The sequence below is a fragment of the Lysinibacillus sp. FSL M8-0337 genome (genome assembly GCF_038593855.1).
Taxonomy (GTDB): domain Bacteria; phylum Bacillota; class Bacilli; order Bacillales_A; family Planococcaceae; genus Lysinibacillus; species Lysinibacillus sphaericus_D.
The window spans coordinates 115,343-173,013 of sequence record NZ_CP151996.1; the positions used below are offsets into that span (position 1 = coordinate 115,343).

Annotated in this window: 46 protein-coding genes, 11 tRNA genes and 5 rRNA genes (1 of these 62 cut by a window edge); 46 read left to right on the forward strand and 16 right to left on the reverse strand. The window is 40.0% G+C overall.

The features are described 5' to 3' along the window. Positions 1-108: 108 nt before the first annotated feature. The 16 genes from MKY08_RS00535 to rrf (MKY08_RS00610) all read left to right on the forward strand — a co-directional run bounded on the left by MKY08_RS00535 (position 109) and on the right by rrf (MKY08_RS00610) (position 9,516). A 23S ribosomal RNA gene (locus tag MKY08_RS00535) occupies positions 109-3,036 on the forward strand. 116 nt (positions 3,037-3,152) lie between these two features. Further along, a 5S ribosomal RNA gene (rrf, locus tag MKY08_RS00540) occupies positions 3,153-3,268 on the forward strand. Between the two features lie 10 nt (positions 3,269-3,278). After that, positions 3,279-3,354, forward strand: a tRNA-Val gene (locus tag MKY08_RS00545). Between the two features lie 3 nt (positions 3,355-3,357). After that, positions 3,358-3,433: transfer RNA gene (locus MKY08_RS00550), tRNA-Thr, on the forward strand. 6 nt (positions 3,434-3,439) lie between these two features. Then, positions 3,440-3,515: transfer RNA gene (locus tag MKY08_RS00555), tRNA-Lys, on the forward strand. A 22-nt stretch (positions 3,516-3,537) separates the two neighbouring features. Further along, a tRNA-Leu gene (locus MKY08_RS00560) sits at positions 3,538-3,622 on the forward strand. Between the two features lie 48 nt (positions 3,623-3,670). After that, a tRNA-Gly gene (locus tag MKY08_RS00565) sits at positions 3,671-3,745 on the forward strand. 5 nt (positions 3,746-3,750) lie between these two features. After that, positions 3,751-3,839 (forward strand) — tRNA-Leu (locus MKY08_RS00570). 13 nt (positions 3,840-3,852) lie between these two features. After that, positions 3,853-3,929: transfer RNA gene (locus MKY08_RS00575), tRNA-Arg, on the forward strand. Positions 3,930-3,938: 9 nt separating this feature from the next. Then, positions 3,939-4,015, forward strand: a tRNA-Pro gene (locus MKY08_RS00580). Between the two features lie 20 nt (positions 4,016-4,035). Further along, positions 4,036-4,111 (forward strand) — tRNA-Ala (locus MKY08_RS00585). 142 nt (positions 4,112-4,253) lie between these two features. Then, positions 4,254-5,805: ribosomal RNA gene (locus MKY08_RS00590) — 16S ribosomal RNA — on the forward strand. 96 nt (positions 5,806-5,901) lie between these two features. After that, positions 5,902-5,978 (forward strand) — tRNA-Ile (locus MKY08_RS00595). A 13-nt stretch (positions 5,979-5,991) separates the two neighbouring features. Beyond that, a tRNA-Ala gene (locus MKY08_RS00600) sits at positions 5,992-6,067 on the forward strand. A 217-nt stretch (positions 6,068-6,284) separates the two neighbouring features. Next, positions 6,285-9,212 (forward strand): 23S ribosomal RNA (locus MKY08_RS00605). Between the two features lie 188 nt (positions 9,213-9,400). Beyond that, a 5S ribosomal RNA gene (gene rrf, locus MKY08_RS00610) occupies positions 9,401-9,516 on the forward strand. The 16S, 23S and 5S rRNA genes sit together here with 11 tRNA genes alongside, the layout of an rRNA operon. Before the next feature lie 82 nt (positions 9,517-9,598). On the opposite strand, the gene MKY08_RS00615 is transcribed toward rrf (MKY08_RS00610), so the two are convergent. Beyond that, a complete protein-coding gene (locus MKY08_RS00615; protein ID WP_069508718.1) occupies positions 9,599-10,270 on the reverse strand; it encodes a LytTR family DNA-binding domain-containing protein in 672 nt (223 codons plus the stop codon). Positions 10,271-10,484: 214 nt separating this feature from the next. Here MKY08_RS00615 and aceA point away from each other — a divergent pair, with 214 nt between their 5' ends. The 8 genes from aceA (at position 10,485) to MKY08_RS00655 (ending at position 19,269) form a co-directional block, all read left to right on the forward strand. Beyond that, entirely contained in the window at positions 10,485-11,768 is a 1,284-nt protein-coding gene (gene aceA, locus MKY08_RS00620) for an isocitrate lyase (RefSeq protein ID WP_069508721.1), read from the forward strand. Between the two features lie 99 nt (positions 11,769-11,867). Further along, positions 11,868-13,466, forward strand: coding sequence for a malate synthase A (gene aceB, locus MKY08_RS00625; RefSeq protein ID WP_069508723.1), 1,599 nt, complete (start codon positions 11,868-11,870; stop codon positions 13,464-13,466). A gap of 270 nt (positions 13,467-13,736) precedes the next feature. Next, positions 13,737-14,909 (forward strand): alanine--glyoxylate aminotransferase family protein, encoded by a 1,173-nt coding sequence (locus MKY08_RS00630; RefSeq protein ID WP_069508725.1) that lies wholly within the window; start codon positions 13,737-13,739, stop codon positions 14,907-14,909. Positions 14,910-15,184: 275 nt separating this feature from the next. After that, positions 15,185-15,580, forward strand: coding sequence for a GntR family transcriptional regulator (locus MKY08_RS00635; RefSeq protein ID WP_069508727.1), 396 nt, complete (start codon positions 15,185-15,187; stop codon positions 15,578-15,580). Between the two features lies 1 nt (position 15,581). After that, positions 15,582-16,679 (forward strand): DUF5808 domain-containing protein, encoded by a 1,098-nt coding sequence (locus MKY08_RS00640; RefSeq protein ID WP_069508729.1) that lies wholly within the window; start codon positions 15,582-15,584, stop codon positions 16,677-16,679. A 71-nt stretch (positions 16,680-16,750) separates the two neighbouring features. Beyond that, the gene (locus MKY08_RS00645) at positions 16,751-17,425 is read left to right on the forward strand and encodes a response regulator transcription factor (protein WP_069508731.1); all 675 of its coding nucleotides are present in this window, start codon (positions 16,751-16,753) and stop codon (positions 17,423-17,425) included. Beyond that, a complete protein-coding gene (locus MKY08_RS00650; RefSeq protein ID WP_069508733.1) occupies positions 17,422-18,792 on the forward strand; it encodes a HAMP domain-containing sensor histidine kinase in 1,371 nt (456 codons plus the stop codon). The genes MKY08_RS00645 and MKY08_RS00650 overlap by 4 nt, the downstream gene beginning before the upstream one ends. Positions 18,793-18,864: 72 nt before the next feature. Beyond that, a complete protein-coding gene (locus tag MKY08_RS00655) occupies positions 18,865-19,269 on the forward strand; it encodes a hypothetical protein (RefSeq protein WP_024360807.1) in 405 nt (134 codons plus the stop codon). A gap of 151 nt (positions 19,270-19,420) precedes the next feature. Here the strand turns inward: MKY08_RS00655 and MKY08_RS00660 are convergent, their stop codons facing one another. Continuing rightward, positions 19,421-21,358: a tetratricopeptide repeat protein gene (locus tag MKY08_RS00660; protein ID WP_256093111.1), complete on the reverse strand. Its 1,938-nt coding sequence runs from the start codon at positions 21,356-21,358 to the stop codon at positions 19,421-19,423. Positions 21,359-21,520: 162 nt separating this feature from the next. On the opposite strand from MKY08_RS00660, the gene MKY08_RS00665 reads away from it, so the two are divergent. From MKY08_RS00665 to MKY08_RS00680, 4 genes are all read left to right on the forward strand, one after another. Continuing rightward, the gene (locus MKY08_RS00665) at positions 21,521-22,219 is read left to right on the forward strand and encodes a glycosyltransferase family 2 protein (protein ID WP_069508843.1); all 699 of its coding nucleotides are present in this window, start codon (positions 21,521-21,523) and stop codon (positions 22,217-22,219) included. Between the two features lie 101 nt (positions 22,220-22,320). Next, positions 22,321-22,581: a metal-sensitive transcriptional regulator gene (locus MKY08_RS00670; protein WP_024360805.1), complete on the forward strand. Its 261-nt coding sequence runs from the start codon at positions 22,321-22,323 to the stop codon at positions 22,579-22,581. A 372-nt stretch (positions 22,582-22,953) separates the two neighbouring features. After that, positions 22,954-24,105, forward strand: a complete 1,152-nt coding sequence (locus MKY08_RS00675) for a transglutaminase domain-containing protein (RefSeq protein WP_069508735.1) — start codon at positions 22,954-22,956, stop codon at positions 24,103-24,105. Between the two features lie 145 nt (positions 24,106-24,250). Further along, complete coding sequence (locus MKY08_RS00680) at positions 24,251-25,543, forward strand: transglutaminase domain-containing protein (protein WP_069508737.1); 1,293 nt, start codon at positions 24,251-24,253, stop codon at positions 25,541-25,543. 150 nt (positions 25,544-25,693) lie between these two features. Here MKY08_RS00680 and MKY08_RS00685 read toward each other — a convergent pair whose 3' ends face one another. The 8 genes from MKY08_RS00685 to MKY08_RS00720 form a co-directional block, all read right to left on the reverse strand. Then, positions 25,694-26,641 (reverse strand): BadF/BadG/BcrA/BcrD ATPase family protein, encoded by a 948-nt coding sequence (locus MKY08_RS00685; RefSeq protein WP_069508739.1) that lies wholly within the window; start codon positions 26,639-26,641, stop codon positions 25,694-25,696. Then, positions 26,638-28,152 carry an argininosuccinate lyase gene (gene argH, locus MKY08_RS00690; protein WP_069508740.1) on the reverse strand — a complete coding sequence of 505 codons (1,515 nt, stop codon included), beginning with the start codon at positions 28,150-28,152 and terminating at the stop codon, positions 26,638-26,640. Before argH ends, MKY08_RS00685 begins: the two co-directional genes overlap by 4 nt. 28 nt (positions 28,153-28,180) lie before the next feature. Then, positions 28,181-29,902, reverse strand: coding sequence for an iron ABC transporter permease (locus tag MKY08_RS00695; RefSeq protein ID WP_069508742.1), 1,722 nt, complete (start codon positions 29,900-29,902; stop codon positions 28,181-28,183). Positions 29,903-29,914: 12 nt separating this feature from the next. Beyond that, positions 29,915-30,985 (reverse strand): ABC transporter ATP-binding protein, encoded by a 1,071-nt coding sequence (locus MKY08_RS00700; RefSeq protein WP_069508744.1) that lies wholly within the window; start codon positions 30,983-30,985, stop codon positions 29,915-29,917. 45 nt (positions 30,986-31,030) lie between these two features. Continuing rightward, positions 31,031-32,821 (reverse strand): ABC transporter ATP-binding protein, encoded by a 1,791-nt coding sequence (locus tag MKY08_RS00705; protein WP_069508746.1) that lies wholly within the window; start codon positions 32,819-32,821, stop codon positions 31,031-31,033. 399 nt (positions 32,822-33,220) lie between these two features. After that, positions 33,221-34,327, reverse strand: coding sequence for an extracellular solute-binding protein (locus MKY08_RS00710; RefSeq protein ID WP_069508845.1), 1,107 nt, complete (start codon positions 34,325-34,327; stop codon positions 33,221-33,223). A gap of 187 nt (positions 34,328-34,514) precedes the next feature. Further along, on the reverse strand, positions 34,515-35,417 hold the full coding sequence (locus MKY08_RS00715; RefSeq protein WP_069508748.1) for a DMT family transporter: 903 nt from the start codon (positions 35,415-35,417) through the stop codon (positions 34,515-34,517). Between the two features lie 18 nt (positions 35,418-35,435). After that, complete coding sequence (locus tag MKY08_RS00720; RefSeq protein WP_069508750.1) at positions 35,436-35,999, reverse strand: GNAT family N-acetyltransferase; 564 nt, start codon at positions 35,997-35,999, stop codon at positions 35,436-35,438. Between the two features lie 445 nt (positions 36,000-36,444). Here MKY08_RS00720 and MKY08_RS00725 point away from each other — a divergent pair, with 445 nt between their 5' ends. The 6 genes from MKY08_RS00725 to MKY08_RS00750 all read left to right on the forward strand — a co-directional run bounded on the left by MKY08_RS00725 (position 36,445) and on the right by MKY08_RS00750 (position 41,107). Further along, positions 36,445-37,395 carry a carbohydrate kinase gene (locus tag MKY08_RS00725; protein ID WP_069508752.1) on the forward strand — a complete coding sequence of 317 codons (951 nt, stop codon included), beginning with the start codon at positions 36,445-36,447 and terminating at the stop codon, positions 37,393-37,395. Between the two features lie 20 nt (positions 37,396-37,415). Then, positions 37,416-37,850, forward strand: coding sequence for a dual specificity protein phosphatase family protein (locus MKY08_RS00730; RefSeq protein WP_069508753.1), 435 nt, complete (start codon positions 37,416-37,418; stop codon positions 37,848-37,850). Between the two features lie 324 nt (positions 37,851-38,174). After that, on the forward strand, positions 38,175-38,375 hold the full coding sequence (locus MKY08_RS00735; RefSeq protein WP_069508755.1) for a PLD nuclease N-terminal domain-containing protein: 201 nt from the start codon (positions 38,175-38,177) through the stop codon (positions 38,373-38,375). Beyond that, complete coding sequence (locus MKY08_RS00740; protein ID WP_069508757.1) at positions 38,372-39,265, forward strand: ABC transporter ATP-binding protein; 894 nt, start codon at positions 38,372-38,374, stop codon at positions 39,263-39,265. The genes MKY08_RS00735 and MKY08_RS00740 overlap by 4 nt, the downstream gene beginning before the upstream one ends. Continuing rightward, positions 39,262-40,044, forward strand: coding sequence for an ABC transporter permease subunit (locus MKY08_RS00745; RefSeq protein ID WP_069508759.1), 783 nt, complete (start codon positions 39,262-39,264; stop codon positions 40,042-40,044). The genes MKY08_RS00740 and MKY08_RS00745 overlap by 4 nt, the downstream gene beginning before the upstream one ends. A gap of 355 nt (positions 40,045-40,399) precedes the next feature. Continuing rightward, positions 40,400-41,107 carry a CBS domain-containing protein gene (locus tag MKY08_RS00750; RefSeq protein WP_069508761.1) on the forward strand — a complete coding sequence of 236 codons (708 nt, stop codon included), beginning with the start codon at positions 40,400-40,402 and terminating at the stop codon, positions 41,105-41,107. Between the two features lie 16 nt (positions 41,108-41,123). On the opposite strand, the gene MKY08_RS00755 is transcribed toward MKY08_RS00750, so the two are convergent. Next, entirely contained in the window at positions 41,124-41,849 is a 726-nt protein-coding gene (locus MKY08_RS00755) for a DUF421 domain-containing protein (RefSeq protein ID WP_176723128.1), read from the reverse strand. Positions 41,850-41,977: 128 nt separating this feature from the next. Here MKY08_RS00755 and MKY08_RS00760 point away from each other — a divergent pair, with 128 nt between their 5' ends. Further along, positions 41,978-43,186: an MFS transporter gene (locus tag MKY08_RS00760; protein WP_069508763.1), complete on the forward strand. Its 1,209-nt coding sequence runs from the start codon at positions 41,978-41,980 to the stop codon at positions 43,184-43,186. 433 nt (positions 43,187-43,619) lie between these two features. On the opposite strand, the gene MKY08_RS00765 is transcribed toward MKY08_RS00760, so the two are convergent. Next, positions 43,620-44,306 (reverse strand): histidine kinase, encoded by a 687-nt coding sequence (locus tag MKY08_RS00765; protein ID WP_069508765.1) that lies wholly within the window; start codon positions 44,304-44,306, stop codon positions 43,620-43,622. Between the two features lie 634 nt (positions 44,307-44,940). Here MKY08_RS00765 and MKY08_RS00770 point away from each other — a divergent pair. The 11 genes from MKY08_RS00770 (at position 44,941) to MKY08_RS00820 (ending at position 54,491) form a co-directional block, all read left to right on the forward strand. Continuing rightward, positions 44,941-47,352, forward strand: coding sequence for a Na+/H+ antiporter subunit A (locus MKY08_RS00770; protein ID WP_176723129.1), 2,412 nt, complete (start codon positions 44,941-44,943; stop codon positions 47,350-47,352). Next, positions 47,342-47,764, forward strand: a complete 423-nt coding sequence (locus MKY08_RS00775) for a Na(+)/H(+) antiporter subunit B (RefSeq protein ID WP_069508767.1) — start codon at positions 47,342-47,344, stop codon at positions 47,762-47,764. Before MKY08_RS00770 ends, MKY08_RS00775 begins: the two co-directional genes overlap by 11 nt. A gap of 3 nt (positions 47,765-47,767) precedes the next feature. Further along, positions 47,768-48,106 (forward strand): Na(+)/H(+) antiporter subunit C, encoded by a 339-nt coding sequence (locus MKY08_RS00780; RefSeq protein WP_069508769.1) that lies wholly within the window; start codon positions 47,768-47,770, stop codon positions 48,104-48,106. Beyond that, positions 48,099-49,604: a Na+/H+ antiporter subunit D gene (locus MKY08_RS00785; RefSeq protein WP_069508771.1), complete on the forward strand. Its 1,506-nt coding sequence runs from the start codon at positions 48,099-48,101 to the stop codon at positions 49,602-49,604. Before MKY08_RS00780 ends, MKY08_RS00785 begins: the two co-directional genes overlap by 8 nt. Beyond that, positions 49,604-50,086 carry a Na+/H+ antiporter subunit E gene (locus MKY08_RS00790; protein ID WP_069508773.1) on the forward strand — a complete coding sequence of 161 codons (483 nt, stop codon included), beginning with the start codon at positions 49,604-49,606 and terminating at the stop codon, positions 50,084-50,086. Before MKY08_RS00785 ends, MKY08_RS00790 begins: the two co-directional genes overlap by 1 nt. Further along, positions 50,086-50,370 (forward strand): Na(+)/H(+) antiporter subunit F1, encoded by a 285-nt coding sequence (locus MKY08_RS00795; RefSeq protein WP_024360779.1) that lies wholly within the window; start codon positions 50,086-50,088, stop codon positions 50,368-50,370. Before MKY08_RS00790 ends, MKY08_RS00795 begins: the two co-directional genes overlap by 1 nt. Next, on the forward strand, positions 50,348-50,707 hold the full coding sequence (locus MKY08_RS00800) for a Na+/H+ antiporter subunit G (protein ID WP_069508775.1): 360 nt from the start codon (positions 50,348-50,350) through the stop codon (positions 50,705-50,707). The genes MKY08_RS00795 and MKY08_RS00800 overlap by 23 nt, the downstream gene beginning before the upstream one ends. A gap of 437 nt (positions 50,708-51,144) precedes the next feature. Further along, positions 51,145-51,933, forward strand: coding sequence for a transporter substrate-binding domain-containing protein (locus MKY08_RS00805; RefSeq protein WP_069508777.1), 789 nt, complete (start codon positions 51,145-51,147; stop codon positions 51,931-51,933). 80 nt (positions 51,934-52,013) lie between these two features. Then, positions 52,014-52,673: an amino acid ABC transporter permease gene (locus MKY08_RS00810; protein ID WP_069508779.1), complete on the forward strand. Its 660-nt coding sequence runs from the start codon at positions 52,014-52,016 to the stop codon at positions 52,671-52,673. Next, positions 52,666-53,388 (forward strand): amino acid ABC transporter ATP-binding protein, encoded by a 723-nt coding sequence (locus MKY08_RS00815; protein WP_069508780.1) that lies wholly within the window; start codon positions 52,666-52,668, stop codon positions 53,386-53,388. The genes MKY08_RS00810 and MKY08_RS00815 overlap by 8 nt, the downstream gene beginning before the upstream one ends. A 287-nt stretch (positions 53,389-53,675) precedes the next feature. Continuing rightward, on the forward strand, positions 53,676-54,491 hold the full coding sequence (locus MKY08_RS00820; RefSeq protein WP_069508783.1) for a metallophosphoesterase: 816 nt from the start codon (positions 53,676-53,678) through the stop codon (positions 54,489-54,491). 72 nt (positions 54,492-54,563) lie between these two features. Here MKY08_RS00820 and tatC read toward each other — a convergent pair whose 3' ends face one another. The 4 genes in view from tatC to MKY08_RS00840 are tightly spaced (at most 45 nt apart) and all read right to left on the reverse strand, a layout consistent with a single transcriptional unit that may run on beyond the window. After that, positions 54,564-55,403, reverse strand: a complete 840-nt coding sequence (gene tatC / locus MKY08_RS00825; protein WP_069508785.1) for a twin-arginine translocase subunit TatC — start codon at positions 55,401-55,403, stop codon at positions 54,564-54,566. A 10-nt stretch (positions 55,404-55,413) separates the two neighbouring features. Further along, a complete protein-coding gene (tatA, locus tag MKY08_RS00830) occupies positions 55,414-55,617 on the reverse strand; it encodes a twin-arginine translocase TatA/TatE family subunit (protein WP_069508787.1) in 204 nt (67 codons plus the stop codon). Positions 55,618-55,662: 45 nt separating this feature from the next. Then, the gene (locus MKY08_RS00835; RefSeq protein ID WP_069508789.1) at positions 55,663-57,375 is read right to left on the reverse strand and encodes a GMC family oxidoreductase; all 1,713 of its coding nucleotides are present in this window, start codon (positions 57,373-57,375) and stop codon (positions 55,663-55,665) included. Positions 57,376-57,394: 19 nt separating this feature from the next. Further along, a protein-coding gene (locus MKY08_RS00840) for a gluconate 2-dehydrogenase subunit 3 family protein (RefSeq protein WP_069508791.1) crosses the window boundary here: on the reverse strand, positions 57,395-57,671 show its end. Its footprint extends 467 nt past the window's final position; 277 of the gene's 744 nt are visible here — the last part of the coding sequence; the start codon falls outside the window, past its right edge; it ends in the stop codon at positions 57,395-57,397.

Sequence of the window (57,671 nt, forward strand, 5' to 3'; positions counted from 1 at the left end):
TTACGATGAAATACTTCAAAACTTGTTCTTTGAAAACTGGATAAAACGACATTGAAATTGTAACAAACACATTTATTTTTTAAATTAAGTTTTTAGGCTTAATAACTAGGTTAAGTTATTAAGGGCGCACGGCGAATGCCTTGGCACTAGGAGCCGAAGAAGGACGGCACTAACACCGATATGCTTCGGGGAGCTGTAAGTGAGCTTTGATCCGGAGATTTCCGAATGGGGGAACCCACTACGTTTAATCGCGTAGTATCTTGACGTGAATACATAGCGTCTTGAAGGCAGACCCAGGGAACTGAAACATCTAAGTACCTGGAGGAAGAGAAAGAAAAATCGATTCCCTGAGTAGCGGCGAGCGAAACGGGAAGAGCCCAAACCAAGAGGCTTGCCTCTTGGGGTTGTAGGACACTCTATACGGAGTTACAAAGGAATGAGTTAGATGAAGCGACTTGGAAAGGTCCGCCAGAGCAGGTAAAAGCCCTGTAGTCGAAAGTTCATTCCCTCCAGAGTGGATCCTGAGTACGGCGGAACACGTGAAATTCCGTCGGAATCCGGGAGGACCATCTCCCAAGGCTAAATACTACCTAGTGACCGATAGTGAACCAGTACCGTGAGGGAAAGGTGAAAAGCACCCCGGGAGGGGAGTGAAAGAGATCCTGAAACCGTGTGCCTACAAGTAGTTAGAGCCCGTTAATGGGTGATAGCGTGCCTTTTGTAGAATGAACCGGCGAGTTACGATTACGTGCGAGGTTAAGCTTTAGAAGGCGGAGCCGCAGCGAAAGCGAGTCTGAATAGGGCGAATTAGTACGTGGTCGTAGACCCGAAACCAGGTGATCTACCCATGTCCAGGGTGAAGGTGAGGTAACACTTACTGGAGGCCCGAACCCACGCACGTTGAAAAGTGCGGGGATGAGGTGTGGGTAGCGGAGAAATTCCAATCGAACTTGGAGATAGCTGGTTCTCTCCGAAATAGCTTTAGGGCTAGCCTCGTGATGAGAATACTGGAGGTAGAGCACTGTTTGGACTAGGGGGCCATCCCGGTTTACCGAATTCAGACAAACTCCGAATGCCAGATATTTATACACGGGAGTCAGACTGCGAGTGATAAGATCCGTAGTCAAAAGGGAAACAGCCCAGACCACCAGCTAAGGTCCCAAAGTAATCGTTAAGTGGAAAAGGATGTGGCGTTGCACAGACAACCAGGATGTTGGCTTAGAAGCAGCCATCATTTAAAGAGTGCGTAATAGCTCACTGGTCGAGTGACGCTGCGCCGAAAATGTATCGGGGCTAAACGATTCACCGAAGCTGTGGATTGACATCTACGATGTCAGTGGTAGGAGAGCGTTCTAAGTGCGTTGAAGTCAGACCGGAAGGACTGGTGGAGCGCTTAGAAGTGAGAATGCCGGTATGAGTAGCGAAAGACGGGTGAGAATCCCGTCCACCGTATGACTAAGGTTTCCTGAGGAAGGCTCGTCCGCTCAGGGTTAGTCGGGACCTAAGCCGAGGCCGATAGGCGTAGGCGATGGACAACAGGTTGATATTCCTGTACCACCTCCTCACCGTTTGAGAAATGGGGGGACGCAGTAGGATAGGGTAAGCGCGCCGTTGGTTGTGCGCGTCCAAGCAGTAAGGCGTGTGTGTAGGCAAATCCGCACACTGTAACGTTGAGCTGTGATGGCGAGTCCGTATGGACGAAGTTCCTGATTTCACACTGCCAAGAAAAGCCTCTATCGAGGTGAGAGGTGCCCGTACCGCAAACCGACACAGGTAGTCGAGGAGAGAATCCTAAGGTGTGCGAGAGAACTCTCGTTAAGGAACTCGGCAAAATGACCCCGTAACTTCGGGAGAAGGGGTGCTCTTGAGCGTGCAAGCGCATGAGAGCCGCAGTGAATAGGCCCAGGCGACTGTTTAGCAAAAACACAGGTCTCTGCAAAACCGTAAGGTGACGTATAGGGGCTGACGCCTGCCCGGTGCTGGAAGGTTAAGAGGAGTGGTTAGCGCAAGCGAAGCTGCGAATTGAAGCCCCAGTAAACGGCGGCCGTAACTATAACGGTCCTAAGGTAGCGAAATTCCTTGTCGGGTAAGTTCCGACCCGCACGAAAGGCGTAACGATCTGGGCACTGTCTCAACGAGAGACTCGGTGAAATTATAGTACCTGTGAAGATGCAGGTTACCCGCGACAGGACGGAAAGACCCCGTGGAGCTTTACTGTAGCCTGATATTGAATTTTGGTACAACTTGTACAGGATAGGTAGGAGCCAGAGATCTCGGAGCGCCAGCTTCGAAGGAGGCGTCGGTGGGATACTACCCTGGTTGTATTGAAATTCTAACCCATGCCCCTTAGCGGGGCAGGAGACAGTGTCAGGCGGACAGTTTGACTGGGGCGGTCGCCTCCTAAAAGGTAACGGAGGCGCCCAAAGGTTCCCTCAGAATGGTTGGAAATCATTCGTAGAGTGTAAAGGCACAAGGGAGCTTGACTGCGAGACCTACAAGTCGAGCAGGGTCGAAAGACGGGCTTAGTGATCCGGTGGTTCCGCATGGAAGGGCCATCGCTCAACGGATAAAAGCTACCCCGGGGATAACAGGCTTATCTCCCCCAAGAGTCCACATCGACGGGGAGGTTTGGCACCTCGATGTCGGCTCATCGCATCCTGGGGCTGTAGTCGGTCCCAAGGGTTGGGCTGTTCGCCCATTAAAGCGGTACGCGAGCTGGGTTCAGAACGTCGTGAGACAGTTCGGTCCCTATCCGTCGTGGGCGTAGGAAATTTGAGAGGAGCTGTCCTTAGTACGAGAGGACCGGGATGGACACACCGCTGGTGTACCAGTTGTCTTGCCAAAGGCATCGCTGGGTAGCTATGTGTGGACGGGATAAGTGCTGAAAGCATCTAAGCATGAAGCCCCCCTCAAGATGAGATTTCCCATTACGCAAGTAAGTAAGATCCCTCAAAGACGATGAGGTAGATAGGTTCGAGGTGGAAGTGTGGTGACACATGGAGCTGACGAATACTAATCGATCGAGGACTTAACCAAAAAAGTTTGAAACATTCAATGCACCGTTTATCCAGTTTTGAAAGAACAAGTAAGTTTTTAAAAAAAGCTTGTAATTATAATATTTTATGTTATAATGAATCTTGTCTTTTAAATAGTCTAGTGATGATGGCAAAGAGGTCACACCCGTTCCCATACCGAACACGGAAGTTAAGCTCTTTAGCGCCGATGGTAGTTGGGGGCTTCCCCCTGTGAGAGTAGGACGTCGCTAGGCATAATACCCAGGAGGATTAGCTCAGCTGGGAGAGCATCTGCCTTACAAGCAGAGGGTCGGCGGTTCGAGCCCGTCATCCTCCACCATATGCCGGTTTAGCTCAGCAGGTAGAGCAACTGACTTGTAATCAGTAGGTCGTGGGTTCGATTCCTATAGCCGGCACCATTTTTTGAGCCATTAGCTCAGTTGGTAGAGCATCTGACTTTTAATCAGAGGGTCGAAGGTTCGAGTCCTTCATGGCTCACCATTTTAATTGCCAACAATAATATGCGGGTGTGGCGGAATTGGCAGACGCACTAGACTTAGGATCTAGCGCCGCAAGGCGTGGGGGTTCGACTCCCTTCACCCGCACCATTTATATATTAAAATAATAATTGCCAGGATAAATAATCTTATGCACATGCGGAAGTAGTTCAGTGGTAGAACACCACCTTGCCAAGGTGGGGGTCGCGAGTTCGAACCTCGTCTTCCGCTCCAAATGTGCCGGGGTGGCGGAACTGGCAGACGCACAGGACTTAAAATCCTGCGGTAGGTGACTACCGTGCCGGTTCGATTCCGGCCCTCGGCACCATTTTTAATATTTAGCGCCCGTAGCTCAATTGGATAGAGCGTCTGACTACGGATCAGAAGGTTGTGGGTTCGACTCCTGCCGGGCGCGCCAATAAATAAACGGGAAGTAGCTCAGCTTGGTAGAGCACTTGGTTTGGGACCAAGGGGTCGCAGGTTCGAATCCTGTCTTCCCGACCATTTCCTAAAATACAATTTATGGGGCCTTAGCTCAGCTGGGAGAGCGCCTGCCTTGCACGCAGGAGGTCAGCGGTTCGATCCCGCTAGGCTCCACCAATTAATGTAAATGAACCTTGAAAACTGAACAAGCAAAACGTAATCAATATAGTTTTTACTAGCTAACTTCGTTAGTGAACGAAACAAAATTTTGGACATCAAAATTGATGCCAGCAAAACAATTTGAGCTAATCAAATTTCTTTTATGGAGAGTTTGATCCTGGCTCAGGACGAACGCTGGCGGCGTGCCTAATACATGCAAGTCGAGCGAACAGAGAAGGAGCTTGCTCCTTCGACGTTAGCGGCGGACGGGTGAGTAACACGTGGGCAACCTACCTTATAGTTTGGGATAACTCCGGGAAACCGGGGCTAATACCGAATAATCTATTGTTCCTCATGGGACAATACTGAAAGACGGTTTCGGCTGTCGCTATAGGATGGGCCCGCGGCGCATTAGCTAGTTGGTGAGGTAACGGCTCACCAAGGCGACGATGCGTAGCCGACCTGAGAGGGTGATCGGCCACACTGGGACTGAGACACGGCCCAGACTCCTACGGGAGGCAGCAGTAGGGAATCTTCCACAATGGGCGAAAGCCTGATGGAGCAACGCCGCGTGAGTGAAGAAGGATTTCGGTTCGTAAAACTCTGTTGTAAGGGAAGAACAAGTACAGTAGTAACTGGCTGTACCTTGACGGTACCTTATTAGAAAGCCACGGCTAACTACGTGCCAGCAGCCGCGGTAATACGTAGGTGGCAAGCGTTGTCCGGAATTATTGGGCGTAAAGCGCGCGCAGGTGGTTTCTTAAGTCTGATGTGAAAGCCCACGGCTCAACCGTGGAGGGTCATTGGAAACTGGGAGACTTGAGTGCAGAAGAGGATAGTGGAATTCCAAGTGTAGCGGTGAAATGCGTAGAGATTTGGAGGAACACCAGTGGCGAAGGCGACTATCTGGTCTGTAACTGACACTGAGGCGCGAAAGCGTGGGGAGCAAACAGGATTAGATACCCTGGTAGTCCACGCCGTAAACGATGAGTGCTAAGTGTTAGGGGGTTTCCGCCCCTTAGTGCTGCAGCTAACGCATTAAGCACTCCGCCTGGGGAGTACGGTCGCAAGACTGAAACTCAAAGGAATTGACGGGGGCCCGCACAAGCGGTGGAGCATGTGGTTTAATTCGAAGCAACGCGAAGAACCTTACCAGGTCTTGACATCCCGTTGACCACTGTAGAGATATGGTTTTCCCTTCGGGGACAACGGTGACAGGTGGTGCATGGTTGTCGTCAGCTCGTGTCGTGAGATGTTGGGTTAAGTCCCGCAACGAGCGCAACCCTTGATCTTAGTTGCCATCATTTAGTTGGGCACTCTAAGGTGACTGCCGGTGACAAACCGGAGGAAGGTGGGGATGACGTCAAATCATCATGCCCCTTATGACCTGGGCTACACACGTGCTACAATGGACGATACAAACGGTTGCCAACTCGCGAGAGGGAGCTAATCCGATAAAGTCGTTCTCAGTTCGGATTGTAGGCTGCAACTCGCCTACATGAAGCCGGAATCGCTAGTAATCGCGGATCAGCATGCCGCGGTGAATACGTTCCCGGGCCTTGTACACACCGCCCGTCACACCACGAGAGTTTGTAACACCCGAAGTCGGTGAGGTAACCTTTTGGAGCCAGCCGCCGAAGGTGGGATAGATGATTGGGGTGAAGTCGTAACAAGGTAGCCGTATCGGAAGGTGCGGCTGGATCACCTCCTTTCTAAGGATATTTTCGGAATACAAACCTTGGGTTTGTAAGATTACGTTTTGCGTTCAGTTTTGAAGGTTTATAACTAACTTTATAAAACTTCCAAGAGGGCCTATAGCTCAGCTGGTTAGAGCGCACGCCTGATAAGCGTGAGGTCGATGGTTCGAGTCCATTTAGGCCCACCATATATAACCTCTTGGGGCCTTAGCTCAGCTGGGAGAGCGCCTGCCTTGCACGCAGGAGGTCAGCGGTTCGATCCCGCTAGGCTCCACCAATTTTTATTTGTTCTTTGAAAACTGGATAAAACGACATTGAAATTGTAACAAACACATTTATTTTTTTAAGTTTTTTATAGGCTTAATAACAAATGAAGGTTTCGAGATACGAGTAAGACAAGGAAGCGATTGAGTGAGAGAAGGAGCGTACCTCTGTACGTGACTGACCGAACGAATGAAGCTGACGCTGGATTACGATGTATATCGGAAGCTGCAGGTTAAGTTATTAAGGGCGCACGGCGAATGCCTTGGCACTAGGAGCCGAAGAAGGACGGCACTAACACCGATATGCTTCGGGGAGCTGTAAGTGAGCTTTGATCCGGAGATTTCCGAATGGGGGAACCCACTACGTTTAATCGCGTAGTATCTTGACGTGAATACATAGCGTCTTGAAGGCAGACCCAGGGAACTGAAACATCTAAGTACCTGGAGGAAGAGAAAGAAAAATCGATTCCCTGAGTAGCGGCGAGCGAAACGGGAAGAGCCCAAACCAAGAGGCTTGCCTCTTGGGGTTGTAGGACACTCTATACGGAGTTACAAAGGAATGAGTTAGATGAAGCGACTTGGAAAGGTCCGCCAGAGCAGGTAAAAGCCCTGTAGTCGAAAGTTCATTCCCTCCAGAGTGGATCCTGAGTACGGCGGAACACGTGAAATTCCGTCGGAATCCGGGAGGACCATCTCCCAAGGCTAAATACTACCTAGTGACCGATAGTGAACCAGTACCGTGAGGGAAAGGTGAAAAGCACCCCGGGAGGGGAGTGAAAGAGATCCTGAAACCGTGTGCCTACAAGTAGTTAGAGCCCGTTAATGGGTGATAGCGTGCCTTTTGTAGAATGAACCGGCGAGTTACGATTACGTGCGAGGTTAAGCTTTAGAAGGCGGAGCCGCAGCGAAAGCGAGTCTGAATAGGGCGAATTAGTACGTGGTCGTAGACCCGAAACCAGGTGATCTACCCATGTCCAGGGTGAAGGTGAGGTAACACTTACTGGAGGCCCGAACCCACGCACGTTGAAAAGTGCGGGGATGAGGTGTGGGTAGCGGAGAAATTCCAATCGAACTTGGAGATAGCTGGTTCTCTCCGAAATAGCTTTAGGGCTAGCCTCGTGATGAGAATACTGGAGGTAGAGCACTGTTTGGACTAGGGGGCCATCCCGGTTTACCGAATTCAGACAAACTCCGAATGCCAGATATTTATACACGGGAGTCAGACTGCGAGTGATAAGATCCGTAGTCAAAAGGGAAACAGCCCAGACCACCAGCTAAGGTCCCAAAGTAATCGTTAAGTGGAAAAGGATGTGGCGTTGCACAGACAACCAGGATGTTGGCTTAGAAGCAGCCATCATTTAAAGAGTGCGTAATAGCTCACTGGTCGAGTGACGCTGCGCCGAAAATGTATCGGGGCTAAACGATTCACCGAAGCTGTGGATTGACATCTACGATGTCAGTGGTAGGAGAGCGTTCTAAGTGCGTTGAAGTCAGACCGGAAGGACTGGTGGAGCGCTTAGAAGTGAGAATGCCGGTATGAGTAGCGAAAGACGGGTGAGAATCCCGTCCACCGTATGACTAAGGTTTCCTGAGGAAGGCTCGTCCGCTCAGGGTTAGTCGGGACCTAAGCCGAGGCCGATAGGCGTAGGCGATGGACAACAGGTTGATATTCCTGTACCACCTCCTCACCGTTTGAGAAATGGGGGGACGCAGTAGGATAGGGTAAGCGCGCCGTTGGTTGTGCGCGTCCAAGCAGTAAGGCGTGTGTGTAGGCAAATCCGCACACTGTAACGTTGAGCTGTGATGGCGAGTCCGTATGGACGAAGTTCCTGATTTCACACTGCCAAGAAAAGCCTCTATCGAGGTGAGAGGTGCCCGTACCGCAAACCGACACAGGTAGTCGAGGAGAGAATCCTAAGGTGTGCGAGAGAACTCTCGTTAAGGAACTCGGCAAAATGACCCCGTAACTTCGGGAGAAGGGGTGCTCTTGAGCGTGCAAGCGCATGAGAGCCGCAGTGAATAGGCCCAGGCGACTGTTTAGCAAAAACACAGGTCTCTGCAAAACCGTAAGGTGACGTATAGGGGCTGACGCCTGCCCGGTGCTGGAAGGTTAAGAGGAGTGGTTAGCGCAAGCGAAGCTGCGAATTGAAGCCCCAGTAAACGGCGGCCGTAACTATAACGGTCCTAAGGTAGCGAAATTCCTTGTCGGGTAAGTTCCGACCCGCACGAAAGGCGTAACGATCTGGGCACTGTCTCAACGAGAGACTCGGTGAAATTATAGTACCTGTGAAGATGCAGGTTACCCGCGACAGGACGGAAAGACCCCGTGGAGCTTTACTGTAGCCTGATATTGAATTTTGGTACAACTTGTACAGGATAGGTAGGAGCCAGAGATCTCGGAGCGCCAGCTTCGAAGGAGGCGTCGGTGGGATACTACCCTGGTTGTATTGAAATTCTAACCCATGCCCCTTAGCGGGGCAGGAGACAGTGTCAGGCGGACAGTTTGACTGGGGCGGTCGCCTCCTAAAAGGTAACGGAGGCGCCCAAAGGTTCCCTCAGAATGGTTGGAAATCATTCGTAGAGTGTAAAGGCACAAGGGAGCTTGACTGCGAGACCTACAAGTCGAGCAGGGTCGAAAGACGGGCTTAGTGATCCGGTGGTTCCGCATGGAAGGGCCATCGCTCAACGGATAAAAGCTACCCCGGGGATAACAGGCTTATCTCCCCCAAGAGTCCACATCGACGGGGAGGTTTGGCACCTCGATGTCGGCTCATCGCATCCTGGGGCTGTAGTCGGTCCCAAGGGTTGGGCTGTTCGCCCATTAAAGCGGTACGCGAGCTGGGTTCAGAACGTCGTGAGACAGTTCGGTCCCTATCCGTCGTGGGCGTAGGAAATTTGAGAGGAGCTGTCCTTAGTACGAGAGGACCGGGATGGACACACCGCTGGTGTACCAGTTGTCTTGCCAAAGGCATCGCTGGGTAGCTATGTGTGGACGGGATAAGTGCTGAAAGCATCTAAGCATGAAGCCCCCCTCAAGATGAGATTTCCCATTACGCAAGTAAGTAAGATCCCTCAAAGACGATGAGGTAGATAGGTTCGAGGTGGAAGTGTGGTGACACATGGAGCTGACGAATACTAATCGATCGAGGACTTAACCAAAAAAGTTTGAAACATTCAATGCACCGTTTATCCAGTTTTGAAAGAACAATCTTTCTAAAAAGAGAGCTTCAAGACACAAGTAGAACAAGGAAGCAAACAAGTGATTGAAGGAGCGTACCTTTGTACGTGACTGATTGAACGAGAGAAGCTGACGCAGTAATACGCCGTGTAATGGAGGTCGAATATAGTCTAGTGATGATGGCAAAGAGGTCACACCCGTTCCCATACCGAACACGGAAGTTAAGCTCTTTAGCGCCGATGGTAGTTGGGGGCTTCCCCCTGTGAGAGTAGGACGTCGCTAGGCAAATAAAAACCTGAGAATTTATTCTCAGGTTTTTTTGTGTCAATACTTGAACAGCTGTCTTCTGCAGCTGTTTTTATTTTTGTTAAAATTCGAGCGCATTACGTAGGTTATTAAGATAGGATTGGCTGACAGGTAATTCTGTACCATCCTTTAAAGTAACAATGAAATTCGAAGTAAGATCACGCGCCATTTTTTTTATGAAATGAATATTCACTATATAGGATCTATGAATGCGTATAAAAAACGGAGGTAAACGCATTTGTAATTCTTTAAGTGTAATGCTTGTTTTAAACTGTTCCTTTTCTACATAAAACCAAGTTTTTTTCTGGAGACTCTCAATATAAGAAATTTTATCGATTACTACAGGGGTCCATTCTTCTTCCTGTTTCCCTGTTAAAAATTGATAAGGTTCCAATTTTTGTGCAGTAAAAGTTGAAGGTAAAACAACTACTAATGCCGCTGGTGTGTCCTGAATATGTACTGGGTAGCCAATACCATAATAGGGTGTACCAAATAAAGTATTATCTAATATTGCGTCTGTACGTTTATTTGTGCGTAATACTTGCTCTGCAATACTCCCTGGTTCAACTTGCCGTCCTACTTCTAGATGAATACCATGATATCCAGAGTTAAAGTAAATATAGGAGTTGTCTACAGCAATGGCGATGGACGAGTTGGGTGGAATCCAGTCTTGTAACATCGTAATAAATTGTTGTGCAATACTTTTTTGTACAGCATTGATTTCATTTTTCATTGTGAATAGCCCCCTTGTTTGTAAACAGTTTACCAAATTTTGTCGCTTAAAAAAGCGGTTTCATCATCAAAATTTGGTCTTTTATCAAAAAATAGTGAAAATTCAGATGTACTGTTATATATTAATTTACAACAAATAAACCTGTTATGGAACAGAAATTAAAAAGTTTTTTAACAGAGTATATTTTACACAAAGGGGAAGGTGGAATTTCAATATGTCAACACGTCAAGAAAAAATTCAAGCTTTAGAAAAACAATGGGCAGAAAACCCACGTTGGGCTGGTATTGAACGCGCTTATACGGCTGAAGAGGTAGTTAAATTACAAGGTTCTGTTGTAATTGAACAAACTTTAGCAACTAAAGGCGCTAAACGACTTTGGAAATCATTACAAGAAGAACCGTTTATTAATGCATTAGGTGCATTAACTGGTAATCAAGCGGTTCAACAAGTAAAAGCAGGATTAAAAGCAATCTACTTATCTGGCTGGCAAGTAGCTGCTGATGCTAACCTTTCAGGTCAAATGTACCCTGACCAATCTTTATACCCAGCTAACTCTGTACCAGCTGTAGTAAAACGTATCAACCAAGCGTTACAACGCGCTGATCAAATCGACCATGCTGAAGGACGTGTAGACGATTTCGATTGGTTTGCACCAATCGTAGCTGATGCTGAAGCAGGCTTCGGTGGTCCTTTAAACGTATTCGAACTAGTTAAAGGAATGATCGAAGCAGGAGCTGCCGGTGTACATTTAGAAGACCAATTAGCTTCTGAGAAAAAATGTGGACACTTAGGTGGTAAAGTATTACTTCCTACACAAAACGCAGTTCGTAACTTAATTGCTGCTCGTCTTGCAACAGATGTAATGGGCGTAGATACAATCTTAATCGCACGTACAGATGCTGATGCTGCAGATATGGTAACTTCTGATATTGACCCACGTGATGCTGAATTTATTACTGGCGAACGTACACCAGAAGGCTTCTTCCGTACAACACCAGGTATTAAACAAGCGATTGCTCGTGGTTTAGCTTACGCACCATATGCAGATTTAATCTGGTGTGAAACGTCTAAGCCGTCACTTGAAGAAGCTCGTGAATTCGCAGCAGCGATTCATGCTGAATTCCCTGGTAAAATGCTTGCTTATAACTGTTCACCTTCATTTAACTGGAAAGCAAACCTTTCAGAAGAAGAAATTGCAGAATATCAACGTGAGTTAGGTAAATTGGGTTACAAATTCCAATTCGTTACATTAGCTGGCTTCCATGCATTAAACCACTCTATGTTCGAACTAGCTCATGACTATAAAGATAATGGCATGGCTGCATACTCTAAACTACAACAAGCTGAGTTTGCTTCTGAATCTAAAGGCTATACAGCTACTCGCCACCAACGCGAAGTAGGTACTGGTTACTTCGATGATGTGTCACAAGTTATTTCAGGTGGTACTTCTTCAACAACAGCTATGGCTGGTTCTACAGAAACAGAACAATTCGTTTAATTCAATTACGTTAATTCCTAAATTCATAATCATAGATAAGTTTCCCTCGCACCTCCTAAGCGGGGGAAACTTAAATCACGAGAGGTGGGGGAACTACTAATGGAACAGGCAACTACAGGTAAGCTTAAAATTGTTGGGGAACAAAACGAGCAAACAAAGGAAGTTTTAACACCGGAGGCCCTTGAGTTTGTTCTTGCCCTGCATGAAAAGTTTGATGCTCGTCGTAAAGAGCTTTTAGAGGCTCGTCAAGAACGTCAGAAGCGTCTAGATGCTGGTGAGAAACTCGACTTCCTACCAGAAACGAAGCATATTCGTGAGGGAGATTGGACGATTGCGCCACTGCCTGCGGATTTACAAGATCGACGCGTAGAAATTACTGGACCAGTAGACCGTAAAATGGTTATTAACGCATTAAATTCTGGTGCGAAAATGTTCATGGCTTGCTTTGAGGATGCTTCAGCTCCGACTTGGGAAAACATGATTTCTGGTCAAATTAATATGCGTGATGCCATTAATAAGACGATTGAATTTACTCAAGCGTCAAACGGTAAAACGTATAAATTAAATAAAGAGACAGCGGTATTACTAGTACGTCCACGTGGTCTTCATTTACTTGAAAAACATGTGTTGGTAGATGGTGAGCCTGTTTCAGGTAGTTTCTTCGATTTTGGTCTTTATTTATTCCACAATGCTAAAAATGCATTGGCAAAGGGCACGGGTCCATACTTCTATCTACCGAAGTTAGAAAGTCATTTAGAGGCTCGCTTGTGGAATGATGTCTTTGTCTTTGCACAAGATTACATTGGTATTCCACAAGGTACAATTAGAGCAACAGTTTTAATTGAAACAATATTAGCTGCATTTGAAATGGATGAAATTTTATACGAGCTTCGCGATCATTCAGCAGGTCTAAATTGTGGCCGTTGGGATTATATTTTCAGCTACATTAAACGCCTGCGCAATCAACCTGATGTAATCTTACCTGATCGCGGTCAAGTAACAATGACAGTTCCATTCATGAAGGCTTATACGTCTTTATGTATCCAAACATGTCATAAACGCAACGCACCTGCTATGGGTGGTATGGCTGCACAAATACCTGTTAAAGGCGATGATGAGGCGAATGCAGTAGCATTTGCAAAGGTTGCGGAAGATAAACGTCGTGAAGCAACGGATGGTCATGATGGAACTTGGGTAGCACACCCTGGCATGGTGGCAACAGCTATGGAGCAGTTTGATGCGATTATGAAAACACCAAACCAAATCCATAAAAAACGCGAAGATGTGAATGTAAAGGCTGAAGATTTAGTAGCTGTTCCAGAAGGGACAATTACCCTTGAAGGTCTTCGTATTAACTGTAGCGTAGGAGTTCAGTACATTGCTTCTTGGTTACGAGGCAACGGAGCTGCACCAATTAACAACTTGATGGAAGATGCTGCAACTGCAGAAATCTCCCGTACACAAGTATGGCAATGGATTCGTCATCCAAAGGGTATTTTAGATGATGGACGTGGTATTACATTAGCATTTGTGCTAGAAATATTGGAAGAAGAGCTTGTGAAAATTAAAGAGGCTGTTGGGGAACAAGCCTATAATAGTGGTCGCTATGCTGAAGCTGCTGAACTGTTTAAATCTTTAATTGAGCAAGATGAATTCGTGGAATTCTTGACACTTCCAGGCTATGAAAAATTAAGTTAATTGATAGAAATCTACTAACGAACATATCTAACTTTCCTTAAACACTGTGGGCTGAACTCGAATGCAGCTCACTATTTCCACTAAAGTAACGAGCGGAGTCTGTTCCTCCGTTTCTTACAAAAAATGAGCACTGTTTAATAAAAGGGGTCTACTTATATTAATCGTAAGTATTGAGATTTAAAAATGGGGTGCAAGATGTCTTACAAGCTTTGATGGGGGCTTGTAAGGCATTTTTCTATACTTAGAAAATTATTTAGAGGGGGAAAAGAGATGAGTACTAATAAAGAAATACTATTAATTCCTGGTCCTACACCAGTAGTTGAGGAAATATATGATGCTTTGGCAAGCGAAACACGTGGGCATACAGATCCACGCTTTGTTGCAATTTATAAAAATGCATTAGCACAAACAAAAAAACTATTCCAAACGGATGGTGAAGTGTTTGTACTAGCAGGTTCTGGAACGCTAGCAATGGAAATGGCGATTGTTAATACAGTGGGTAAGGGAGAAAAAATACTCGTTATTAGTCACGGATATTTTGGTGATCGTTTTAAGCCTTTAGCAACTGCTTATGGTATTCAGGTAGACGTGTTACAAGCAGAATGGGGAAAACAAGTTGAACCAGCAACAGTAAAGGCAAAATTAGCTGAAGCTAATTATAAGGCCGTCACTATTACACATGCAGATACATCTACAGGCGTCGCTTCGGATCTAGATGCATTGGTACCTATTATTAAAAGTGCGGGGGCTTTAATTATTTTAGATGGTGTTGTCGCAACAGCAGCGCTAGATGAAAATATGAATAAAACATATGGTCATCCTGACTATAAATTAGATGTTGTACTAACTGGTTCACAAAAAGCAATCGGGATACCACCAGGTTTAGCCATTATCGCCTTTAATCAATCGGCATTAAAGGCTCGTGAAGCACTAGGAACGATACCCGCATACTATAGTGATATAGAAAATTGGATTCCGGTTATGAATGATCCAGGGAAATATTTTGCAACACCACCTGTAAATTTAATTTATGCTTATGATGTCGCTATGAAGATGGTTTTAGATGAAGGGATTGCTAAGCGTGAGGCACGTCATCTAGCGTACGGTCGCGCTGTGCGTTTAGCATTATCTACGTATGGCATGAAGGCACTAGCTGACGAGACAGTAGCAGCTCCAACTTTAAGTTGTATGCTCTATCCAGAGGGCGTAGAGGATGCCAAGTTCCGTGCGAAACTTGCTGAAAAAGGTGTAATTGTTGCTGGGGCTTTGGCTCATTTAGCAGGTAAAGCATTCCGTATTGGGCATATGGGCAATACAACACCTGCAATGCTTGAACAAGCCGTGAGACGAATTGGTGAATCACTTAATGAATTAGGACATGCAGTAGTAGTAGAAGAAGCAGTTGCACGTTTAAAAGAACAATTAGCAATAGGAACGAATTAATATTAGAAGAGATGTCTCAAAAGTGCATGAGACATCTCTTTTGTTATTTAACCTAAGAATCGCTTGCAAATAAGGTTCAGAGTAGAAAAGCGGCAAGCATGTTTGGGATGATAGTAATAAAGTTGCTACCTGTACAAAGAAAATGAGAAGCAAATTGTCTTTGTAAGAAAGTTCATTGCAAAACAATTTAAGCCCTTACAGAATAGCTCCTTTTTCTATGCATAAAATGTGATATTTGTTATACTTATTATATAACAAATATGGAGTTGATCTAGATGTTTATTCAAATAGAGCCATTATCGAATGTACCGATCTATGAACAGGTTACACGGCAAATTATAGAGGGCATTGCGAGAGGGGACATGGGACCGGGGGATACATTGCCGTCGGTACGAAGTTTAGCAGCCGATTTAGGTGTCAATATGCATACGGTTAATAAGAGTTACCATGAACTTGAGGCGAAGGGCATTATAACGATTCGTGCTAAATCAGGAGCAATTATTCGTTCAATGGAGGAGCGTGCATTAACGCCTGAACAATTGCAGCAGATTGAAAAAAATTTAAAGCCTGTTGTGGCAGAAGGAATGGTGCTCGGTGCAACAGTAGATCAAATAGAGCACATGATGAAAAAGGTATTCGCTGACTTGCAACTGCCAGCAGAAGGGGTGTAGCATGCTACTAGGTATTTTTACAATAATGTATGTCATGACATTAGCCATGCAAGTTTTTGTCCCTTACATTGTACGTGAGACTATTGTATTTGGCGTTACTGTACCAGAACAAAATATAAAGCATTCTGCATTAGCTCTTGCGAAAAAACGTTATGCGCAAACAGTAGGGCTTTTTGGCGTGCTGATTTTAATACTTATGCTAATGCTTAACTGGTCGCTTGCACCTTCTGAAAGTGCACAAGGCATCCTTTTACTAAGCTGTTTATTTGGCATGCTGGCGATTAGTATGGTGTTATACTGGTTAAACCATCAGAAAGTGATGAAGTTGAAAATACGCGAGCAATGGGGCATGAATATAAAACAGGTGCGAGCAGTTGATTTAACTGCTCGTAGTCGTGATGAAATGCTGCCATGGCCCTTCTATGTGGTGCCTATAGGCGTTACGATTTTTCTTATTATTTTTACATTATTACATTATAGTCAAATACCAAATGCTGTAGCGGTGCATTGGGGACCAAGTGGAGCGGCGGATGCATGGCGAGAAAAAACCTATTTTATTGCGATTTCATTACCACTAGTTATGTTGATGATGCAATGTATGATGTGGGGCACTGCAGATTCACTCAAGCGTTCGGCTATTCGAATGTCTATTAATCGTCAGCAGGAGTCATTAGAAAATGAATTAAAAACACGAAAGTTTATGAGCTGGAATATAGCATTGATTAGCTATAGTTTAACCGCATTATTGACCATACTACAGCTAAGTAATATCTATCCTTCAATGGCTGAAGGCAATAAACTATTACCATTCTTTATTGCATTTCTATTTTTAATTTTAGGTTCAGTGCTAGTGTATGCATGGAAAAAGCGACAATTACGGTTGAAATATGAAGATAATGTGGTGTCAGAGGTAATGGATATTGATGAGGATCGTTACTGGAAAGGCGGTCTTATTTATATGAATCGTCAGGACCCATCTGTTTTTGTAGAAAAACGTTTTGGTGTAGGCTGGACAATGAATTTTGCAAATCCAAGAGGCTATATTGTCATTGTTTTACCACTACTGCTATTGCTGCTGATTTCTATAATTTCTTTTTAGTGCCAGTCACCCAAACAATTCTGATAATTTAGGATAGAAGGCGCTAGTATATTGAACGGAGGCAAGAGGGAATGAAAATTTTAGTTGTCGATGATGATGTGCATATTTTGCAGTTAGTGAATATTTATTTAACTCGCGAAGGCTATCAAGTCATGCAGGCAGAGAATGGGGAACAAGCTCTGCAATTGCTGGATGGAAATATGCCCGATTTGGCAGTAGTGGATGTCATGATGCCAGGAATGGATGGTTTTACGCTAACAGAAATTTTAAGTAAGGATTATGATATCCCTGTGCTGTTATTAACGGCTAAGGGAGAGCTTGAAGATAAGGAACGTGGCTTTTTAGCAGGTTCGGATGACTATGTCGTTAAGCCGTTCGAGCCAAAGGAATTACTGTTTCGCATTGCAGCTATTTTGCGTAGGCTTGATAAAAAAAATCAAGTAACAATACAGGTCGGCAAGCTGGAAATTGATCGCCGCAGCTTTGAGGTTACAATTGGTGGTGACACGCTTCTGTTACCTTTAAAAGAGTTTGAGCTGTTAGCGCTACTGGCTTCTCGTCCAAATCAAGTATTTACACGTAGCATTATTATGGAGCAAGTATGGGGTTACGACTATGAAGGTGATGAACAAACATTAAATACACATGTGAAGCGGATTCGTGAGCGATTGCATCGTTACAATACAGATGTCGAAATTACAACGGTGCGTGGCGTCGGTTATAAGCTTGAGGTAAGTGCACCATGAAAACGTTATATAGTAAATTTGTTATCACGACCATGCTCATTATGATTGGCAGTTTATGTATTGGATTTTTAATGACGAATACATATTATCACCAAGTGACTAAAGAAAAAAATGATGCAAAAAACGTTGCGATTGCACAAGATATTGCCGACTATATTGAATCAGCGAAAGAAATGGATTTAGAAAATTATTTAACAACGCTTGGCGATATTGGGTATCAAATATATGTTACAACTGGAGAGGAACATCGCTTTTTTGGTGGCGAATACCGCGATAAGAAATTGCCCACTGATATTATCCAGCAAGTATTAGAAGGGGAAGTCTATCATGGGATGCGAGATTTTCCAAAAGAGACTTTTATGACGGGCTTTTTTGCGAATGAGTTAATAAATACTATTGGTGTACCCTTTACGTATCATAACGAGCAATATGCATTGTTTATTCGACCAGATATTCGATTCTTGTTCTCAGAGGCGCATACGTTATTAGGTGGTCTTATTCTTGGCATGGCGGTGATGAGCTTACTTGCCATGTTATTATTTGCAAAGGCACTTATTCGTCCGATTACAAAGTTAACCGAAGCAACTCATCAACTTGCCCATGAAAAGTTTGATACGTTGCTTGAAATTGACCGAGCAGATGAAATTGGACAACTGGCAGATAGTTTTAATGTCATGACAGAAAAACTACAGGAAAATGACAGAATGCGAAAACAGTTTATAAGTAATGTATCCCATGACTTTCAATCGCCATTATTGAATATTCAAGGGTATGTCGATTTATTGAAAAATCCTACGCTTGCAGAACCTGAACGGCAAGAATACGCAACGATTATAGAGCTAGAAACAAAGCGACTATCGACATTGACAAAGCAACTATTGTTGCTGACATCACTCGATCAATCTACCAGAATGCTAAAACGAGAACCGTATCCGTTAGATGAGCAATTGAAAGAAACGGTGCGAAAATATCGATGGCAGTTAGAGGAAGCGAATGTGCAATTATCGTATCAGATTGAGCCAGTTATATATAATGGCGATGCAAGTCTATTGCAAAATGTCTGGGATAATTTATTAACAAACGCCATTAAATATAATGTTAATGGTGGAGACATCCATATCCAACTTCAGGAACAAACGACTTTTGTAGAGGTGTTAGTAAAGGACAGCGGCATTGGTATGACTATAGAACAATTGCAAAAGGTATATGACCGTTTTTATAGAGCTGACGAGTCTAGAACGAAGCAGGGGACAGGTCTCGGTCTTGCAATTGTTAAACAAATTGTTGAATTGCACGGTGGTGAAGTGCAAATGGAAAGTGCTAGGAACGAAGGGACAAGTGTTTGTATACACCTACCAAAATTGTAATATGGAGTTCATGTAAAGTTCATATTCAAACGATACACTTCTACGTAAGTTAAAACTTGGAGGAGTTATCGTATGGAGCAAAAATGGAGTATACGTCTTATTCGACTCGCTGCGATTTTCGCATTGGTGGGTACGTATTTAGGTTCGCATATGTCAGGGTCAGGAAGTTATGAGTTTCGACCAATTCACGCACACGTTTTACTTGTTGGTTGGTTAAGTATGTTTGCATGGGGAATTTTCTACCGTGCCTTTAAAGTAAAATCACAAAAGTTAGTGACCTTACACGGCTGGACGGCAATTATTGGCGTCTTCGGCTTAACACTTGGAATGTGGTTCTACAATATTAATCCATTCAACTTTAATCATACATTGACTTTAGTTTTCTTTATTGTCGGTGGTACAACTTTATTAATTAGTTTTGCGCTATTTATCGTTGTAACATTTATGATTAATCAAAAAGAAGAAATGAAAAACTAATATAAAAACCGCGTCAATAACTAACGCGGTTAGCATGTAGGCAAATTCAATAAAATTTGAATTTGCCTACATTTTTAATTTTACGGACGATTGCTTATAGGTGCTCCCTTTTTTACAAGTACGACTCGCACTAGTTCGCCTCAGGACGCACTTATGTTAAATGTTCTAGTGATTTTTTTAGCCAACGTGTTGCCTCATTATAATCTTGAGCAACGCCTTGTCCTTTTTTATAAAGCATACCAAGCTGAAATTGCGCTTTTTGATGTCCCTTGTTGGCAGCAAGTCGATAAAGTTGTGCTGCTTTGGCAAAATCTTTAGGCACACCTTGTCCATGACTATGCATTTGGGCTAACTGGAATTGAGCTTTAGCATGTCCTTTACTCGCTGCTTGTTCAATCCATTTTGCAGCCTCTGTAAAATCTTGCTTTACACCTTTCCCCTTATCAAATAAATTACCAAGTTGATATTGCGCACCTGAATGTCCTTGAAGAGCGGCAAGCCTATAGCAACGTCGAGCTTCATCTAAGTCTTGGGGAACCCCTAAACCTTGTTCATATAATAATCCTAGCTGATACTCCGCCTGAATATGAGATTGGTCAGTTGCAGCTCTCCACCATCTCACTGCTTCAGTATAATTCAATGTAACACCTGTGCCTTTTGCATAAAGAAGCCCCAGCTCGAATTGAGCATCAGCATAGCCTTTGTCAGCAGCCATTTTAAAATAGGGCAATGCTTTATCGGGCTGTTGAAGTTGATAAACATAAAGAAGCCCCAGCTCGTAGCCAGCACTAATATGACCGCTGTCAGCGGCAAGTTGTAACCAACTTTCTGCTCGTGTGTTATCCTTCTCCTTTTGGTAGAGGATACCAAGGCAATATTGCGCATTGGTATGTCCGTTATGGGCAGCAAGTTTAAACCATTTCATTGCTTCAACGTGATCCTGCTGTATACCTAATCCTGAATTGTATAGCATCGCTAATTGAAATTCGGCATTGGTATGGTCTTGAAGAGCGGCTAAATGGAACCATCTTGCGGCTTCCTCCATATTTTGTGAGATACCACGACCTTTAAGATACATATACCCAAGGTTATATTGCGCGCTTGCATCTCCAGCAAGTGCTGCCATTTCAAAATAGGCTATCGCTTCCTCAAAGCTTTGTTGCACACCAGTTCCATTATGATAAAGAAAACCGAGATTATTTTGTGCACTAGTGTTCCCTTGATTGGCAGCTGAAATATACCATTTTGCAGCCTCTGTAAAATTAACAGGAAGCCCAAGCCCTTGATTATAAAGTACACCTAGATTGTACTGTGCGTCGGCGTTTCCTAAATCCGCGGCTGATTTATAATATTTTGCAGCCTCTTCATAATTTTGTGCAACACCTTGTCCTAAATGGTAAAGCACCCCTAAACTATAAAGTGCGTTCGCATCATGTTGTGCGGCTGCTTTCTCATACCATGTTTTTGCAGCAATATAATCTTTTTGGACACCACGACCATGATTATAAAGGAAGCCTAAATTGTATTGTGCACTTGCATTGCCTTTTTTAGCAGCTAATTCAAACCAACTAGCCGCATGTTCATAGTCCTTTGCAGAGTAGTGATCCAGCGTCTTCGTATCGATTGGCGGCAAAATATCTTCAAATTTAGCGTCTTTTCGCGAGGACATGGAAATTTTAAGTTTCCGATCATAACGATGAATAAACCATTCAACGATATCACTAACGTAATCTAGGACAATTTTGGCTGCTTTTGCTTCAACAATGTCATTATTGCTAGTACTTGTCATTTTTAGGACAAGCTCCATTAATAAATAAATGCGACGTGGATGTATTTTTGCTATAAACGTACGATTATTTAATAGTGTTCGCATATTTTTTATTTTAGGTTTAGCGTGCATTTCCAGCTCGTAAAAGTCATAAACAATCTCCTCGACAACGAGGCGTGACCTATGTAAGGAAATGGAAGGCTGGGATATAGCATGAGTGCTAGCTTCTTCTAGGCTTTCTGCTAAATGCGTAAACGATAATATGTGTAAATTTTTACATTGTTCATGTAGGATTTCATATTGTATAACGATTGTACTCACCTCTTCTTAACCAATTTACGGTAGCAGCCTTTTTTCATATATCGGGAAAATATTAAAGTTATTGATGTTTTGACAATGAATTCATCAGTTGAATTGTCGACATTCCATGGTACTATTTGATATAAGAGTTTGTTTATAGTTATTGGGGGGATTGTTTAATTGATGAAAAACATTGCAGCAATTATTCCAACATATAATCCGCAACAATCATTTGTAACATTCGTACATCAATTATTAGCTACCTCCATTACTCAAGTTATTATTGTGAATGACGGTAGCGATCAAAAGTATACAAGTATTTTTGAAGAGTTAAAGAAAATAGATAGCTGCAAGGTTCTTCAGCATGAACACAATATTGGAAAGGGAGGCGCATTAAAAACTGCATTCTCCTATGTATGGTCTAAACGTGAGAAGTTTCATGGTGTATTAACAGTAGGTGCACATGGGCAACATACGTTACAAGATATCAAACTAGTATTGAACATGACAAAAGTTTTTTCACAAGGTATTGTGCTAGGTATACGAAATTTTCATTCTTCAGATAGTACATTTTTTTCCTATTGGGGAAATCGAGCAACTAGTTTGTTGTTTGAATTACTATTCCATAAAAAACTGATGGATACACAAACAGGTTTGCGTTACATAGCAATTAATGAATTACCATGGCTGATTAAAGTGCAAGGTGATCGTTTTGACTACGATACAAATATGCTTGTCGTCGCTCTAAGAAGGAAATGTCCCATTTTCGAAGTAGAAATTGGTCAGCTACGCATAAAAAAGAATTCAATTATTCAATACGATGAACTAACAAATGCAGGTACTGTCATGACTAAAATGCTTATAAAATATTTAAAACCTTAGCAAGAATGATGTGACAGGTTTATTTCTTATATTTTGTGCTAGGATAAGAATAATAATTACTCAACTGGACGTCACGAGTATAAAAAGAAGGGGTAATGAATGTGGAATATTCAGATCAAGTAAAAAATCGTGTAAAGCGCATGGAAGGTCAGCTACGCGGTATTTTAAAAATGATGGAAGAAGAAAAGGATTGTAAGGCTGTTATTACGCAATTATCAGCAGTGCGTTCAGCAGTAGATCGTACAGTAGGTGTTATTGTGAGTACGAATCTGTTGGAATGTGTCCAAAATGCGGAAGGTGACGGCGAGAAAATGAATGAATTGATTCAAGAGGCAGTTAATTTAGTTGTTAAAAGCCGTTGATTGTTAAGGCTAATATAAAAAGCATAAAATTAAAATGGATTATTGTTAAAGCGACAAGCCCTGCTTCTTCACTTTTCATTGGACAACGGTAAGCCTTCTGAAGGCTCGACGAATTCGTTTTTCAATAAAAGTCGATGTAGCGGGGCTTGTGTCGTCTTACATGTAGTAGTCTAGAAGAAATGAATTTATGAATTTTGCAAAAAATTACTTTAATTTAGTAGATTTATAGTAAAGGTAGGCGTAAAAACCTAATTGTTGGAATGGATTATTGTAGAAAAAAGTCGTATGTAGTGAACTTGTATGATAGATTTAAAGTTGTATTTTCTTTTATAATTAGTATAAAGATATTATATAAGAGAAGGTGAATCTATCTTGAAAAAATGGTTATTAAGCAGTGCAACATTGTTGATGTTAAGCCCAACCGTAGCCAATGCACAAAGTACACAGACTCAACCATTCAATACTCCTGCACCGATTGTATACAATGCGATGGCTAGTACGAAGATAGCAACTGTCGATCAATTAACAAAAGAAATAGCAAAGCAACTTAATAATTTTGCGACTGAAATTAAAGTTACATATAGTGGTTCAATGACGGACATGGATAAGTTTATGGAGGCATTTGAAAAGGCGCAGCAACAAGCTACGTATGCTAGCGGTCATCTTCAAAGCATTTCAATGTCTGCTGACTCTGTCGGGAATGTAACCTATAAAGTAAAATACTTTACAAATGCAACACAAGAAGCGGCTGTACAAAAGAAGATTGATAGCATTTTAAAGACGATTATTAAGCCTTCTATGACACCATTTCAAAAAGTAAAGGCAATCAATGATTATATCGTGTCAAATACTACTTATGGTACAAAAACGAAAGCAAGTCCTCATAGCGCTTACGCATTACTCTTCGAAGGACAAGCTGTATGTCAAGGCTATGCGTTATCAGCTTATAAAATGCTAGAGCAAGCAGGGATTGAAACAAAATATGTAGTAGGTTTTGTGAATGGCAATGAAGCACATGCCTGGAATATGGTGAAGCTTGATGGCAAGTGGTATCATCTGGATACAACTTGGAATGATCCGTTACCAAATCGAATAGGGGCATCTTCCTATGATTACTTCCTTGTTACCGATGCACAACTAAACAAAGACCATACTTGGATTACTACAGATTATCCTGCGGCCACAAGTACTTCTTATAATTTCATGCAAAATGTACATTTTGCACACCAAATCCAAAATACTTTATTTTTCAGCAATACAGCGGATAATGATAAGTTGTATAAACTTGACTTGGTAAGTGGTAAGAAGACGAAGGTGATTGATACTCGTGCACTGTACATTACAGGCGCTGGCGATTATCTTTATTATAGCGATTATAGTAATAGCGGTTACTTAACCAAACTAAATCTTAAAACATTAAAAACAAATGTAGTAGTGAAACAATCTGTAACGGATTTAATGATTAGTAGCGGTTATTTAGTGTATAAAGTTAACGGTAAAGAACAAAAGCAAAAAATTAACTAGTATGCAGTGGACGAACCAGCAGGAAGTTTCTAGATTACCTGTTGAATGCATATATTATTTATAAGCACAAAAGGACTCTTAAATGAGTTCTTTGTGCTTTTTTTGTATATAATGAAAGTAGTGAAACTGTGTGAGGTGAAGATTTTTGTGGAAGAAGCTAGCGATTATAGTAATATTTATCGTTTTTATGGAACCAATCTATACAGCGGGTAAAGCGACAGTTAAGCAAGTCGTAACTTGGGCAAATAATGATGACATCGAAACGATGCTACTAGCAACAAAAGAAAAAATTGTTGATGTTACCACCAAATTTTCAGAAGATGCCTCAATTCAAACAGCCAACCCTGAAGATGTAAAGAACCAAGAGCTAGCGGTCACTGCTCCAGTTGTACAGCAGCCTGAAACAAAGCTTGTTGTTACTAATGCGAAGGAAATGGCGGATGCAATGTACGCCTACTATAGTAGTTTTTCGCCTAGCTTTGAAATTCAATATAAAGGAAGTACGCAACGAATCGAGAAAATTGTGGAGGAGGCTTATGATAGTGCCATTAAACGAGACGATTATGTCTATGGTCATATTAGTAAGCATTCCATACGCTTTGAATATGGTAAAAAAACAGCTAAGATTTTTGGAGAACAAAGCTATTTAATGACACCGGAGCAAGCGGCTTATGTAGAGATGAATGCGCAAGAGATCGTTGCTACGATTGCAAAAAACGCGAAAACGGATGTAGAAAAGATTAAAGCAGTAAATGATTATATAGTAGCCAATACAGCTTATACTGAGCAAACAAAGTCAAGCCCACATAGTGCCTATACGGTGCTGGCCGAGCATGGTGGTGTTTGTCAGGGCTATGCGTTATTAGCACACTCAATGCTGCAAAAACTTGGTTTCGAGACAAAATATATTGTGGGCTATGTCGGCCAAGAAGGCCATGCTTGGAATTTAGTAAAACTCGACGGTCAATGGTATCATCTTGATACAACGTGGAATGATCCGGTGCCTGATCGTAAAGGGGCTATAAGGTATCAATATTTTTTAGTGGATGATCGCACGATGGCACGCGATCACACATGGATAGCGGACGATTATCCGAAAGCAACAAGTACCGCTTATAGCTATTATCAAGATATTGATTTTCCTGCACAGGTAGGAAATCAACTATTCTATAGCAGTATTTCTGATGACAATAGATTATATGTGCTTGATATGACTACCGGCAAAGCACAGCGTGTTACGAAAACGCGTGCCCAATATATCGTTTATGCAGATGGATGGCTATACTTTAGTAATTATTCACATGGTGCTTATTTAACGAAAATTCGCCCCGATGGAAGCGGCGAACAACTGCTAAATAAGGAAGACACGAAAGATTTATTTATTAAGGACGGTTATTTATATTTCATGACGAATGAACTAAAGAAAATGCAACTATAATTGAATGCAGTGGTTGTTGTTGCTGGTTGCGCAGTTTACAGCAGGATGTTTCTCTGTACCAATCATATATTTATAAAGCGATTAAAAGGATAAAAAATCACAAAAGGCGTCGAATAGGACGCCTTTTGTATACTTGGGGGGCGTAGGACATTACAAATTGTCATACGCCCTTTTTGAACGATTGATAATATAAGATATTGGCTGATGTTGACATAAAGAAATGTTAATTTTTGGATACATTGAAGTCATTTCTTGTGAAAATATTTTTAAAATTAGAGGGTTATGTTTGATAGCGCCCCCATTACAATAAAAGTTAAATGGTTCGCCTTGATAACTGATTTTTTTAAGTACCGCACAAGCAAGGAGCACTAATTCATGGGCTGCCTGAGTGGATATTTGAATAGCACATGTATCTTTTTTGGCAACGGCATCGGCCAAAAATGCCCCCATTTTGGCTAATTGTGCATTTGTATAAGAAGGGCGGAATAACCATGCTGCGAGCTCGGTGACATCCTGAATACGTAAATAGTTATAAACAGCATCTTTTAATAGCGTCGCTTCACCTCGGCCATCTTCCATCCGGAAAATGGCACGTATAACTTCCTGCCCAAGCCAATAGCCACTTCCTTCATCGCCCGCACGATGGCCCCAACCACCAGTGCGGGCTATTTGTTGCCCATCGAATGCATAGGCAATAGCCCCAGTTCCTGCGATTAGTAGCGCACCTGCTTGTCCAGCAGTAACACCTAATAAAGTAGCTTGTGCATCATTTTCGACGATTAACGTCTGGATGTCTAGCTGTTCCGCTGTAATTGCCTCATGAACCATTGCAGTCACATTTTGCTGATCCTTTGGAGAATCAATTCCAGCCATAGCAAACGTGGCGACGGCGATTTTAGAGATAGCTTGGTCCTGCAAAAATACTCGAGCTTTGCTTAATAACGCTCGTAGTATTTCTGTTGCAGACGCTATGCCGATTGCCTGATAGTTGGATCCTCCCATTGTTGTTGTATATTGAATTTCACCTGACTCGGCATGTACGATGGCACATGCCGTTTTAGTTGCACCGCCGTCTATTATTAGTAGCCATTTATTCATTGATCCCATTCCTCTATAAACAAAATTAATTGCTTCTCCGCCTCTGTAATAGCTGATTCTTTCTGTTGAATCCACTCAAGTAAGGTATTGGCTTGTGCCTTCGAACGTTCGATAGAAGCCCGCATCGTTTCAGGGGAGGGGCCACCTAGTAATGTTCTGACATTTACGAAGAACTCGGGTTTTAAAGTATGGTAGAAATCTTCTTCAGAAATAACTAACGGTTTGCCAGTAACCAATTTGGCTTGTGTATTGGCTAATCCCCACGTAAGACTTGCCAATGATTCTTCACCGTGAGCAAGCAATACTTTAATACATTTACTTACGATACTATGGGCTTGGCGAAATGAAATACCTTCCGAACGGACTAAAGTATCAGCAAGTTCTGTTACATTGGCAAAGCTATTTTCTGCACGGTTTCGAAGCTTTTTCTTGTTGACATCCATTGTGACAACAAGCGAGCCAAATAATTTATATATACCTATTAATCGATCCATCGCTCTCCATAAATACGGTTGCATATCGTCCTCTGTATCAACAATATCACCAAACGGTGTATTATGTACCATTTGTAGCACTGTACTTGCATCTCCAACAACCGCAGATAATAATGAGCGCGTATGCTCAATGGACACAGGGTTTCGCTTTTGAGGCATAATAGAGCTAATTTGAACGTATGGACTTGCAAGTGTAAAGGCATTGAATTCCTGCGTAGCCCATAGTAAAAAGTCTTGTGAAGTACGGCCGAGGTTCAGTGCCGCAAGCTGCACAATACTTGCTGTTTCAGCAATATAATCAGCTCCAGCAACCGCATCCCACGCATTTTCAATAATATCGTCAAAAGCTAATAAGTCTCGCATACGCTCGCGGCTAATGTTAAAGCCAGTTGTCGTTAAGGCGGCTGCCCCCATACTGCTCCGATTTATCGTTTTATAGCAATGCTGCATGCGCTCAAAATCACGATCTAGCTGATCGATCACAGCTTTTAAATAATGGGCAAAAGTGGTCGGTTGAGCTTGTTGCGTATGTGTATAGCCAATCATGATCGTATCAATATGCTCCTCGGCAGCTGCAATTAAATCACCGCGTAATTTAAGCAATTCCCCCATAAGCATTAATAATTTTTTGCGCAGTGTCATTCGATAAATGGCAATCCCCATATCATTCCGACTTCTACCGATATGAAGATTTCCGGCAACATCACCAGCAAGTTCAATTAATTTATTTTCAATGCGGAAAAATAAATCCTCGTATTGCGGGCTATAATCTTCTATTCGATAATAGTTCAAGTCTAGTTTTTTTAGTGCCAAAGCAATTTGCTTCGCTTCTTCTTTTTTTACAAGTCCTTGTTCTTCTAGCATTTTTAAATGGGCAATATTAATTTGAAGCATAATCGTTAAAAAATTTTTCTTTGCTTCGTCATAAGCCGGTTGCAATACAATTTTACGATAAATATTCGAAGGAAAAATTATTCCATCCTCTTGCTGAATTTTGTTGCGGAAATCTTCAAACATAATTAATGGCCTCCTAATAGAATAACAGTTATATGGCTGAGCCAGCACTGCCCTTTGATAGCTTTTCCGAAATAATAAGTACTATTAAAATTAAGCAAATTTGTAAAACACCATAGGCACAAGCAGTTCCAAATTTAAAGGCATATAATTTTTGAAAGATAGCGACAGATAGCGGAATCGTAGAAGTGCTATAAATAAGAATAGAAGCTACGAATTCACCTAAACTTTGGACAAGCGCTAGTAATGTTCCTGCTAATATGCCCGAAAAAGTTAGCGGCAGGACGATACGTCGAAACGTATACCACCAATTTGCACCTAAGCTGCGTGACGCCTCCTCAATCGACTGATCTAATTGCACAAGAGAGGCTGATGTTGAACGGAAAACAAGTGGTAAATGTCTAATAAAATAAGCAAGCGGTAAAATCCAAAACGTACCAATCAGCACATGGTTAAAGGCAAAAATATTTTCAGTGCTAAAGGCAGCAATTAAATTGACGGCAACAACAGTCCCAGGCAGTGCCCAAGGAACCATAATTAAAATATCGAGCAATGTTTTCCCTTTAAAGTTGAGACGCACCATTGCGTAGGCTGCAGCGACACCAAAAAGTACATTACCAAACGTTGCGACAATACCCATTTGGATGGAGTTCCAAATAGGTCTCCACGTTCGTTCATCAGTAAAGAGTGCCACATAATGATCGACGGTGTAGTCGGTGGGCAGTATTTGGGTTTTCCATGCACCATCGACTGAAAAGGAAATTAAAATCAGCACTAAAATGGGTAAAATTAAAATCAGTGTTCCGCCAAAAGAAGCTATTGTAGCAATTATTTTCATGAATTTTGAAGATACTTCTGAGCGATGAACACTAATGCCTTTACTCAAATTTTGGTAATTTCTACGGTTTTGGTACCAGCGCATAACAATCAAAAATGAAATGGATACAAACGATAAAATCATTGACTGTGTAGCGGCCATTTCTAAATTACCATTTGTCCGTGATAAGTAAATTTGCATGGTCATCGTTCGTTCGACACCAAACATTAATGGTGCCGTATAGGATGCCATTGATACCATAAAGACGAGCAAGGCAGATGCAATAATAGAAGGTGTCAACATCGGTAAAATAACCTTTGTCCATACACGAATACGCCCTGCACCTAAACTAGTTGCTGCTTCCTCTAATGATGGATCGAGTCCTTTAATAGCAGCCGAAGCGGTTAAATAGAAGTATGTGTACATGGTAAATGTATGGACAACGATGACACCCCATATACCTTTTAAAGAAAAGGGTACTTGCTTTAAGCCGAATAAATGCTGAATTGCGCGTGGGAAAATGCCACTTTCTCCGTATAAGAATGTAAAAGAGAGTACGCCAACAAGTGGTGGAAGAGCCATTGGCACTAATACTAATATAGATAATATACGTCTACCTGGAAATTCATAGCGTTCTAATAAAAATGCCATTGTTACACCAACAAGTGCACAGCAAATCACGCTAATAATGGATATATATAAACTAGTCCATAGCGCCTCAAGATTAGCAGGACTAGCAAGGCTAAAAAACTTTTGATAATGACTAAGTGCGCGCTCTCCTGAAAAACTTTGAAGAAAAGTTTGATAGAAAGGATAAATGACATAAGCAAACAATACTAAAAACAAAGGTAAAATTAAAATATAGACAAACCATTTAGATTGCGTTAGCCGTGTCCAAGCATTACTTTGATAAGAATGTACAGGTGGTTTTTCCATGTGGTCTGCCTCCTATTCTCCTAAAAAATATAGTGATTCCTGCGCTATATTTAAAGTAATACTTTCGCCAATGTTTTTTAATTGTGCATTTTTATTGATAATCATCACTTTCAAGGAGAATTCAATAAAATCGACAATGTAATTTACACTTATTCCTGTAAATTCGACAAATGTGATTGTTCCAGTTAATGTATTTTCTCCAGGGCCTAGATTGACAGACTCTGGACGAATCGAAATAAACACGTTGTCTCCAATCATATGCGTTAAAGTAGGGGAGCTGTGTTGCTTTCGCCCAGTTAGAACAAGTCCATTCTTTGTTTTTACTTGCACTTCATCTGCGTTAATGGCAAAGATTGTCGCTTCGATTAAATTGGTTTCCCCGATGAAATCGGCAACAAAGCGATTTACTGGCCGATTATAAATTTCTTGTGGTGTGCCGATTTGTTTTACGTAACCATTGTCCATCACCATAATGCGGTCCGACATGGACATCGCTTCCATTTGATCGTGTGTTACATAAATGGTTGTAACACCTAATTCGGATTGAATTCTTTTAATTTCAATTCGTGTTTCCTCACGTAACTTTGCATCTAAATTCGACAATGGTTCATCGAGTAATAAAATATCAGGCTCAATTACAAGTGCTCTAGCTAGGGCAACACGCTGCTGCTGACCACCAGATAATTCATTAATTTTCCTGCTTCCATATTGCGCTAAATGTACAAGTCCTCGAATGCGGTCAACTTTTTGTGTTATTTCCTGTTTAGAGAGTTTTCGTACTTGTAAGCCAAAAGCAATATTTTCGTCTACTGTCATGTGTGGAAACAGGGCATAATTTTGAAACACCATACCAATATTGCGTTTGTTTGGCTGAAGTAATGTCACATCGCGATCATCGAAAAAAATTTTTCCTTCAGTAGGATAATAAAACCCTGCAATCATTCGCAATGTCGTCGTTTTCCCACAGCCACTAGGCCCAAGGAAGGTAAAGAATTCACCCGTTTTGATTTCGAGATTTAAATCTTTTACACCTTGCACTTTCCCAAATTGCTTAGAGACATTTTCGATTTTGACATTTTTCAAATGCAATGCTCCTTTCTATTTTGAAAAGACAGTTATGCATTGATTTCACCAATTGACATACTTATTAGCCTGTAGTTGATACAATTCCGCAAAATAGCCTTTGCTGGTCAACAGTTCTTGCATCGAACCTTCCTCTGCTATATGTCCGTCTTGCAATACAATGATACGATCCACCATATTTAAAGCAGATAATTTATGTGTTATTAATAGTAATGTTTTCGTTGATGAGAGGTCTGCTAATGATTCAATCATTTGATGCTCACTTCTTGCGTCAAGAGACGCTGAAGGTTCATCTAAAATAAGAAATGCTGCATTGCGGAAGTAAGCTCTAGCAATTGCTACCTTTTGCCATTCGCCGCCAGATAGTTCTGTGCCATTGTCGAAGTTTTTACTTAATACTTGCTCGTAGCCATGATCAAAACTTGCAACCAAATCCACAAGATCGCTTTTTTCGGTAACAATTGCTAACCTTCCATCATCATTAGTATTCCCTGTGTTACTAATGAAAATATTTTCTTTATAAGTTAACTGGTAACGCGAAAAGTCTTGGAACACTATACCGATAATTTTGCGGTATGAGTCGATTTCATATTCGGTAATATCAATGCCGTTTAATTCAATGATTCCTTCGGTTGGCTCGTATAATCTTGTGATTAGCTTAACGATCGTCGATTTTCCAGCACCATTTTCACCGACAAGTGCAATCTTTTCGCCCATGTTGATTGTAAAACTGATATTGTCGAGAATCAGTTTTGAGGAATTAGGGTATTGAAAGGATACATTGTTAAATCGAATCGTAAATTCATTTTTTTCTAGCGACAATATTTTCTCACCTGATGTAATATCTGATTTTAAAGAAATAAATTTAAAGTATTTTTCCATATAAAGTAGCGTGTCATAGAGCAAGCTTGAATTTTCGATAAAACTCGCCAAACTTTGACGGGCAAGTAAAATAGACGAAGCAAAAATTAATATATCTCCTGCAGTAAATGTGTTATTCAGTACACCAGTAACTACCCACCAAAAACTAAAGCCAATCCCGACCATGCCAATTCCAACAAAGAAGATGGAGTAGCAAGCTTGTTTATATCTAATTTTTTTAATATTAGTATGAATTTTATTAAATGTCATCATGTATTTATTAATGAAGAAGGTAGCTGTGTTATACAATTTCACTTCTTTAATATGTTCTTTTGACAGCATGACGGAGCTATAATATTGCATCTTCCTTGCTTCCGGACTATTCGTGACAAGTGTTTCAAATGCTTCCTTCTGTAATCGATAGGTAACGATAGCCTGCGGAATAATCGCAACAAAAACAATGGTTGCTATCAAAATATTAAAGTTTGTTAATAACACCAGCATCGAAATGCCTGTTAGTACACTACTAATCATACCCGAAGTAAAAACAATTAGGTTTACTGGTCGCCACGCAGCCTCTTGCTCAAGCACTTGGATATCGTCATAAAATTCCGGATTTTCGAAGTAGTATAATCCTTTGATTTCTGAGGATTTATCCATCAAGCTTTTATTTAATTGGGCAATTAATCTATCCGTTATTAAACCTTGAAAGGTCATTTCAACAGGACCTAAAATGGCATGAATAAATGACACGATTATCCAAGATAGTACAAAGAAAATAATGATAGAATAAACGATGGTGTCGGTAGTAGAAATGGCATCTATTAATCCTTTCGAAAACCATAGAGTTAGAGATGGTAATATAGCTTGAAAAGGAATAATAACAAACAAAATAATTGAATAAAACTTAGAAGCACCCCAAAAAAGAGGCAGAGTTTTTACAAGAAGTTTCAAATAAGAGTAAAATGTATTCATGATTCTTCACCTAATTATACAATATATATTGTATTTATATTCCAAATACAATTTGCGTTAGCCTGTCACGCGGAATTGTTTAATTAACTGATAAAATCGCAAACTTTAAGGATAGAAATTAAAATCCGAATGACAGAAAAGCGATTCCTTTAAAAATACTTTTATTTAGTACCATAAGTAATCCTCCTTCGATTTTAAGTATAATAATTATAAATTGAATAATCTGAAAAAACAAATTAGTCTAAAATTAGACAACGCTTGTATTGTAACCTTATGTTTTATTATGCGTGGGGTGCAAAGATTTTTATGTGTCTTTACAGGTTATTATATTCGGTACATAAATTTTAATAAAAGGTATCAAGAGGGGCTTCTTGATACCTTTAGGTTTTCTAAGCTACTTTATTTCTTTCCTCTACCTTTTATATTTGTATCCCAGTGTTCCATCCATTCTGCCTCTTTTTCCGACATTAATTGCCAATCAATATCAAACGTTTTTAAATCTAATTCCTGATACCATTCTGGCATTGTCGCTTGATCAATGTCGGAGCGTGTTGGAATTTGGTAATAGTCGTTTGCTAATTTCGTAACCATCTCTTTTTCAAATAAAAATTCAACAAATAATTTTGCGTTCTCTAAATTTTTTGCCTTGTTAACAACCGCAACACCATCTACTAAAATAGGTGCACCACTCTTTGGATAAATGTAATCAAACGGATAATCTGTTGTATATTTTTTCAATAAGATATCTTGTAAGTTCCATAAAGAAACACTGCCTTCTTGACGTGTAAGCTTTAAATAAAGTGCATTAGGATCTTGCGTATATTCTTTTGTGTTGGCATCTAATTTTAATAGCCATTCATAACCATTGTCAGGTGTGTCGGCACCTTGACGAACAATCATGGATGAATAAATCGTGCGCATAGTTCCTGACGCTAATACACCACGAATTAAAATTTGGTCCTGCCATTTCGGATCTAATAAATCATCCCAATCTTGTGGACCGGTTTCTTTTGTTAATAAGTCACTATTAATCATAATGACTTCAGGTAATAGCATTTCACCGAACCAGCGACCTTCTGTATCTTTATAGTTTGCATCTATTGTGTCGATAAAACTCGGTTGCCATGCATGGAGTAAATCCTCGTTTGCTCCAACCATTAAGGCGGATTGAGTACCACCCCACCAAAAATCTGCTTGAGGATTTGCTTTTTCACCCCGTAGACGCTCTAATATTTGTTGAGCTCCCATTGTTAAAAACTCCACTTGAATGTCCGGGTACTTCTCATTAAACTGATCGATTACGCCTTGCACCATTTCTTCATCACGCCCTGTGTAAATGACCAGCTTACCTGACGGAGATGTGTTTCCATCTGCTTTTTCAGCATTAGATGCCGTGTCGCTTTTTGCAGCATCTTTTGTCGAACCCTTATCGTTAGTGCTACTACAAGCAGCTACAACGATCAGCACCAACACAAGCAAAAATCCAAAAATACGTGTTTTTTTCATAATCATCTTCCCCTTCCCCTTCCTTTAGTGAGTTGCTTACATAGTGCAGTATAATACTAAAATAAAGCATTAATGTTAGAATAATTAAAAAATTCTAACGTTATTACTATCATAATTTAAAAAATTGACTGTTTTCAACGATAGATTGTAAAAATTAAAAACTCCTTAAAAATGGTTTTATCCATTTTTAAGGAGTTTTTACGGGTGATTTTCGATTGGCAAGCATACTAGGTAGCATCATGCCGATAATAACTAAAGCAATGCCAATTACTTGTAAAACAGTGAGTGATTCATGCAATACGATAACAGAAACAGTCACAGCTACAGGTAGTTCAATCGCACTTAAAATAGAGGCCAGTGCGCCACCCACTTTGGGTACTGCAATTGAAAATAAATAAATGGGTAAGATTATACCGAATAGTCCGAGTGCTAATCCATATTTCCATAAGCCTTCTGCAAATAATTTGCCATTCCATGCAATTTCAGGACTGAGGAAAATACTAATCATAATTAGTGCTACAAAAGAAACAATTAAAACTCTTGATGTCGTTGTAACACCTTCAACGGGACGAGAGTTAAATTGGATAAAGCAGGCAAATGTAAATGCAGCAGCTAACCCAAATAACCAGCCTTGAATCGCAATATCGCTTAAATCGACATTCAATACACCGGCAGCTAAAATAGTCCCCGCAAATAGTATCAGTATCGAAATGACTTCTGGTCGACTTGGCAGACGTTTATGGATAACGCAATCCAACAACAAACCAATCCAAGTAAATTGGAAAAGCATAACGACAGCTAGAGATGCAGGTAAATATTTTAATGACTCGCCGTAAACGATGCCAGTAATACCTGTAAAAATCCCTGCGCTGACTAATATAAATAGTCCGTGTTTTGAAAGTTTCGGTAGTTTTCTTTGAGTGATGATAAAAATTGTTAAAACAAGTATAAAGCCAATGATGTACTGACTCGATACCGCCTCTGATGATGTAAAGCCATGCAACATAGCTACTTTCACGATGGTCGATAAAATGCCATAGCTACTAGAAGCGATGACAATCAACAGAGGATATAATACATTTGTTTTCATGCTTAATTAATCCACATCCTAAATCTGTTTCACCATATGATGGAAAGGTTCGTCTATGATGGACCATGGTTCAGTAATTACAAAGCCCATACGTTCATATAAGCGACGAGCATCTTCTTTTTGCGTTTCAACATTCAGTGATAATTTTGTAAAGCCTCGTTGTTTTGTTTGCTCAATGGCGAATTGGATTAATAGTGTACCGATTCCTTTACCACGAGCCTCTGGTGCTACACAAACTGTATCAATATAATATTCATCTTGATGCGCCTCTTGATCGATGGTGATCGAAGGAGCATTTTTCTCTTCAAGCCATTTTACAAGATTGGCATCCATTTGAATGGCTTGTTCACCATTGTAGTAAACAAGAATGCCCAATATTTGTTCATCTTCCACAGCAACAAAAGTATTTAAATAAGAGTGTCTGTTGTCTTCACGCTTGAAGAGGACCGTTAGTTCTTGTTCAATCATTGAAGCTGTCTGTTCTCCTGTTAAACGGTTGGCAATCTCACCAATCGCATCAATAATTAGTGGCACAACGGCACTGGCATCCTGTGGTTGTGCTTGTCGAATTGTAATACTCATTGTTAAAATCCCTACCTTTCTATAGGCAAGTATAACAAAGATAGATGATGTCTCAAGCTTTTGAAATATTCGCTACTTTATATTTAGCAAATAGTATGGCTATGGATAGACGTTGTGGTCGGTGCTTTCCGCTCAGCACAACCCTTGCAGACGCTAGGATTCCCTCGTCTTACGAACTATACGACGATACCGGCATTGGCGACAGGAAAAAAATATAATCGTTAGAAGAATAAAACAGAAAAATGTTTCAAATAAAATATAGAAACCACTGCCGTTGGTTGCCTTTACGGGCGGGTTTTCCTTCTTTGGATGGCCAAATTGAGCTAAAGAAGTTGTGCTGACATAAATGATGTATGTCTTTCATTATTTTTCCGAAAGTTTAAAACTTTATTGGAATTCAACTTTCATGTTAATCTAGAATGAATAGACTTTCGGGGGGACTACAATGACAAAGGAAGATAAGGATTATATTTTAGTCTATGGAGATGCTTTTATTGACTATATTGCTGATGATGTAACGAATACATCTTTTACTAAATATATGGGTGGCGCAACGGTAAATGTGGCTGCAGGCATTAGCCGTATCGGTGCTCCATCTGCGCTAATTACGATTACAGGAGATGACGAAGGCTCACAATTTGTCCGAGATGGCCTTGCACAAGAAGGCGTGAACCTCGATTTTGCGGTATTTAACCCTGCAAAACGTGTAAGTGGTGTATACGTACATTTAACAGAAGCATGTGAGCGAATTTTCAAAGATTATGTCGATGAGACACCCGATTTACAGGTGGAAGCAACACAATTAAATGAAGCGGCCTTTAAACATGCTTCTGCTCTCATTGTGTGCTCAGGCACAATGTTCCATCCAACTGCACTTGCAACGACTAGTGCTGCTGTTGATATGGCAAAGGAAAAAGGTGCTATTATCGCAATGGATGCCAACATTCGACCTTTGCGTTGGAGCAGTGAAGAAATTTGTCGTGAGACTATTACTTCTTTCTTTGAAAATGTAGATATTTTAAAAGTCACGGATGATGAGTTATTTTTCTTAACAGAGACGACTACTTTAGCAGAAGGTATTGAACAATTAAACAGTTATTTAGTGCCGATTATTTTAGTAACTGTAGGGGAAGAGGGCACGTATGCAGTATTAAACGGTGAGGTTATACATGTACCGACCGAGAAAGTTGTGCCAGTGGACACTACGGGTGCGGGAGATGCATTTATGGCAGGCGTTCTGCGCGATGTCCATTACAACGGTTTACCAACAACGGAAGAGGAGCTAGTTCGTTGTGTGAGCTTTGGTAATCGCTTAGGTGCGATGGCAGCGACAAAGCCAGGTGCGTTAACTGCGTTACCGTATTATGAAGATATCAAACATTTATTAGAGAAATAAGAGTTCGGAGCGTGCATAGGATGGAAAAAAACTATGATGTGTTAGTGAAAGATCGATTATTTTTTGGTGGTGCGCAGGATGCTGAAGCGGCTTATTCAAATGAGCAGGTAGATGTTGTCATTGATGTTCGAGTAAATGGATTAACTGAACTAGAACAGCAAGCAGCACACTATAACTACAACCATCTGCCTATCGCTGATGAAGAAGCACAAGTAGCTCAATCTATTGACGCAGTAGCGAAAAAAATAGTCGCTGCCTACGAATCTGGACAGAAGGTTTACTTCCATTGTGGAAGTGGGGGTGGACGAGCAGGTGTAGCTGCAACGGCTGTGTTAATGGAACTTGGCTTAGCTGATTCTTTGGAGGAAGCGGAGGTAGCCGTTAAAAAGGCTCGTTCCCAAGTAACGATACGCCCAAATATGGCTACTGCTTTAAAGAAATTGTATGAAAAGTAGTGCTATCAACATTAGCATCAAAATGATATCGTCTTACGAAACAAATCTATATGTAAACGCAGCCTACCATGTTCAAATGGTGGGCTTTTTATAATTTATAATAAATTTAAGTAACTGCGGTATGACTAATTTGTAGGTAAGTCAGATATACAAGTTACAGTCCTGCCAGAGCCGTCTCAGCCGTACTTGAGACATCTACCGAAATCCACGCTTTCTTGATTTAGCGCCTAGTGAAAAATTTACAGCAAGATAAAAATTGTTATATACATATTATAACAAAATTGTTATAGTTATATTAGAACAAATGGCGAGGTGGTTTGGAAGATGGAGGAATTAGCAAATATCCCTTGGGCGGTAATAGCGCCACTAATCGGCGTACAAATTATTTTAGTCATTGTTGCATTAATTGATCTTAGTAAAATTCATGCAACGAATGGACCGAAAATTTTATGGGTATTGATAATATTATTTATTAATCTACTTGGACCAATAGCATATTTTATCGTTGGGAGAAAACAATCATGACTACATTACTACAGGTAACAGGGTTGACGAAGCGTTTTGCTGAAAAAACTGTAGTGGATGCCATTGATTTTGTTCTGGAAGAGCATACCTCTACAGCGTTAATTGGACCAAATGGAGCAGGAAAGACAACAACCTTATCCATGTTAACAGGTTTATTAAGACCCTCTTTCGGAAGTGTAAATATGGTGGGGGGAGATTTACGAGCAAATATTGGGTTTTTACCGCAATATCCACAATTTCATCCGTGGTTAAGTGCATTAGAGTTTACGGAAATGGTTGCGAAGTTAAGCGGTGTATCCGCTAAAAAGGCAAAGCAGGAAGCTCAAAAAACATTAGAATTTGTCGGCTTAGGAAATGATCTTCATAAAAAAATTGCAACGTTTTCCGGTGGGATGAAACAACGGTTAGGTATTTCCCAGGCAATTGTCCATAAGCCTAAACTACTGTTGTTAGATGAACCAGTATCTGCTTTAGACCCTGTTGGACGTAGGGAAGTACTTGATTTATTAAAAGGTTTACAGCAGCAGACGACGATTTTATATTCCACACATATTTTAAATGATGCGGAAGAGATGACAGACCAGTTATTATTTTTGCGTGATGGCAAACTTGTCGAACAAGGGACATTACGTGAAGTACGCCAACGTTATGATGAGCCAAATTATGTAGTAGAGTTTAGCACAGTGGAAGAGGCGCAGTATTTTGTCAGTCAATCTACATTTAAATGTACAGTCAATGGTTGCTATGTGTCTGTAGCCATTCAAGAAGATAAACCGAGCATGCAGCAATTGCTTGAAAGCCTTACTGCTTATCCGTATTTAGTGCGAAATGTTGCACGTCAAACGGCATCGCTCGAAGAAATTTTTATGAAGGTGGCGAAACGAGTATGAGTGGTATGAACGTACTTCTTCAGAAGGAATTCCGAGAAGCGTGGCGTAGTAGAAAGTTTTTATGGATTCCACTTGTTTTCGCACTTTTAGGTATGAGTGAACCACTAACTAACTATTATATGATGGATATTCTAGAAGCGGTTGGCAATATGCCTGAAGGTTTTGAAATGTTGATGCCAGAATTAGTACCAGCCGATCTGTTACTTGCAACAATTAGTCAGTTTCAACTAATTGGTTTACTGGTACTGATGGCTTCTTTTGTAGGGGCTATTAGTAAGGAGCGTTCAAATGGAACAGCCACCTTATTATATGTACGACCTATTTCATTTGCTTCTTTTTTTATAAGTAAGTTTATTGTGATCAGCGCAGTTGGCTTTGTTAGTATAGTGGCGGGGTTTACAGCAAGTGTGTACTATACGATTGTGCTGTATGGAACATTTGAAGTTGATACGCTTTTGGCAAGTATCGGTACGTATTTTATATGGGTATTATTTGTCTTAGCATTAACGTTAATGATGAGCGCTGCATTTAAAACAACTGTTGCGGCAACAGCTGCATTTATTATTATTTTTATTGGTCAAATTATTGATGGGCTTGTAGGTACGTTTTGGACTATATCACCTTGGAAATTACCACTATACGGTGTTCAGCTTATTCGTGGCACGATGGAGATGCCCGATTATTGGTGGAGCCTAGTTATGACAGTTGTTCTTATATGTGTGTGTATGAGTATCGGTGTTTTTTCAATGAAGAAAAATGCATCATTGACGAAAATATAACTGGCTTTCTTGTTATTCTTCACTTCTAAAAGGGAGACGCTTTTAAAAATGAAAAATCCACGTAGACTTTTGCAGGAAGTCTAGTGGATTTTTTCTATTTAGAAAGAAAACTACTTGTGTTATTGAGCGCAGCGTCTAAATAACAGCGTGATAAGGCGTGTTAAATTGTTGATTGGGAGAGGTGTTCCTTTGAAGTAAACATTTTGACGCAATAGTTATTTTCTTAGTTTAACGCATGATTTATTGCATGAACTTTTCTTGGAATATCCATAACTTAGGAATATAATGTAGCTATAACTCAATATTTGTCAAATAACTCAAAAAATATAAACTATTGCTATGGTAGGTGATAAGATTGGTTACTACTCAAAATTCTGATCGCTTTCTAACGGCATTTAATCGAATTGACCATAGGCTAAGAGATATTATTGGTGCAAAAGATTTTATGCCATTTTACCGTTTGGTAGATCAGGCGAAGAAAAAGGATGTATTGGTACGTAAATATGAGGATGATTTACGGTCCTATGCCGATTTACGCAATGCCATTGTCCACCATCGTACATCTATGGAATATGTAATTGCAGAACCGCATGTAGATGTCGTAGAGCGCATTGAATATATGGACGCTACGCTGGCAAAACCAACACTTGTAGGACAAATGTTCCAAAAAAAGGTGCTGGTCTTTCAAGAAAATGATTCTTTAAAGCATGTATTAAAAGTGATTCGTAGTCGGAAATTCACTCAATTTCCGGTTTACAATAAAACACAATTTAAAGGTCTCGTGACGACTGTTGGTATTACTAACTGGCTTGCATCTGTCATGGGAGGCAATCATGTACCGAGGCACGTTCCTACATTGCATGATATATTATTACACGAAAAAAATAGAGTGAATTACAAATTTGTGAGTAGATACATAACGATTTATGAGGCAGAGGAAATATTTAAGCAAGGTGTGGAGAGAGGAAGACGTTTTGAAGCGTTGTTGATTACAGAGCACGGCAAAACACACCAAAAACTGATTGGTATTATTACACCATTGGATATAATGCAAGTAGAATAGGCAAGACGAAACAAGCTTAAGGGCTTGACCGTCTCGCTTTATCTTTTAGACTGACATATAAAGAGCCATTCGCTTGAACTTGTGCAAAAAAGACATCTTCGTAAGTTTGGACATTTTGTTTTTTTAATTTTTTCATAACCCAATCTTCGGTTAATTCAAGTTCGACGATATTTTCTTTTATCAGTTGTCCATCGGAAATGACTTCTGTTGGTAAATAGGTAGGCGGTGTAACATCTGCCTTTACATCTTGTTTTGTAGCGGGCTGCTCTGTAGGCTTAGCCAATACACTTAAATTACCCGTAGTCTCCAGTATGGCATATTGGACATCTTGCACGGAAAATACAGCTTGTTCACGTAACATCATCGTTAACTCATCCGTGTGTAAACGATTTTTCTTGAGTGCAGATTCTAAAATAAGCCCATTTTGAATAACAATAGTAGGCTTATCGTCAATCAGCACACGCGCCTTTTTAGACTTAATGGTAATAATGGTCATAAGATACGTTAAAACGCTCCACCAAATTAATGCAATAAGTCCCTCTAAAAAAGGTGTTTCAGACTGTGCTGCAATTTCTGAAGCAATGGATCCGAACGTAATACCTGTTGTATAGTGGAAAAATGTAAGCTGTCCTAGCTGCTTTTTGCCAAGTAATCGTGTAACAATGAGTAATGCAAAAAAGGATAGAGTTGCCCTAAGTATCATTTCAAAAACATTGGCGTGAAAAAATTCATCTACAGTCATACAACAATCAACTCCTTAAACTGCTATCGTCGAAGAATAGCTTGTGCAAAAAGAGGAATTGTATGCGACAATTAAATTAAATTAAATTAAATTAAAGAACCAAATAGATAAGGAAGTGTGGTGGTAGCATGAACAAACAAATGACGCATTCTCACAACAACCCGGTATTTCCGATTATGATTGCTATTGCCATTGCCCATCTAATCAATGATACAATGCAGGCTGTAATCCCTGCGATGTTTCCAATATTGAAGAGTGAGCTCGGTTTGACCTTTACACAAATCGGGCTTATTTCATTCGTATTAAACATGTTTGCTTCTGCCTTACAACCAGTTGTCGGCTATGTCAGTGATAAAAAACCGATGCCCTATGCTTTACCAATAGGAATGATTAGCTCGTTTATAGGTATTGCTATTCTAGCCTTTACAGCGCAGTATTGGGTGATACTTGTAGCTGTATTATTTTTAGGTTTTGGCTCAGCTATCTTTCATCCAGAAGGTTCACGCGTATCTTTTATGGCAGCAGGTTCTAAACGAGGCCTTGCACAATCAATTTATCAAGTCGGTGGAAACTCTGGACAAGCGCTAGCACCATTAATCAGTGCTTATATATTAGATATTTTTGGACAACGCGGAGCGGCATTCGTCTTAATCGCAACAACTTTTGGGATTCTTTTATTGAGTAAAATTGCTAAATGGTATAAGAAGCAATTGGAGCAAGAACGGTTAGCAAAGAAAAAACGTACATTGGTATCATCTTTACCACCATTAACAAAGAAACAGGTGGGAATTGCTTTAACATTATTATTTACTATTATTTTTGCAAGATCATTTTATACAACAAATATAACAAGTTTTTATGTTTTCTATTTAATGGATCATTATGATGTAAGTCTACGTCTTGGACAAATATTAATATTTACTTTTATGGCTTTTGGCGTTGTTGGTACTTTTTTTGGGGGTTCATTATCAGATCGTATTGGACGAAAAAATGTTATTTTACTTTCAGTTGTCGTGCCGATGCCATTCTGTTTAGCTTTGCCTTATGTACCGCTATGGACTGCAACAATATTTTTAGTCATTATCGGAACATTAATTATGATTAGCTTCTCTGTAACGGTTGTCTATGCGCAAGAGCTCGTACCAACTAAAATTGGTACAATGGCTGGGCTAACAACTGGCTTTGCATTTGGTATGGGAGCAATTGGTGCTATTGTTATTGGTGTTTTAATGGATCATAAAGGTATTGATTTTACAATGCTAGTCGTTTCCTTATTACCATTGTTATTACTAGTGGCATTTTTCTTGCCTAAAGATACACCGGCTTCGGCTTTATAAAGGTTGGGCAAAAGAGAAGAAGAGGCTGGGACATAACTAAAAAAATTTAAAGAACAGAGGAAAGGTGTTCATAAATTTTTGCTATATGGAGAACTTATCTTTTCTTGCTTTTGCAATAAATAAAAAATTAGAAGTGTTCACTAGTTGTTGGTAGCGGAAGCGGTGACTCCTGCTCAGAACAGCGCACAATGTAAGACGTAACAGACCGCGCGTTAGCGAGGGTTGCGGCTTACTGTGCTGAGCGGAAAGCACCGCCGTAGCGGACAACAACGGCGTAGCAAAAAAGTGTTAGATTGACTGCCATCAATCTAACACCTTTTCTCTTTTGTCCCAACCTCTTTTTTGCTATGCCGTTGTTGGCGGTTAAAATTTTTAGTTTGTCTTAATTACACAGGGAATATTTTTGCCCCTGCAATATTTAAATAACAGGCAACTATTGACGTAACGGAGAAGTAAACTCTTGTGGCAATTTTTCTTTATCTGTTACTAGACCTTCAGAAATATGGATTTCATGCATTTTATCATTGTACGTGAATTTAAAAATCCCATTGTCAAAATCAGTGCCAATTTCTTTAAAGAAAATACCTTCAATTGAAACATATTTAGGACAGGTAAAGGCTACTTTGAAATTGTCCTGTTCTTTAATCAAATAAGCACGTACCCCTTTTTCATATGTATCATAGGCATCATCTTCAGTTGGTCGTTGGACAGCGACAATGTGAAAGTCTACAAAAGGAACTTCCTTTAACAGAACGTTTAGGAAAGAGCCCTTTGTAATTTCCTCCCAACGACTTTGTGCACTTTGACCTACGATAATTTGTGAAATACCGTAATTTTTAGCCACTTCAGCAATAACCTTTTGAATTGGGCGTTTTTCATTATCTACTAAAATAAATTTTTCAACATCAAGTTCTTCAGATAGGTTTTTCCACTGTTCAATATAACCAGATTTCTCTGCATCAAATGCATCGAGAGGTTGTGAATCGACTGAAAGAATATAAAGTGGGCAATCGAGCATCGTAGCCATTTTATGACCGCGACGAATTAAGCGTTCCCCGTTAAGCCCATAATAGACACATACTAAAATACTTTCGTCCAATCTCCCTTTTACATGCTTCATTTAAAATATACACCTCTTTATCCTATTGTTATTTTGTTATTTGTACTGTGTAATATGAAAAAATTATCCTAAAACAGCTAAAATCAATGCTGTTACAGTGCATTATGCTTATTTATATTGTATACTTAAAAATGAATAAAAGTTAATGACGGTATACAGAAAACACTTAAGGAATTTGGTTAATGTCCGTGTTCTAAGGCTTCTTTGTTTATGCATGGCGTGCGTTTAAATAAATAGCTTCCATATGCCACATTATTATGCAGTGAGTTAAATGGATAGTCAAGTATTGATGCATTGAGACGCTTTTCAGTAGATAAATGTCTCATACGCTCAGCCATGGCGTATAGAAATACCAAAATGTAAAAGAATTCTGATATATTTGTTCATCTTTTTACGTATAAAATCTACCTTACTTCAAAGAATGGTAGATATAACACGCTTTTGATTTATCGGTAGGTTTTTCGATGCTTGCTGTGTAAATAAAAGCACAAAGGCGAGTATCAAAAATTTTTGTAGAAAGTTATGCTAATACAATATTCATGCTCTAACTGACTTGTATTATGCAGTGCTTATGAAACATACAAAATTGAAGATGCTAATTCGCTGGACGAATTTGATTGTAGGAGGTTTTCATTTGGCCACAGTTCTCTTTGCGATACTTTTACCATTTGTTTGTGCTGCGCTGATTCCCTTGCTTTACAGGCGACTAAGGCGAATGGCACATTTAGGCTGGTTTGTTTTATCCGTTCCAATCATATTGTTTATTTTACTCGCACGGTACATTCCTCAAATTGCCGAGGGTAAAACATTTATTGATACATATGAGTGGATTCCCTCTTTTAATATAAACTTCACGACATACCTCGATGGACTCAGTATCATTTTTGGATTGCTGATTACAGGTGTAGGTAGTTTAGTTATTTTATATTCAATTTTTTATTTATCAACGAAAGAATCTCTTCATCATTTTTACTGCTACTTATTACTATTCATGGGCGCTATGCTCGGCGTCGTCTTTTCAGATAATTTAATGGTGCTATATACGTTTTGGGAATTAACAAGCGTCTCATCATTTTTGTTAATCGCCTTCTGGCATCATCGTAAAGCTTCACGTGCTGGTGCACGAAAAGCCATGACGATCACAGTCTTCGGTGGTCTTTCCATGCTCGCAGGTTTTCTAATGTTATATGTAGCATCTGGGACATTTAGTATCCGTGACATTGTGTCTAACGTTGAGATGATACGCGAGCACACATTGTTTGTTCCTGCGCTATTGTTAATTTTAATAGGTGCTTTTACTAAATCAGCTCAATTTCCATTTCATATTTGGTTGCCTGATGCGATGGAGGCGCCAACTCCAGTTAGTGCCTACCTCCACTCAGCTACGATGGTGAAGGCTGGAATTTATATAGTTGCGCGTTTCTCTCCAGTATTTGGTGGTGAGCCAGTTTGGTTTTGGTTAGTAAGTGGAATTGGCCTTGTAACATTATTTTGGGGCTCGTTCAATGCTGTACGTCAAACAGACTTAAAGGCTTTACTTGCCTTTTCAACTGTCAGCCAGCTTGGGTTGATTATGAGTTTATTTGGCTTGGGCTCTGTGGGTCACTATTTTGGCTATGCAGAAAGTTCCATTATATACACACAGGCAAGCTTTGCGGCATTGTTCCATCTTATTAATCACTCCACGTTTAAAGGGGCGTTATTTATGATGGTCGGTATTGTCGATCATGAAGTTGGTACACGCGATATTCGACGCCTTGGTGGTTTAATGGCTTTGATGCCTGTGACATTTACGATTGCAGTAATAGGTGGTTTTTCGATGGCGGGATTACCACCGTTTAATGGCTTCTTAAGTAAGGAAATGTTCTTTGCCGCGGTTTTGGCTATTCGTGAGGTTGAGGTCTTTTCCATCGATACGTGGGGCATACTGTTCCCCGTTGTAGCATGGGTTGCAAGTATTTTTACGTTTGTATACAGCATGATTTTAATTGGCCATACTTTCTTTGGGAAGCTACAGCCGAATAAGTTGGACAAAAAACCACACGAGGCACCAATTGGGATGCTAATTTCGCCAGTAATACTTTGTTTATTAGCAGTGACTATTTTCTTTTTTCCAAATGTTCTCGGACATTATATCTTACAGCCTGCGATGGCTAGTATATATCCAACTTTTCCAACGGTTAGTGAGTTAACACCACATATTTCTGCATGGCATGGTGTGAATACAGAATTATTAATGACCTTTGGTGTAATCATTATTGGCTTTATATTATTTAAAACATTAAAAAGCTGGAAGCCACTATTCCGAGTCTTTTCGCAAAATTATACATTTAATAGCTATTATAATCATCTTATTAATTTTAGTGAAAAAGGTTCAATGAAGCTTACGAACCGCTATATGTCTGGCAATTTAACTCATTACTTTGTCTATATCTATGTATTTTTTGTTGCGCTGATTGCAGGATACTTTATTTGGTCTGATGCCATGGTATTTGAATTTACTAAGGATTCACCTGTTGAATCTTATGAGTTAGTTTTAGTGTTTGTCATGATGTTTGCTGCAATCTGGATGATATTTGCCAAAGGGCGAATTACAGCAATGCTTTTAAATGGAGTTCTCGGTTATTCGATTGCCTTCTTCTTCGTTATATTTCGAGCACCTGATTTAGCGCTGACACAACTAGTTGTTGAGTCCGTGACAACAGCATTATTCCTGCTATGTTTTAAATATTTACCGGATTTAATGCCTGAAAACTCACGCAAGAGAGTGAAGTGGTCAAATGCTATTATTGCTATTTTTGCAGGGGCTACGGTGACATTAGTCGGCTTGGCGGTTGTACATTATGACCGTTTTGAAACGGTAGCACTGTATTTTAATGATGCTTATGATTTAGCAGGTGGTTCAAACATCGTTAACACCATTTTAGGAGATTTTCGTGCATTTGATACGATGTTAGAGGTTGTCGTTCTTTTAATAGCTGGCTTAGGCGTGTACACGTTAACAAAACTAAAGCCGCGAAAAGAGGAGGCAGACCATGAAAATTAATGATGTTATTTTACGTACGATTACAAAGGCTATCGTATTTATAATTTTAACGCTTGGTGTGTATTTATTTTTTGCAGGCCACCACGCTCCTGGTGGGGGCTTTATCGGCGGTCTTGTGCTTGCTTCTGCAATAGTGCTACTGTATTTAGCTTATGACATTGAAACAGTTCATAAAGGAATGCCATTTGATTTCAAAAAGGTTGCTGCACTGGGCGTATTACTCGCGACAGGGACAGCCATCGGTTCGCTTTTCTTTGATGTGCCATTTTTAACGCAGACGTATGAATATGTTAATGTACCGATTTTCGGGAAAATGGGCTTCTCGACCGTTACTATTTTTGAGGCTGGCGTCGCGCTAACTGTCGTTGGCGTTGTTGTAACTATTATTTTAAGTATAAGTGAGGATGAATAGCCAATGGAGTCTTTAATACTATTATTAATTGGTGTATTAGTTGCTGTGGCGACGTACCTTATCCTCTCTAAACAATTATTACGTGTCATTTTAGGGACAGCAGTCCTTTCACATGCTGCACATTTACTGATTTTAACGATGGGTGGCCTTAAAAAAGGGGATGTGCCACTGATTGGGGAATCAGCAGGTCCTTATACAGATGCACTTCCACAAGCATTGATTTTAACAGCTATCGTCATTAGCTTTGCTGTGACAGCATTTGTGCTCGTTCTCGGCTATCGTGCTTATAAAACAAATGGCACTGGGGAATTTGATGAATTGAGAGGTACGCCTGATGAGTAATATAATCGTTTTACCATTAATCGTGCCGGTGATAACGGCTATTTTACTTGTGTTTTTAAGACAAAATATAATGATTCAACGTATTTTGAGTTTGTGTACTTTGGGCTTCGTTATATTCATTAGCGTTGTCCTTTTGCTAGAAGTTCAACAGCAAGGTGTAATGCGCATTGATTTTAGTGGCTGGCTACCACCATTCGGCATCCTATTTGTTGCAGACTCTTTTGCAGTATTACTTGTTTTAGTAGCGAATATTGTCGCAGCAATTTGTATAGTTTACGCTTTTTTTACAATTGGGGAACACTATGAAAAAATGTATTTCTATCCTTTTGTGCTCTTGATGGTAGCAGGTGTAAATGGTTCGTTTTTAACAGGAGATATTTTTAATCTGTTTGTATGCTTCGAAGTGATGCTGCTTGCCTCTTATGCTCTTATTAGCTTAGGTGGAGGGAAAGTTCAGCTACGAGAGGCTTTAAAATATGTACTTATTAATATTGTTGCATCATGGATTTTTTTAGTAGCATTAGCATTTTTATATGGAACTATCGGAACATTAAATATGGCTCATATTTCATTGCGGGTTACAGAAGCTGGAGCTGATCCACTTATTACTACAGTTGGACTTGTGTTTCTAATTGTTTTTAGCCTGAAAGCAGGATTACTTCTATTCTTTTGGTTGCCAGGTTCTTATAGTGTACCTCCAACTGCTATAGCTGCGCTTTTCGCTGCACTTTTAACTAAAGTCGGAATTTATGCCCTTGTTCGTACATTTACATTACTATTTACAACGAATACTGAGGTAACCCATACAATTCTCGGTATTATGGCTGGGCTAACAATACTTGCTGGTTGTATGGGTGCCCTTGCTGGAAGAGATGTGAGGACAATCGCTTCATATAATGTCCTAATTGGTGTTGGCTTTATTGTTGCTGGACTAGCTATCGGAACAGAGTCAGCACTGCAAGGTGTAACGTATTATTTAATGCATGATATGGTCGTCAAGGCGATGTTGTTTTTAGCGGTAGGGATGATGATATATGTAACAGGTGAAACACTTATTGATAATATGAGTGGACTTATTCGAAATTATCCCTTTTTTGGATGGCTGTTCTTTATTATGATGTGTTCAATTGCAGGAATTCCACCTTTAAGTGGATTTTTAGGCAAGGTTTTAATAGGACAAGGCGCGATTGAGGGAGGAAATTTTGTACTACTAGGGCTAGGATTTCTCTCTAGCTTAATTGTCCTCTATTCGTTACTGCGCATTTTTCTATCGTCCTTTTTTGGCGAAACGATCCTCAGTATTGAAGATGAAAAACCACTTCCAAAGCGAATCGTATTGCCTTTAACATTACTTTCTGTTTGCACAATTGCTTTAGGTATCGGAGCCGAGTCGATGGCGCCTTATGTGAAGGATGCGGCAGAAACGCTTCATACACCTTCTATTTATATTGATGCAGTGTTAAATGGAGAAAAATGGCAAGGTGAGGTGAATAAGTAATGGCTATGCAGTTTATATTAAATTTATTTATCGCTACCTTATGGTTATTGCTACAGGACGAAATCACGCCACAGTTTTCCACCTTTTTAATGGGTTTTGTCGTCGGTATTGGGATTTTGTATGCGATGCATCGGTTTTATGGAACGCAATTTTATTTGCGCCGCGTTTTCTCTATTATTAAACTACTATGGCTATTTAATTGGGAGCTATTACTTTCAAGCTATAATGTGCTAAAACAAATCACAACCCCAAAGTTAAATATTACGCCAGGCATCTTTACGTATAAAACAAAGCTGAACGGAGATTGGGAAATTACAGCTCTTGCACTCTTGCTAACGCTCACACCTGGTTCAGTAGTGATGGAGGTCTCGGAGGAGGGAGATATGTTCTATATCCATGCTATGGATATAGAACAATCTAAAGATGCCGTTATTCGCTCCATCGGAAAATTTGAAGAAGCAATTATGGAGGTGACACGCTAATGGTTGAAAAAATTTTACTTTTAGCACTAGCGTTATTTAGTGTGTCAATTGCATTGTCCCTATATCGTGTCATTAAAGGCCCATCCATGCCCGATCGAGCGATAGCGCTTGATACAATAGGTATTAATCTTCTTTCGGCCATTGCTATCGTTTCGATTGTCTTAAAAACAAAAGCGTATTTAGAGGCGATTTTAATTTTAGGTATATTGGCGTTTATCGGTACAATTGCTTTTACAAAATATATTGAAAGAGGTGTGATTGTTGAACGTAAATCAAATGATTGAGTGGACGGCAATCATCCTGATACTTGTCGGTTCTATTGTAAGTGTTATTAGTGCGTTTGGTATGATTCGTTTGCCAGATGTCTACACGCGCTCACATGCTGCAACAAAAAGTTCAACGTTATCTGTACTAACCTGTTTGTTAGGCGCATTTATTTATTTTTGGATACATGACGGGTATGTGAGTGTGCGATTAATATTAGGTATTCTCTTTGTGTTTGTCACAGCACCAGTAGCAGGGCATTTAATATGTCGTGCCGCATATCGATCTCGTGTACCGTTAGCAGAAGGTTCTGGTGAAGATGAATTAAAATCAAAGCTATTTCCAGAAAAAGAATAGTAACAGCACTAAAAATTTGATATCGTTTGCAAGGCGAGGTATAGGGCGTTTAAAACGTCGTTACCTTGCTTTTTTATTTGGCCAGCTACATTGCTTTATGACTTATAAAAGGATGTTTATATAAAGGAAATATAGGGTATTTACTTAACGACAGGAATAAAAATTTAGAAGAAGGAAAATAGTATAGTATCACCTATAAAGGAGCATTTTAAAAATATATTAACCGAAAAATAAAAAAACATTGATTTGTTAGAAAATTCTGTGTAAAATATTTTGCTAAAAAATTTCATGTATAGCTTGAAAATTATTTTGAAAGAGTATATCTTAATTAGCAGATAGATTTTTTATTCTGCTATATGAATAAATATCCAATCGACTATTTTCGAGACATTCCTGTCTCATAGACAATAAAAAAACATCAAAAGGAGATATAAAAGATGAAGAACAAATTTTTCATGCTTATGCTTGTTCTAGTAATTGGTTTACTGGCAGCATGTGGCACTAAAGAAGATAAAGCAACAAATACAAGCTCAGATACAGAAAATAAACAAGTATTAAAAGTAGGTACATCAGCAGACTATGCACCATTTGAATATGTAGACGCTGCTAAAGGTGAAGAAATCATTGGATTCGATATTGATTTAATTAAATTAGTTGGTGAAAAATTAGGTGTAGAAATGCAAGTTCAAGATATGGACTTTAACAGCCTTGTGCCAGCTTTACAAGCAGGTAAAGTAGATGTTGTTATTTCTGGTATGACACCAAATGAAGAGCGAGAAAAAGTAGTAGATTTCTCAGATAAATACAATGAAACAGAACAAGTTATCGTCGTTAAAAAAGATAGTGGAATTAAAAAAGAAGCGGACTTAGCTGGTAAAAAAATCGGTGTTCAAACAGCTTCTATTCAAGAAAATTTAGGTAATGCCATTGCTAAAAAAGTAGATGTATCAGTTGAAGGACGCACACGTATTCCTGAAATCATCCAAGATATGATGTCTAAACGCTTGGATGCAGCCATTCTAGAAGGTGGCGTAGCGAAAGGTTATCTGAAAACAAACGATAAACTAGCGGCATTCCCAGTAGAAGAACAACCAGAAGATTTCAAAGCAATCGCTGTTCAAAAAGGTAGCGATTTAAAAGATAAAATTAACAAGGCATTAAAAGAATTAGCAGATGAAGGAAAAATTCAACAGCTTGAAGAAAAATGGTTAGAAAAAGCTGAATAATAGTATTGATATGCGATAGCCCTATTTAGGGCTATCGCTTGTCCATTTCACTAAAAGGAAACGAGAAAGGAGGGTACGCTGTGAATTTAGATTTCTCAGCAATCATTCCCTCTATTCCTTATATTTTAAAAGGAATAGGTGTTACACTTCAAATAGCAATCGGTGCTTCTCTCATTGGGTTTATCGTTGGTATATTATTAGCATTATGTAAAATTGGGAAAGTAAAAATGCTACGCTGGCTAGCGGACTTTTACACGTCAATTTTCCGCGGGACGCCACTTGTATTACAATTATTAATTATTTACTATGCTGTTCCACAGCTACTAGATATTCAAATTCAGCCAATTCCAACTGCAATTATTGCGTTTGGCTTAAACTCTGGAGCTTATATTTCAGAAATTATTCGTGCGGGTATTAATGCCGTTGATAAAGGTCAAATGGAGGCAGCTCAAGCACTAGGCATCCCATATTCAAAAATGATGAAGGATATTATTATTCCACAAGCTGTGAAAAATATTTTACCTTCTTTAGTAAATGAATTTATTACATTAAACAAAGAAACAGCAGTTGTAACAGTAATAAGTGCTCTTGATATTATGCGCCGTGCCTATATTGTTGGGGGTTCAACTTATCGATATCTTGAACCTTTATTATTTGCAGGGGTAATCTACTATATTATGACGCTTGTCTTAACGTTCCTTGGTAAACGAATCGAGAAAGGAATGAGAAAAAGTGATTAAAATTGAAGATTTACACAAATCATATGGGCAAAATGAAGTGTTGAAAGGTATTTCAACTGAAATAAAAGAAAAAGAAGTAATTGCTATTATTGGGCCTTCCGGTTCTGGTAAATCTACATTCCTACGCTGCTTAAATTTACTAGAAGAACCGACGAGTGGGAAGATAACAATTGCTGGCGATGTCCTGACAGATAAAGGGACAAATATTATGAAAATACGCGAAGAGGTAGGTATGGTATTTCAACATTTTCACCTTTTCCCACATAAAACTGTATTGGAAAACTTAACGTATGCACCTATCAATGTAAAGGGAATGGATAAGACAACAGCTATTAAAGCGGCTGAAGATTTACTAACAAAAGTAGGTCTTTTTGAAAAACGCAATGAGTATCCAAGTCGCCTTTCAGGTGGACAAAAGCAACGTGTGGCAATTGCCAGAGCACTTGCAATGGACCCAAAAGTGATACTGTTTGATGAGCCAACATCTGCACTTGACCCAGAAATGGTTAAAGAAGTTTTAGCAGTTATGAAAAACTTAGCTGATTCAGGGATGACAATGCTAATTGTTACGCATGAAATGGGCTTTGCTCGCGAAGTAGCGGATCGCATTTTATTCCTTGATGGTGGAAAGCTAATAGAGGATGCACCTCCAGAAGAATTTTTCACATCTCCTTCTACACAACGTGCAAAAGACTTTTTAGAAAAAGTGTTATAAATAGTGAAGCGCATTTAGCTCTTTTAAAGAAGAGAACTAAATGCGCTTTTGAGATTGTACGCTCGTAATAAGGATGGTGCAAAGTCAATCTATGAGAGAGAAGTGTAAATTTAAAAGTAGTGTGGATTTTGGATATAATGCCATATGCTAAAGAGTAAAGACCATAGTACTTTTGTGCATTTTATATAATTAAAGTGCATATACTTACAATCACTCTGATTTTTGCTTATAATAGAGAAGTCAGAGTTTTATTCTGAAAAAAGTAGCCGCAAAGTGAGCGATTGCGATTGAAAAAATTATTATATGGTATCTTTTTTATTCTTTTTATAGTCATTTTTTTGTACGTAAACAATCACTGGCTAGTCGTTAGTAAACATGTATTCGAATCAGAAAAGGTGCCTGCCAATTTTGATGGGCTACGCATTGTACAAGTATCGGATTTACATGATGCCCTCTTTGGTAACAATCAGCAAAAACTGATTGCTAAGGTTAAGGATACAAACCCTGACTATATTTTTATCACAGGTGATGTGATTGATAGCAATCGTTACGATTTAAAACAAAGTCTACAGGCAGTTAAAGGACTAGTTGAATTAGCGGATGTATATTATGTACTAGGAAACCATGAAGTGGCGTCGAATAAGGTTAGCGAAATTTATGAGGCGCTCTCATCGTTAGGTGTACATGTGATGGCTAATGAATCGACCGTGCTAGAGCGCGACGGGGAGCGCTTGGCGATTATTGGTATTGAAGATCCGTTAATGGGTAGATCGACAGAAGAAATGCTAGAGTTGGCGACAGCGTATGTTCCAGAAGAAATGCTTAAGTTATTGCTGGCGCATCGACCAGAAGTGTTTAGTACGTATGTAAATCAAGGAATAGATTTGGTATTTTCAGGACATGCACATGGTGGGCAAGTACGGATTCCTGGCATGGGAGGACTGGTGGCACCAGGACAGGGGCTGTTTCCTAAGTTCACTGCTGGTTTTTACGAGGAAGAACGCACCAAAATGGTCGTTAGCCGAGGTCTAGGAAATAGTAGTGTACCATATCGAATTTTTAATTTACCTGAAATTATTGTCATGGATTTAAAGAAAAAATAAGCACTAGGTGACAGGCACTCAAAGCAAGCCTACAACAAAAATCAACAACAATAGTTAAGCACTGCGTTTTAGTTACGCAGTGCTTTCTAATTGTTTACGTTCGATACGTTTAACAAGATGAATACTAATTTCGTATAAAATAATCATCGGTATTAATACAAGTAATTGACTAATGAAATCAGGTGGTGTAATAACTGCAGAGCCAACACCCATTGCGATATAGGACCAGCCTCGTATTTTTTTCATGGATTCGGCAGTTAGTAAACCAATGGACGATAAAAAGAGTGCAACGATCGGTAACTCAAATAATAAGCCGAGTGGTACAGTCGTCATAATTAAAAAATGCATGTATTCACTAGCTGATACCATTACATCAAAATTAGCAGCACCTAAGCTTACTAAAAATGAATAGCTAAGTGGGTTTACAACAAAATAGCCGAATGCAATACCTAATAGAAAGAGCACAAACATTACAGGTGCATAGAGCCCGAGAAAACGGCTTTCCTCTTCCTTTAAGCCAGGTTTTACAAAGCTCCAAAGAAAGTGAACGAGAAAGGGCATCGATAGTCCAAAGGCTAGAGTAGTTGAAATGGTCATATAAAACTTAACGACCTCTAATGGCCCTAATATAATAAGGGAATGGCCACGGGTTACATAAGGAAACCAAATATTAATGGTAGAAAATGCGACAACAAAAAATAATAGAAAGACAACAAGCCCTTTAATGATTTGTTTACGCAGTTCTGTAATATGCTCGAGCAGAGAGTTTACAGGGAAAATTGGTTTATCTTCGACAATTGTCTGCTCATCGTCAATACTGGCAATTTCAACAAAAGCCTCCTGTATTGATGGAGGCTCCTTTTGCTTTTTATCGAGCGGACTTAAATAGTTTTTTTCTTCATAAGGATCCATAGGAAACCTCCTACGAAACATCAGATTTTTTTTCTATTTTTTTCGCAGGCTCATCGTCGTCATCCATTAATCCTTTTGTTGACTTTTTGAACTCTGCAAATGTTTTACCGACTGCACCACCGATTTCTGGTAATTTTTTTGGACCGAAAACGATAAGTACAATGACCAAAATGATAATTAACCCAGGAATACCGATTGCACCAAGACCTCCCATCGCTTCATCCTCCTCTCCAATATTTTCATAGTATAGATAGCTGCCCTACACTAAAGAACCACCTGATTTGCTATATTTCACAATACCTTCTGCACAGCGATAAGCTAGTGCGCCGAGGGTACCGGTTGGATTATAGCCACTATTATGAGCAAAGCTTCCAGCACTTATAGCGAAAAGGTTTTCTACATCCCAATGTTGTAAATAGTTATTCACAACGCCCTTATCAGGTGTTGAGCTCATAACTGTCCCACCTGTATTGTGTGTCGTTTGATAAGGGACAATGTTGTAGTCTGTAATTTCTGCATTAGGTACAATCGTTTTGGCACCCATTTCTTTCATAATGTCAGCAGCGCGAGCTGAAATAAATTTATGAAGTGCCCGATCTTGATCAGTAAAGTTGTAGGTTAATTGTATGAGTGGTAAACCATACGCATCTTTGTAATTGGAATCAAGAGACAGATAATTTTCTTTATGTGGCATAGAGGCCCCTTGCGCACCAATACCAAACGAACGTGTGTAGTAATGAATAGACTGCTTTTTAAATTCTGGTCCCCATGTTGGCGTATCAGGAGGGGTTGGATTTGAACTAATAGGACGTGCACCTGTTTGAGTAAGCGCTATATTGCCACCGTGGATAAAATCTAATTCACTATGGTCAAAGTTATCCCCATTGTAATCATCTATGCTCATACCAAGAGACCCTGCACCCATGAACGTATTGTATTGTTCATCGAAGAATCCGCTAGCACCAGGTAATATTTGATAACAATAGTTGCGACCTAATGTTCCTTTACCTGTTGTTGGATCATATGGTTGACCAATATTAGAAACCATTAACAGTTTAGCGTTGTTAAAGACATAGCTTGTTAATACGACAATATTCGCAGGTTGAATAAACTCCTCACCAGATACCGTGTCGATATATCTTACGCCGGTTGCCTTGTTACCCTGTTTTAAAATTTCTACAACGTTAGAGTTAAAGCGCAAATCGAAATTTCCTGTTTTTAAAGCAGTAGGTACTACGGTAATTTCCGCAGAAGATTTTGCCCCATATTCACAACCGAAACGTTCACAGAAGCCACAGTATTGACAAGCATTAATTGTTTCACCATCAGGATTTTTATAGACTTCTGAAATGTTGGCGGAAGGAACCATATAAGGTGATAATTTTAGATTTTTCGTTGCTTTCTCAAATTGTTGTAGCATAGGCGTCATTTTCATAGGAGGTGTTGGATAGGCACTTGAGCGTTTACCCGCAAACGGATTTTTATCATCCCCAGAAATGCCGAGTGTTTTTTCAAATTTATCAAAATAGGGCTCTAATTGATCGTAGTTTAGTGCCCAATCCTGCAATAGATAGTCAGGCCCTAATTTATTTGCCCCATAACGCTCATCTGTCATTGTTTTAATCTGAAAGTCATACGGTAAAAAGCGGAATGTCATACCATTCCAGTGCGTTCCGGACCCACCAAGCCCCTCACCTAATAAAAAGGAACCGAGTTGACGCATCGGTAAAGCTTGCATCTTTCGACTATTACGAAAAGTAACCGTTTCCTTTGAAAGATTTTGCATTAAATCATAGCGAATTGCGTAGCGGTATTCATCATGAATACTTAAAAAATCCTCGGTGCCACGTTTCTGACCACGTTCTAAACCAACTACCTTTAATCCAGCTTTCGAGCACTCAGCGGCGACAATGCCACCTGTCCACCCAACACCTACTGTTACAACGTCTACACTTGGTAATGTTGTTGCCATCTATAAAACCCCCCTTAGATTAGTGATTACCTAATTGATTTGGTTCAATTTTTTGGAACTTAGGATCTTCAATCATGGTGATATAAGCCATTTGATGACCAGGGAAGCCTTTCATACGCCAACCTTCCATGTTTCGGTTGCCCCCGTATAAAGGATCTGAATACGCTCCTTCTAAAGTAGCGGCACGTAATAGCGTAAAAAAGAATGCGGAAGTTACGCCACTCATTTGTATGTCACCTTTTTGAAAAGCTGTTAAAATTTCATCCATTTGCTTGCCCTCTAAATCATTAAAGCCT

Coding starts and splice junctions, on each gene's coding strand:
- aceA (WP_069508721.1), top strand. CDS start 10,485: ATGTCAACACGTCAAGAAAAAATTCAAGCTTTAGAAAAACAATGGGCA.
- MKY08_RS00745 (WP_069508759.1), top strand. CDS start 39,262: ATGAGTGGTATGAACGTACTTCTTCAGAAGGAATTCCGAGAAGCGTGG.
- MKY08_RS00635 (WP_069508727.1), top strand. CDS start 15,185: ATGTTTATTCAAATAGAGCCATTATCGAATGTACCGATCTATGAACAG.
- MKY08_RS00645 (WP_069508731.1), top strand. CDS start 16,751: ATGAAAATTTTAGTTGTCGATGATGATGTGCATATTTTGCAGTTAGTG.
- MKY08_RS00685 (WP_069508739.1), bottom strand. CDS start 26,641: ATGAATAAATGGCTACTAATAATAGACGGCGGTGCAACTAAAACGGCA.
- MKY08_RS00730 (WP_069508753.1), top strand. CDS start 37,416: ATGGAAAAAAACTATGATGTGTTAGTGAAAGATCGATTATTTTTTGGT.
- MKY08_RS00835 (WP_069508789.1), bottom strand. CDS start 57,375: ATGGCAACAACATTACCAAGTGTAGACGTTGTAACAGTAGGTGTTGGG.
- MKY08_RS00765 (WP_069508765.1), bottom strand. CDS start 44,306: ATGAAGCATGTAAAAGGGAGATTGGACGAAAGTATTTTAGTATGTGTC.
- MKY08_RS00695 (WP_069508742.1), bottom strand. CDS start 29,902: ATGGAAAAACCACCTGTACATTCTTATCAAAGTAATGCTTGGACACGG.
- MKY08_RS00710 (WP_069508845.1), bottom strand. CDS start 34,327: ATGAAAAAAACACGTATTTTTGGATTTTTGCTTGTGTTGGTGCTGATC.
- tatA (WP_069508787.1), bottom strand. CDS start 55,617: ATGGGAGGTCTTGGTGCAATCGGTATTCCTGGGTTAATTATCATTTTG.
- MKY08_RS00780 (WP_069508769.1), top strand. CDS start 47,768: ATGGAGTCTTTAATACTATTATTAATTGGTGTATTAGTTGCTGTGGCG.
- MKY08_RS00735 (WP_069508755.1), top strand. CDS start 38,175: ATGGAGGAATTAGCAAATATCCCTTGGGCGGTAATAGCGCCACTAATC.
- MKY08_RS00640 (WP_069508729.1), top strand. CDS start 15,582: ATGCTACTAGGTATTTTTACAATAATGTATGTCATGACATTAGCCATG.
- MKY08_RS00760 (WP_069508763.1), top strand. CDS start 41,978: ATGAACAAACAAATGACGCATTCTCACAACAACCCGGTATTTCCGATT.
- MKY08_RS00715 (WP_069508748.1), bottom strand. CDS start 35,417: ATGAAAACAAATGTATTATATCCTCTGTTGATTGTCATCGCTTCTAGT.
- tatC (WP_069508785.1), bottom strand. CDS start 55,403: ATGGATCCTTATGAAGAAAAAAACTATTTAAGTCCGCTCGATAAAAAG.
- MKY08_RS00665 (WP_069508843.1), top strand. CDS start 21,521: ATGAAAAACATTGCAGCAATTATTCCAACATATAATCCGCAACAATCA.
- MKY08_RS00755 (WP_176723128.1), bottom strand. CDS start 41,849: ATGACTGTAGATGAATTTTTTCACGCCAATGTTTTTGAAATGATACTT.
- MKY08_RS00725 (WP_069508752.1), top strand. CDS start 36,445: ATGACAAAGGAAGATAAGGATTATATTTTAGTCTATGGAGATGCTTTT.
- MKY08_RS00720 (WP_069508750.1), bottom strand. CDS start 35,999: ATGAGTATTACAATTCGACAAGCACAACCACAGGATGCCAGTGCCGTT.
- MKY08_RS00795 (WP_024360779.1), top strand. CDS start 50,086: ATGGTTGAAAAAATTTTACTTTTAGCACTAGCGTTATTTAGTGTGTCA.
- argH (WP_069508740.1), bottom strand. CDS start 28,152: ATGTTTGAAGATTTCCGCAACAAAATTCAGCAAGAGGATGGAATAATT.
- MKY08_RS00805 (WP_069508777.1), top strand. CDS start 51,145: ATGAAGAACAAATTTTTCATGCTTATGCTTGTTCTAGTAATTGGTTTA.
- MKY08_RS00615 (WP_069508718.1), bottom strand. CDS start 10,270: ATGAAAAATGAAATCAATGCTGTACAAAAAAGTATTGCACAACAATTT.
- MKY08_RS00655 (WP_024360807.1), top strand. CDS start 18,865: ATGGAGCAAAAATGGAGTATACGTCTTATTCGACTCGCTGCGATTTTC.
- MKY08_RS00630 (WP_069508725.1), top strand. CDS start 13,737: ATGAGTACTAATAAAGAAATACTATTAATTCCTGGTCCTACACCAGTA.
- MKY08_RS00650 (WP_069508733.1), top strand. CDS start 17,422: ATGAAAACGTTATATAGTAAATTTGTTATCACGACCATGCTCATTATG.
- MKY08_RS00705 (WP_069508746.1), bottom strand. CDS start 32,821: ATGAATACATTTTACTCTTATTTGAAACTTCTTGTAAAAACTCTGCCT.
- MKY08_RS00740 (WP_069508757.1), top strand. CDS start 38,372: ATGACTACATTACTACAGGTAACAGGGTTGACGAAGCGTTTTGCTGAA.
- MKY08_RS00785 (WP_069508771.1), top strand. CDS start 48,099: ATGAGTAATATAATCGTTTTACCATTAATCGTGCCGGTGATAACGGCT.
- aceB (WP_069508723.1), top strand. CDS start 11,868: ATGGAACAGGCAACTACAGGTAAGCTTAAAATTGTTGGGGAACAAAAC.
- MKY08_RS00790 (WP_069508773.1), top strand. CDS start 49,604: ATGGCTATGCAGTTTATATTAAATTTATTTATCGCTACCTTATGGTTA.
- MKY08_RS00775 (WP_069508767.1), top strand. CDS start 47,342: ATGAAAATTAATGATGTTATTTTACGTACGATTACAAAGGCTATCGTA.